Genomic DNA, 55,871 nt, shown 5'->3' with positions numbered 1-55,871 from the left:
GTCGCCGGGCACCGCACCCATCAGCACCGCGGCACCGGCCGCGGCCATCTCCTCGGTCAGCCGGTCCTCCAGCTCCCCGGCCTCCTCGCCGCCCAGCCCCCGGGCCAGGGTCACGAGCGCGACGATCAGCCGCCGTCCCATGACCCGCATGCCCAGCGCCTCGGCCCGGGCCCGCGCCTCCCCGGCCGAGCGGCAGCGCTGCTCGACCAGATCCAGCAGCAGCGTGCGCTGGGCGCGCCGCTCCCACCGGGTGTGCTGGGTCAGCCGGGCGATGGTCAGGGCGGTGGCCGTGCGCTCCAGGACCATCGCGTGTTCGGGACCCACCGCCGGGGCGCCCGCCGCGTCCGGCAGCATGACCAGCCGCCCCCAGCGCTCGCCCCGGTACTCCACGGCCGTCACCAGCCAGTTCTCCGGGCCGCGCAGCTCGGTGCGGTCGGGCGAGGGCGTAGCGCGCGACCGCCGCTCCCAGCCGGTCAGCATCCCCTCGACGCCCTGGCCCGGCGGTCCGCAGATCACCGCCCGGTGGACCAGGTTCTCCAGCACCACCGGATGGCCGCTCAGCTCGGCGGCCATCCCCACCACCTCGTCCGGCTCGGCGCCGCGCAGGGTCAGCGCGGTGAAGGTGTCATGGACGTCCTGCGCCCGGCGCAGGGTCTCGATCTGGCTGCCGATGATCACCGAGTGGACGATCTGGGTGACCTCCACGAAGTTCACGTTCCGGGACAGCAGCACGAGCGGGAAATCCCGGGCCCGGCAGGCGTCCACCAGCTCCGACGGCGGCTCGTGGTACCGCCGGACCAGCTCGATGACCAGGCCCGCGGCACCGATGTCCGCCAGCTCCTCCACATAGCGGCGCACCAGCGCGGGGTCCTCCGGCAGCGGCATCCCGGTGGTGAGGACAAGCTCCCCGCCCTTGAGGAAGGACGCCGGGTCGAGCAGTTCGGTGATGTGGACCCAGCGGACCGGACGGGACAGCTGATCATGGCCGGACACCACCTCCGGTTGCCCGGCGGCCAGCACCGGCAGCCGCAGCGCGTCGCCGAGGGTGAGCGGAGCGGAGCCGTTCATGCAGGCCACTCTGACAAGCCGGCCGACCGGGCGCAACCATCGATCACGGGTCTCCTTGACAAAGTGTCCACCCGGTCCCGGTTGACACAACGTCCATCCCGATCACCTGCCCGCGACACAATGATCATTGTCTTTCCCCGGTCCGCTCCCGCACGCTCGTATAAGTCCCGAAGCAGTCCGGTCCACCGCCGTTCCGTGGGTGTTGGGAGAGATCATGACCAATCTGTCGCCGCAGCTCCGCCAAGCCACTCCCGTGGTCGCCGTCCGTGGAGAGGGGGCCTACCTCCACGGCGAGGACGGACGGCGCTATCTGGACTTCACCGCGGGCATCGGCGTCACCAGCACCGGGCACTGCCACCCGCGGGTCGTCGCCGCCGCCCAGGAGCAGGTCGGCACCCTCATCCACGGTCAGTACACGACCGTCATGCACAAGCCGCTCCAGCGGCTGACCGCCAAGCTCGGCGAAGTGCTGCCCGAGGGCCTCGACAGTCTGTTCTTCAACAACTCCGGCTCCGAGGCCGTCGAGTCCGCGCTGCGCCTCGCCCGCCAGGCCACCGGCCGCCCGAACATCCTGGTCTGCCACGGCGGCTTCCACGGCCGCACCGTCGCCGCCGCGTCCATGACCACCTCCGGGACCCGCTTCCGCTCCGGCTTCTCGCCCCTGATGAGCGGCGCCGTGGTGACCCCGTTCCCCACCGCCTACCGGTACGGCTGGGACGAGGAGACCGCGACCCGGTTCGCGCTGAAGGAACTGGACTACGTCCTCCAGACCATCTCCTCGCCCGACGACACCGCGGCGATCATCGTCGAGCCGGTGCTGGGCGAGGGCGGCTACGTACCCGCCACCGAGGGCTTCCTCCAGGGGCTGCGCGAGCGGGCCGACCGCCATGGCTTCCTGCTCATCCTGGACGAGGTCCAGACCGGCGTCGGCCGCACCGGGCGGTTCTGGGGCCATGACCACTTCGGGGTCCGCCCCGACATCCTGATCACCGCCAAGGGCCTGGCCAGCGGCTTTCCGCTGTCCGGCATCGCCGCCTCCGAGGAACTGATGGCCAAGGCCTGGCCCGGCTCCCAGGGCGGCACCTACGGCGCCAACGCCGTCGCCTGCGCCGCGGCCGCGGCCACCCTCGACGTCGTACGCGAGGAGAACCTCGTCGCCAACGCCGACGCCATGGGCGCCCGGCTCCGCTCCGGCCTGGAGGACGTCGCCGCGAAGACCCCCGCCATCGGCGACGTACGCGGCCTCGGCCTCATGCTGGCCAGCGAGTTCGTCACCGAGGACGGCGAACCCGACCCGGCGACCGCGGGCCGCGTGCAGCGCGCCGCCGTGGACGAGGGACTGTTGCTGCTCCTGTGCGGCGCCTGGAACCATGTGGTCCGGATGATCCCCGCGCTGGTCGTCGACGAAGCGGCGATCGACGAGGGCCTGCGCGCCTGGTCCGCCGCCGTGAGCGCCGGTACGTCCGGCACGGACTGACGCGGCCGCGCGCCGCGCGCCGCCCATCACCCTCGGGAACCCCGGCCGCCGCCCGCTACCTGCGCGGGTGGCGGCCACAGAAGGAGAATGCCGCCATGTCTGCCCAGCCCACCCCTTCGTTCCCCGCAGCGGGCGACGTCCTCGCGACGGTGCCCAAGAAGCTGTACATCGCCGGATCGTGGTCCGACGCGGCCGGCGGCCTCACCATGCCGGTCGACGACCCGGCCACCGGCGAGGTGCTGTGCGACGTCGCCGACGCCAGCCCCGCCGACGGGCAGCGCGCGCTCGACGCCGCCCTGGACGCCCAGGAGAAGTGGGCCGCCACCGCGCCCCGCGCCCGCAGCGAGATCCTGCGCCGCGCCTACGAACTCATCATGGAGCGCGCCGACGCGCTCGCCGCCCTGATGACGGCCGAGATGGGCAAGCCGCTGGCCGAGGCGCGCGGCGAGGCCGCGTACGCCGCCGAGTTCTTCCGCTGGTTCTCCGAAGAGGCCGTCCGCATCGACGGCGGATACGCGACCATGCCCGACGGCAAGAACCGCATGCTGCTCATGCGCCGCCCGGTCGGCCCCTGTCTCCTGGTCACCCCGTGGAACTTCCCGCTGGCGATGGGCACCCGCAAGATCGGCCCGGCGATCGCCGCCGGCTGCACCATGGTGCTCAAGCCCGCCCCGCAGACGCCGCTGTCCTCGCTCGCCCTGGCGGGCATCCTGGAGGAGGCCGGGCTGCCCGCCGGGGTGCTCAACGTCGTCACCACCTCCCGGGCCGGTGAGGTCGTCGAACCGCTGCTGACCGGCGGCCACATCCGCAAGCTGTCCTTCACCGGCTCCACCCAGGTCGGCCGCGTCCTGCTCGGCCAGTGCGCGCCTGCCGTGGTCCGCACCTCCATGGAGCTCGGCGGCAACGCCCCCTTCATCGTCTTCGACGACGCGGACCTCGACGTCGCGGTCGAGGGCGCCATGACCGCCAAGATGCGCAACATGGGCGAGGCCTGCACCGCCGCCAACCGCTTCTTCGTCCACTCCTCCGTCGCCGCCGACTTCGCCGACCGCCTCGCCCGGCGCATGGGCGCCCTCGAAGTCGGCCCCGGCAGCCGCCCCGGTGTCGACGTCGGCCCGCTGATCGACCGGACGGGCCGCACCAAGGTCGAGGAACTGGTCGCCGACGCCGTCGCGCGCGGCGCCGAGGTCCTGGTCGGCGGCAGCACCCCCGAAGGCCCCGGCTGCTTCTACCCGCCGACCGTGCTCACCGGCGTCTCGCCCGCCAGCCGGCTGATGGAGACCGAGATCTTCGGCCCGGTCGCCGCCGTCCTCACCTTCGAGGACGAGGACGAAGTCGTCGCCACGGCCAACAGCACCGAATGGGGCCTGGTGGGCTACGTCTTCACCCGCGACCTCAACCGCTCGCTGCGGGTGAGCGAACGCCTCGAAGTCGGCATGGTCGGCCTCAACACCGGCCTGGTCTCCAACCCGGCCGCCCCCTTCGGCGGCGTCAAGCAGTCCGGCCTCGGCCGCGAGGGCGGGCGCGTCGGCATCGACGAGTTCCTCGAGTACAAGTACATCGCCACCCCGGCCTGACGTGTCCTCCATCGCCGCCGGGCGGGCTGTACGCCAGCCCGCCCGGGCCCCGGCACGAGCTCGGCGGCCGATTCCCGCCAGCACATCGCCTCCGGGCCCCAGCATGCTGGGGCCATGTCTCACCCCTTCGTCGGCATCATCGACCGCTATCTGCTCTCCGGTTCCGAGTTCACCCGCAGGCTGCGCACGGTAGGGCCGGACCAGTGGACGGCACCCACACCCTGCGCGGACTGGGACGTTTGGCACCTCGTCAACCACATGACCCGGGGCAACCTCAACTACATGGCCCTGCTGGACGGCGGCTCGGCCGCCGACTTCCTCCGGCTCCGCGACGAGGACGCCCTGGGCGACGATCCGGTGGGCGCGTACACCCGCTCGGTGCGGGACTGCGCCGCGGCGTTCCGGAGGCCTGGCGCCCTCCAGAAGATCCTGGACTACCCCCTCGGCCCAGTGTCCGGTGAACAGGCCCTCGCCGTCCGGACCACGGATTCGATCATTCACGCCTGGGACCTGGCCCGGGCCCTCGATGCTCCCGAGGAACTCGATCCGGGGCTCGTCGCCTGGGTCGAGGACCACCTCGCCGACATCTACGCGGGCTTGGCGGAGTCGCCTGTCTCCGCCGACACCACCCACCGCTTCTTCGCCGCCCCAGGGACCCCGCCCCCGGACGGGGAGACACGGCAGGCCCGACTGTTGCGGCTGATGGGCCGCTGAGCGCGCTTCAGCCCGTCCGGCGTTTGAGGACCGGGGTCCGGGGCGGAACCCCGGTCGTGGGAAGGGGCGGGTAGGGGAAAGCCTCCCGCCCAGAACACCGGGAGGGCCCGGGAACCGCCGCCGGGGGCGGGCCGTTGGCCTGATGGGTACGGCACGAGGAGGGGACCCATGGCCGAGTTGGTGCCCGGCGGCAACCAACCGCTGCCGGACGGCACGCTGACCATCCGCGTCCCAGGCCCCTTCGACCTGTCCGCCCTGATCACCGGCGACGACGGAAAGGTCGCGGGCGACGCCGACTTCGTCTTCTTCAACCAGCCCACCGCCCCCGGCACCCGGGTCGACGGAGACACCGTCACCGTGCGGCCCGGGCAGCTCCGCCCCGGCGCCAGCCGGGTCACCGTCGTCGTCAGCCCGGCCGACCCCGGCACCCCGCTCGGGCGGCTGCCCGCGCCCGTCATGAGCGTCACCGGAGGCGGCGGCGCTCCGCTGGCCCGCTTCGCCCCGCCGCGCCCCGGGCCGGAGACGGTGCTGCTGCTCGCCGAGATCTACCGGCGCGGCACCCGGTGGAAGGTGCGGGCGATCGGCCAGGGGTACGCGGACGGGCTCGCCGGGGTGGCGCGCGACTTCGGCGTGGACGTCGCGGACGACGGCACCGCGGAGCACCCGCCCGCGCCTCCGCCCGCAACGCCCGGCGGCGACGGATTCCTCGGGCTCGTCAACGCCGCCCGGTCCCGGCACGGCGTACCGCCCGTGACCCTCGACCCCCGGCTCACCCGGGCCGCCGAGGCCCATGCGGCGGCCATGGCCGCCCACGGCGGGCTCGGCGCGGAGAGCCCCGACGGGATGTCGCTCTACCACCGGATCGCGGCACACGGCTATGCCCCGCTCACGGTCGCCGAGCACCTGGTCTCCGGGCCGCGCACCCCGGACGGGTTCGTGGACTACTGCCTGTCCGGTGAGGAGCGACGGGGCCCGTTCCGGGATCCGGCGGTCACCCATGTGGGCATCGGCCGGGCATCCGGCGCCGGAGACGTGTTCTGGACGGCGGTGTGGGCGCAGCCCTTCACCCCGGACGGGCTGCGCCGCCTCGCGTCCGAGGTGATCGCGCGCACCAACGCCGAGCGCGCCGCCGCCCGGCTGGCGCCGCTGGCCCCCGACCCGCGGCTGACGGCGGCCGCGCAGGCGCACAGCGACGACATGGTCGCCCGCGACTTCTACGACCACACCAGCCCCGAGGGCCGTCAGCCCTGGGACCGGGCGGCCGCCGCCGGGGCCACCCACCGCGGTATCGGCGAGAACATCGCGTGCGGGCAGCGCGGCCCGGCGGAGGTGGTCCGGGGCTGGATGAACAGCCCCGGCCACCGTGCCAACATCCTGGGGCCAGACTTCACCCACATAGGCGTCGGCTACGCCACCGGCAGCCGCGCCGGTACGTACTGGACCCAGGTCTTCGGCGCGAGCCGATAGAGCCGACGGAACCGATGGAGCCGACAGCCGTCAGGTGATGGTGCCGGTACGGGACTCCAGGTCGCGCCGCGTGGCGTCGCCGTACACCCCGTCCTCGTCGCCGCGGATCCCGTACCACAGCTGGAAACGGGCCACCGCCTCGGTGAGGGTCTGGTCGTACCGGCCGTTGACCTGTCCATCCCGATAGACGTCGGGAATCTTCAGCAGACGCGTCTGGAGTTCGGAGACCTGCGGGCCGCTGTCCCCCTGGCTCAGCACACCGGCCTGGCTCCCCGGCGGCGCCGGGGCCGCCGTGGTGGGGGCGGCGGACGCGGTCGGCGAACGGCCGGCGTCCGACGCCGTGGGGCCGCCGCCCGGCGAGGCCACGTTGATGGCCGCGCGGCCGGGGAGGAGCAGGACGAGCGCGAGGGCGACGCCCAGCCCGACCCCCGCGACGATCAGCACGGCGGTGCGGGGGTGGCGCCGTACGGTCGCGGTCGGTGGGGCAGCGGGCTCGGGCGGCGGATCTACGGCGCCCCAGGAGTCGGTCGCCGAGACGCGGCCGTCGATCTCCTCGGTTTCGTCCTCGGCGAACCGGTGCGCCTCCGGAGGGAGCGCCTCACCCGCGTCGCCCGCTTCCCCCGGGGGCCGGAACAGATGCAGATCCTCCATCCATTCCTCCACCGGCCCGTCCACGTCCTCGCCGGACTCCGGATCCGGCCCCGCACGGAAGATCGCGGTCGGCTCGATCACGTGACGCCCGCCCATCCGGTCAGGATCGGTTTCGGCTGCCATACAGACCTCCTTGTGCCCCACGCCGTTCAGCGGGGGATACGGAGGAAAGTCCGGGAAGACTCAAGCCGATCGCCATCCGGCGATCGCGGAGCCGTGACGTTCACCCGACTGCCGCGCCCGGTGCCGGGCGTCGGGAGGGAAACGATACGGAGCGGCCCCGGAAGCGCGCCGAAGGGAGCACATCGATGGAGCGGACCACATGTTGCGTGGTGGGCGGCGGTCCCGCCGGGATGGTCCTCGGGCTGCTGCTGGCCCGGGCGGGCGTGGACGTCACCGTCCTGGAGAAACACGGCGACTTCCTGCGCGACTTCCGCGGCGACACCGTGCATCCCAGCACCCTGGCGCTGCTGGAGGACCTGGGCCTGGCCGAGCGGTTCGCCGCGCTGCCGCAGCGTCACGTCCACTCCGTCCAGCTACCGATCGGCGCGGACGGAGAGCTGTTCACCGTCGGCGACCTGAGCGCGCTGCCGGGCCCGTACAACTACGTCGCGATGGTGCCGCAGTGGGATCTGCTGAACCTGCTGGCGGACGAGGCCGGGAAGGAGCCGTCGTTCCGGCTGCGGATGAACACCGAGGCCACCTCCTTCATCGAGGAGCGCGGCCGGATCACCGGGGTGCGCTACCGCACTGCCGACGGCGACTCCGGTGAGCTGCGGGCCACCCTCACCGTGGCCTGCGACGGCCGCGGCTCGCTGGCCCGGCAGCTGCCTGAGCTGGGGCTGCGGGAGTTCACCTGCCCGATGGACGCCTGGTGGTTCCGGCTGCCGCGGCACGAGGGCGATCCGAGGGGGCTGGTGGGCAACGTCGGCGACCGCTTCCTGACCGCCATGATCGACCGCGGCGACTACTGGCAGTGCGCCGTGCTGATCCCCAAGGGCGCCGACGCCACCCGCCGCGCCAGCGGTCTGGACCGGTTTCTGGCCGCGTTCGCGGAGGCCACTCCATGGATGGGCGACCGCGAGCCGGAGCTGCGCTCCTGGGACGAGGTGAAGCTGCTGGACGTACGGCTGGACCGGCTGCGCCGCTGGCACCGCCCCGGGCTGCTGTGCATCGGCGACGCGGCGCACGCCATGTCGCCCGTCTTCGGCATCGGCATCAACCTCGCCGTCGAGGACGCCGTCGCCGCCGCCCGGCATCTGGCCGGACCACTGCGCGACGGCACGGTGGGCCTGCACGCGGTCCGCGCCGTCCAGCGCCGCCGCTGGCCCACCGCCGCGGGCACCCAGGCGCTCCAGCGCATCGCCCACGCGCGGGTCATCACGCCGCTGCTCGAGGGGCGGTCACCGTTCGGCGACGGCAGGAAGCCGCTGCGGCTGGCGGAGGTGCTGACGAGGGCGCCGTGGCTCAAGCGGGCCCCGGCGTACTTCCTCGCGTACGGCGCGAAGCGCGAGCGGCCCCCGGTCGCGTCGCTGCTGCGCGGGGATTAATGACCGCGACGACGGCGGGGCCGGGTATGCAGAAACGTATCTGCACTCCCGGCCCCGCCGCATCGCGACTCAGGCGAGCCCTCGGCTCAGACGATGCCCTCGGCGATCTCCGCCTCCTCCCGGGCGGACCCGTAGGCGGAGGGCGTGTTGTACGAACGGCGGGCGACGAACCACCAGACGGTGGCCAGGATCAGCACCGCGGCCAGCGCGATCGACGCGTAGTTCATCGAATCGGCCGTCACCGGGCTGGACTGCGGCAGGCAGAACAGCACCGTCACCAGCGCCACCCACACCACCGCCACCCAGCCGATCGGCTTGCTCCAGCGGCCCAGATGCCACGGCCCCTTCTGGAACCGGTCCCCGGCGCGCAGTCGCAGGAAGACGGGGATCGCATAGGCGGGCGTGATGCCGATGACGTTGATGGCCGTCACCGCGCCGTACGCGGTCTCGGAGTACAGGGACGGCAGCGCCAGCAGGCAGGCCACTCCGACCGACAGCCACACCGCGAGCACCGGGGTCTGGGTGCGGGTGCTGACCCGCTGCCACAGCCGGGAGCCCGGCAACGCGCCGTCCCGGCTGAACGCGAACACCATCCGGCTGGCCGCCGCCACCTCCGCATTGCCGCAGAACAGCTGCGCGGTGATGACGATGAGCAGCATGGCGGTGGCGCCGCCGGTGCCGAGGGCGTCGATGAGGATCTGCGCGGGCGGGACACCGGTGGCGCTCTTCTGCGTCCCGGCGTAGTCCTGGATGGCGAACGTCAGCCCGGCCAGCAGCACGAAACCGGCCACCCAGGACACCCAGATGGCGCGCACGATGCCACGGGCGGCGGACACGGAGGCGTTGGACGTCTCCTCGGACAGATGCGCCGAGGCATCGTATCCGGAAAAGGTGTACTGGGCGAGCAACAGGCCGATGGCGGTGACATAAAGGGGATTCGACCAGCCGGTGTTGTTGACGAACTCGGTGAACACGAATTCCGGCGACTGATGGTGGGACGGAATGATCGCCAGCGCCCCGACGATGATGGCGACTCCCGCCAGGTGCCACCACACGCTGACCGAGTTGAGCAGACTGACCAACCGCACTCCGAAGAGGTTCAGTGTGGCATGCAGCAACAGAATGCAGATGAAAATCACCATGGTCGAGCCCGGGGTGGGTTCGAATCCCCACTGCAAGTTGAGGAGCGCTCCGGTGAACTGGGCCGCGCCGTAGTCGATACCGGCGATCGCGCCCAGCAGCCCCAGCAGATTGAGCCAGCCGGTGTACCAGCCCCAGGCGCGCCCGCCGAGCCGGTCGGCCATGTAGTAAAGGGCGCCCGAGGTCGGATACGCGCTGGTGACCTCCGCGAGCGCCAGGCCCACGCACAACACGAACAGCCCCACACCGGCCCAGCCCCACATCATGACCGAGGGGCCGCCGGTGTCCAGCCCGAACCCGTACAGGGTCATGCAGCCGGACAGAATGGAGATGACGGAGAAGCTGATGGCGAAATTGCCGAAGCTGCCCATGCGGCGGGCCAGCACCGGCTGATATCCCAGCTCGCGCAGTCTCTGTTCTTCGTCCCGCTGCGGTGTGGAAACCGGGCGCGACCAGGGCGTGGACATGAACGTACCTCCGGAAGGGAATGCGGGGACGGTCAGCAGAGGCGGGGAAAAGATGCGGGCAGGCGCGGGGGATGAGAGGCTGGCTCAGCCGTCGTAACCGGGTCTGTTTCCGCGGGCGCCCGCGAGACAGCGGACCCGGGCGCGCAGGAACATCTCCTCGGCCTGTGCGCGGTCATTCGCGTCGGACGTGCGATAGGCCCAGGGGAGCGGGGTGAAATACGGACCCAGCGTCTCGAAGACCCGGGCCGCTTCGGTGAATTGCAGCGCGCCCCACAGGGCGTGCGCCAGATGGTTGAGGTCCAGCAGCGAGCTGGTTTCCCGGTCCGCGTGGTCGAACCACAGGCGCAGCGCCTTGTCGGCGTCCCGCGCCGCGTCCTCGGTGGCCCAGTGCAGGTCCAGGGCCTTCTCGTAGCCCCGTTCCTCGCGGTACCGCTCGACGTGGACGTACAACGGCAGCACATGCAGTGGTGAGCCCTCGGGTGCCCCCGAGACCACCCACTGCACGAAGTTGACCGCCTCGGCCAGCGAACCGCCCGCCCGCCGCGCGTACACGAACTGGAGCATCCGGTGGTACGCCTCGCGGTTGTACGGATCGCGCCGGTCGGCCTCCGCCAGCAGCCCCCACGGGCCGGGGAAGAGCAACGGCCCCGGCGGGTCCGCCCGGTGCTCCGGCAGCCGCTGTTCCTTGTCGAGCTGGGCGAGCGCCAGCAGACACACCCAGGGGACCGGGTCCGCCGGGGAGTTGTGCGCGGCCAGCTGGCAGGACTCCCACGCCTCCCGCCACAGCTCGTGGGTGCGCTGGTGTCCCTCGCGATGGGCGCGCATCGTCCGCTCCACCACCACCCGGGTGTGCATCACCAGTGCGGCGACGCATCGAGGTTCCTCGGCCCGCCACGCCTCCACCACGTTGGACCCGGCCGCCACTGCGGCCAGCACCTGGGTGCGCTGCGTCCACTGGGCCCAGGTCGGGGTCTCGGCCAGCAGGTCGCGCATGGATATCCAACGGCCCGTGCGCACGTCCTGGAGCGCGATGCGCAGTCCGCTGTCGTAGCCCGCGGGGTGGTAGACGGGGCGGAACACTTCCTCGGGCATCGGATGACTTTCGGACGGAGCGTGTTGAACCGGGCGCGACGGATTCCAGGGCCTGACGAGTGGATGCCCGGGATCCTATAGCCATCCCGTCATGACTCAAGGGGGCCAGGGTCGGCATCCGGCGCAGGACCGCGGCCGTGTCCGGCAAGCGGACTCCGGACATGCGGTCTTGACGCGGCTTCGTCGCTGCACCACGCTTTCAGCCAAGATCTCTCGCCACGACCGAACCACCACAGAACGCCGCCCTGCCGGCGACCGCCCCGCCGAAGAATCGCCGAAGAACCGCCCCCACGCGGAATGACCCCCACCGAAGAACCGGACATGCTGCCTGACGAGCGTCCCCACAGCACATCCGCCGGCCCCGCGACCGGAGCGGTGCTCGCCGTCGACCAAGGCACCTCGGGCACCAAGGCGCTGGTCCTCTGCCCGGAGCGCGGTGTGCTCGGCTCCGCCGAGGTGGCCGTGCATCCGCGCCACCTCGCCGGCGGGCTGGTCGAGGTCGATCCTGCCGCACTCCTCGCCTCGGTCGTCGACGCCGGACGCCAGGCCCTCGCGCGGGCCGGTGAGCCGGTCGTGGCGGTCGGCCTCGCCAACCAGGGCGAGACGGTGCTGGTGTGGGACCCCGCGACCGGCGCCCCGCTGACCGACGCCCTGGTGTGGCAGGACCGGCGGGCGGAGACGGTCTGCGCGGACCTCGCGGAACACGCCGACACCCTGCGCGAACTCACCGGGCTGCCCCTCGACCCGTACTTCGCGGCGCCCAAGATGGCCTGGCTGCGCCGCCACCAGACCCGCGAGGGCGTCGTCACCACCAGCGACGTCTGGCTGATCCACCAGCTCACCGGAGCGTTCGTCACCGACGCGGCCACCGCCGGGCGCACCGGGCTGCTCGACCTCGACCGCGTCGTCTGGTCCCCGGAGGCGCTGGACCTGTACGGCCTGACGGCCGAACAGATGCCCAGGGTCGTCGACGCGGACACCATGGCAGGAACCACCACCGCCTTCGGCGGCGAGATCCCGCTCACCGGACTCCTCGTCGACCAGCAGGCCGCCCTGCTGGCCCAGAGCGTCACCGAGCCCGGCGCCGCCAAATGCACCTACGGCACCGGCGCGTTCCTGCTCGCCCAGACCGGGCCGCGGCCCCGCCGCGGCACCAGCGGCCTGGTGAGCTGCGTGGCCTGGCGGCTCGGCGGGAACACCAGCTACTGCCTCGACGGGCAGGTGTACACCGCCGCCTCCGCCGTGCGCTGGCTCACCGGCCTGGGCGTGATCGGCGGCGCCCAGGACCTCGACCCGGTGGGCGGCTCCGTGCCGGACACCGGGGGAGTGACGTTCGTACCGGCGCTCGCCGGACTCGCCGCCCCCTGGTGGCGCGGCGACCTCCGGGGCTCGGTGACCGGCCTCGGTCTCGACACCACCCCCGGCCATCTGGTGCGCGCCCTGTGCGAGGGCATCGCCGCGCAGGTGGCCGAGATCGCCGACGCGGCCGCCGCCGACCTCGGCGCACCGCTGACCACCCTCCGCGCCGACGGGGGCCTCACCCGCTCCGCGCTGCTCATGCAGGCCCAGGCCGACCTGTTGCAGCTGCCCGTCGAAGTGTCCGCCCTGCCCGATGTCACCGCCCTCGGCGTGGGCGCCGTCGCCCGGCTCGGCCTCCACCCCGGGCTGACGGTCGAGCGGGCCGTCCCGGAGTGGAAACCGGCCGCCGTGTACACGCCGCGGATCAGCGCCGACGAGGCCGCCGAGCGCCGGGCCGGATTCCGGTCGGCGGTGGACGCGCTGCTGACCCGCCACTGACCAACCCCACCAGGAGCCAAGGAACCCAGCATGACCGTAACGACCACGGGTGACCTTCCCGGCGAGGTCTACGACGTGGCCATCATCGGCGCCGGGGTGGTCGGCACCGCCATCGCCCGCGAACTCGCCGCGCACCGGCTGCGCATCGCCCTCGTGGAGGCGTCCGACGACGTCGGTGACGGCACCTCCAAGGCCAACACCGCGATCCTGCACACCGGTTTCGACGCCACCCCCGGCACCCTGGAGGCCCGGCTGGTGCGCGAGGGCTACCGGCGGCTGAACACCTTCGCCGCCGAGGCGGGCATTCCGGTGGAACCGCTCGGCGCCCTGCTCGTCGCCTGGGACTCCGAACAGCTCGCCGCGCTGCCCGCCCTCGCGGAGAAGGCCGTACGCAACGACTGCCACGACACCCGGATCCTCGACGCGGACGAGGTGTACGCGCGCGAACCGCATCTGGGACCCGGCGCCCTCGGCGCCCTCGAGGTCCCCGGCGAGAGCATCATCTGCCCGTGGACGACCACCCTCGCCTACGCCACCCAGGCGGTGCGCGCCGGAGCCGACCTGCACCTCAACTGCACCGCCGGAGCCATCAGCCCAGAGGGCTCAGACGGTCACCACGAAATCGCCACCAGCCGCGGCCCGTTGCGCGCCCGACACCTGGTCAACGCCGCCGGACTGCACGCGGACGAGATCGACCGGCGGCTCGGCCACACCGAGTTCAGCGTCACCCCGCGGCGCGGCCAGCTCATCGTCTTCGACAAGTTCGCCCGCGGCCTGGTCGGCCACATCCTGCTGCCGGTGCCCACGGCACGCGGCAAGGGCGTGCTGGTGGCGCCGACCGTCTACGGCAACGTCATGCTCGGCCCCACCGCCGAGGACCTCGACGACAAGCACGCCACCGGCTCCTCGGCCGCCGGGCTGTCCCTGCTCCGCGACAAGGGCGCCCGCATCATGCCGGAGCTGCTGGACGAGGAGGTCACCGCGGTCTACGCGGGGCTGCGCGCCGCCACCGAACACGCCGACTTCCAGCTCCGCGCCCACCCCGAACAGCGGTACGTGGCCGTGGGCGGCATCCGCTCCACCGGGCTGACCGCCTCGATGGCCATCGCCGCCCACGTCCGGGACCTGCTCGCCGACTGCGGCCTCGACCCGGGCCCCGCGCGGGAACTCGAACCGCCACGGATGCCGAACATCGGCGAGGCGTTCCCGCGCCCCTACCAGCGCGCCGACCTCATCGCCGCCGACCCCGCCTACGGCACCGTCGTCTGCCACTGCGAGCGCGTCACCCGCGGCGAGATCCGCGACGCCCTGCGGGCCACCGTGCCCCCGGGGTCGCTCGACGGACTGCGGCGCCGCACCCGTGCGCAGGGCGGCCGCTGCCAGGGCTTCTACTGCGGAGCCGCCGTACGCGCCCAGTTCGACGAGGCCCGCGCCAACCCCGCCGCCGCACGGGCGGAGGCCCGCCGATGACCCCCGCCGACCGCACCCCTCGCACCGTGGACGTCCTGGTCATCGGCGCCGGACCCGCCGGACTCGCCGCCGCCACCCGGCTGGCCGAGGCCGGAGTGGACACCGTCCAGGTCATCGACCGCGAACAGCACGCCGGTGGCATCCCCCGCCACTGCCACCACACCGGCTTCGGGCTCCGCGATCTGCACCGGGTGCTCAGCGGCCCCGACTACGCCCGCCGCCACATCGCCGCCGCGCTGCGCGCCGGGGTCAGCCTGCGCACCGGCGTCACCGCCACCGGATGGGCCGGACCGCGCACCGTGGACGTCACCGCGCCGACCGGGCTGGAGCGCATCACGGCCCGGGCCGTCGTCCTCGCCACCGGCGCCCGCGAACGCCCCCGCAGCGCCCGGCTGGTGCCCGGCACCCGGCCCGCGGGCGTCTACACCACCGGGCAGCTCCAGCAGGCCGTCCACGTGCACCACCAGAGCATCGGCCGCCGGGCGGTCGTCGTGGGGGCCGAACGCGTCGGCTACTCCGCCGTCGACACCCTCCACGGCGCCGGGGTCGAGGTCGCGGCCATGGTCACGGGACTGCCTCGCCACCAGACCCACCCGGCGCGCGCCCTCGGCGCCCGGCTGCGCCACGAGGTTCCGCTCCTCACCGACACCACCGTGACCGGGCTGACCGGCCGCGGCCGGCTGACGGGCGTCCGCGTCGGACACAGGGACGGCCGGACCGCGACCATCGGCTGCGACACCGTGGTGTTCACCGGCGACTGGATCCCCGACCACGAACTGGCCCGCAGCGCCGGAATCCCCCTCGACCCCGGCACCCGGGGGCCGGAGACCGACGCCGCATTCCGTACCCGCGAGCCCGGGGTCTTCGCCGTGGGCAATCTGCTGCACCCCGTCGAGACGGCCGCCACGGCCGCGCTGGACGGCCGGTTCGCCGCCGGTCCCGTGCTGCGCCACCTGGCCGGTGAGCCGTGGCCGCAGGCCCCGCTGCCGGTCCGCACGGACGCGCCCCTGCGCTGGGTGGCGCCGGGCCGGATGGCCCCGGACGGCCCGCCCCCGCCGTTCGGCCGCTTCATCCTGCGCACCGCCGCGTTCCTCACCCGGCCGGTGCTCGTGGTCCGCCAGGACGGCCGTACGCTGCACCGGCAGCGCGTCCCGCGCACCGTGGCCCCGGGCCGCCCGCTCCATCTGTCCGCCGACTGGATCGTCCGGGCCGACGCGCACGGCGGCCCGGTACGGATCGGCGTGGAGTGACGGGGCGGGCAGTCTCCGGTAGCCACCGGGGCGGGCAGCCCCCGGCGCCACGGCGGGGGTCACAGCCCGCGCAGCCGCTCCATCTCGCGCCGGTCGCGCTTGGTCGGGCGGCCCGCGCCACGGTCGCGCAGCCCGATGGGCACGGTCTGCTCCCGCGGCGGCGGGGGTGGGCTGTTGTCCACGTAGCACTCCGCCGCCACGGGCGCCCCGACCCGCTTGCGCACGATCCGCGACACCACCACGACCCGGTCCCGCCCCGCATGGCGCAGCCGCACCTCGTCACCCGCCCGCACCGCCTGCGCGGGCTTGACGCGCTCCCCGTTGACACGGACGTGCCCGGCCCGGCAGGCCGAGGCGGCGAGCGAACGCGTCTTGGTGAGCCGCACCGACCAGATCCAGCTGTCGACCCGAACGGACCCCTCGTCTGAAGCCATACCCCGACTCTAATGTCTAAGGTGCGACGCATGAGCGCACATTTTGACGTCGTGGTCCTGGGGGCGGGGTCGGGCGGCTATGTGGCGGCGATCCGCGCCGCGCAGCTGGGCCTGCGCACGGCCGTCGTCGAGGAGCGGTTCTGGGGCGGCGTCTGCCTGAACGTGGGATGCATCCCGTCCAAGGCCCTGCTGCGCAACGCCGAGCTGGCCCATCTGCTCACCCATGAGGCGCGGACCTTCGGCATCCGGGTGAACGGCGAGCTGAGCCTCGACTACCGGGTGGCGTACGAACGCAGCCGGAAGGTCGCGGACGGCCGGGTCAAAGGCATCCACTACCTGATGAAGAAGAACCAGATCACGCAGTACGACGGGCGGGGCACCTTCACCGACCCCCACACGCTGCGGGTCACGCTCGCCGACGGCCGCGTGGAGGCCCTCACCTTCGACCACTGCGTCATCGCGACCGGGGCCGGTGCCAATCTGCTGCCCGGCACCTCGCTCAGCGAACGGGTGGTCACCTACGAGGAGCAGATCCTCGCGCCGGACCTGCCCGGCAGCGTCCTGATCGCGGGCGCGGGCGCCATCGGCGTCGAGTTCGCGTACATCATGCACAGCTACGGGGTGCAGGTGACGCTCGTGGAGTTCCTGGACCGGATCGTCCCCCTGGAGGACGAGGACGTCTCCACCGAGCTGACCCGCCGCTACCGCAGGCTCGGCATCAACATCCTCACCTCCACCCGGGTCGAGGCGATCAACGACGCGGGCTCCGCCGTCAAGGTCATGGTGACCACCGGCGGCCAGCGCCAGACCCTCCAGGCCGGGCGGGTCCTCCAGGCGCTCGGCTTCCAGCCGCGGGTGCAGGGGTACGGGCTGGACCGCGCCGGGGTCCGGCTGACCGACCGGGGCGCCATCGACGTCGACGGCCGGTGCCGCACCAACGTGCCGCACATCTTCGCGGTCGGCGACGTGACCGCCAAGCTGATGCTCGCCCACGCCGCCGAGGCGATGGGCATCGTCGCGGCGGAGACCATCGCCGACGCGGAGACCATGGAACTCGACTACGTGATGATCCCGCGCGCCACCTTCTGCCAGCCGCAGATCGCCAGCTTCGGCTGGACCGAGGCCCAGGCGCGCGAACGCGGCTTCGACGTCAAGGTGGCCACCTTCCCCTTCACCGCCAACGGCAAGGCCCACGGACTCGGCGACCCTAGTGGCTTCGTGAAGCTCATCAGCGACGGACGCCACGGCGAACTGCTCGGCGGCCACCTCATCGGCCCCGAGGTCACCGAACTGCTCCCGGAACTCACCCTCGCCCAGCAATGGGACCTGACCGTCCACGAGGTGGCCCGCAACATCCACGCCCACCCCACGCTCAGCGAGGCGGTGAAGGAGGCCGTACACGGCCTCGCGGGACACATGGTCAACATGTGACAGTTCAACCCCGTGTCCTGCGGAGACAGACCCTTTCGGGGCTCTGACCTGCGTGAATGTCCTTTCGGCTATTTCACGCTCATGCCCGTTGATGCAGCCGGAAGTCCCAGAGAAGTCCCAGGAGACTCCCACCGCCCGCGACCACCCTTTCGGCCTAAACAGCGGGAGGGGCTGCGAAGAGGGCTGGTGTTCGTGTCTCGGTGGTTGGCTCACCAGGCCGGAGGCAGGTGTACCGGCACCCGGTGGTCGGAACTCCTGGTTCCGGAGATCACCGCATGTCTGGTTCCACGTAGGCGGATGGAGTTATTGGCAAGGCACGGCCTCCGATGCAGCTCGGGACAGGGACACAGCCCTCGACGTCCTTGAGTACCGGCCGCTCGACCTTCACATTCACACCCGGGAAGAGGAGGTCAGCCACGCGCGCCGCTTGGGCCACACTCACAGGTGGTCCCCACCTGCCGAACGATTGCATTCACCCCTATGACTTTGTCAAGAAGTCGCCTACCAGGTGGTGCTGACCTGCGTCGATGCGCCCATCAAAGTCTCTGACCAGCACTGATGCTTCTCAGAGTCTTGTCGGGCCGTGGCCGTGGCCGTGGCCGTGGCCGTGGTGGAGGTGTGGTGGGGCTGAGCTATGCCGAGCGTCGGCACCTTGTACCGGCGCTGGACGGTTGCGGGGGCGGGGTGGCGGCCAGATTCGGCCGCTAGGGGATCAAACTGGTTGCTTGTTCGTGGTACGTCTGTGCGAATATCCGTACGTACTAAGCGCGTTGACGGCGCGCGGAAGTCTCCACAGTCCGCCCCGCCACGCAGGAACCGTACGCGGGCGGGGTCAGAGAGTAAGGAATCACTTGCTCCAAGCATCCAGAAACAGACGTCTCTTATACCGAATAGTCGCAGGCGCCGCCGCAGTTCTTCTCATGGGAGCTGCCGCACCGGCTTCAGCTGACAGCGGGGGTGCGGTCCAGGATCCCGACTATGCGCCCTCGTCCCGTCCGGCGGCGGGTCCGGAGGCCAAGCCCCGGGCCGCAGGGAGCCGACCGGTGTCGGGCAAGAGCCCTTCGGCTGGCCCGACCTTCAAGCAGACCGACGGCATCTGGCGGGCCATCACGTCGAACACCGTGCTGCGCAATACGGTCACGGACGCCGACGGCGACAAGTCCAACCTCACCTTCGAGGTGTGGAAGACCGACGCGGCGGGCAAGCCGACGAGCCAGGTAAAGATCTCCGACAACCAGTACGGGGTCCTGGTCTCGGACTATGTGGCCTCCGGCAGCACGGCGAAGGTCACCGTGGACTACGGGTGGCTCAAGCCTGGTGTGAACTACGCCCTCCGGACCTCCGCCTACGACGGATCTTTGTATGAGACGTCGTGGTCGCCCTGGGCGCGGTTCCGGATCGACCCCTATGTGACGTTCCCGGCGCCGCAGTCGTCTTCGACCATCGATCCGGTCAAGCAGGAGAACCGGACGTTCTTCCGCTCCGACCCGGGTGCTGTGGCCCCCGCGGCGCGCTCGGCCGGGAAGTACGACCAGTGCGGCAAGCCCGATGCGGACGGCAATTACCTCTGCATCGAGCGCACCCCAGCCAGCCCGGAGGGCAAGAAGGCCGCGGACCAAGTGAGGAAGGCCCGCGCTGCGGGAGACGACCTCATCCCCTGGTGCCCCAACGCCGAGGACGCCAAGAACCACATGAACCGCACCGAGGCGTGCATGCGGGACCTGGGCGAGGCCAAGCTCATCTTCCTGTCCAGCGACCCCGACGCTCCGCCGTTCGGCTATGCGCGGTTCCACTTCGAGCAGCGGCTGAAGACCTACCCGAACAAGAGCAGTGGCGGCAGCGACTTCGCCGAGTTCGACCAGAGCAATCGTCAAGACTTGTGGATGGTGTCTTCTGGGTTTGATGCGGTGATCTCGGCTGCGGCGAGGCGTGCTTCCTCGCGCGCGACCTGGTCGGGGGTGGTTGAGGAGGGCTCGATTCGAAGCGCTTGACGAGGGAGTCCTTGACGCCGAACACGGCGTCGGAGCCCAGCAGGCTGTCGCCCTCGACGAAGATGTGGGTGACGAGGGTGCGCAGGCCGGGCGAGGTGGCCATGAAATGCAGATGGGAAGCGCGCAGGGGCGAGCGCGCGGTCTTGTCGAGCAGGGTTCCCACGGGACCGTCATGGGGGATGGGGTACGGCGTGGGGGTGAGTCCCCAGAACGCGTAGGCGCCCTGCTCGTCGGTGTACAGGTGGGCCCGGGCGGTCAGGTGGCCGTCGTCGCGCTGCACGTCGTAGAGGCCGTCCTCGTCGGCTTCCCATACCTCGAGGCGTGCGCCGGGGACAGGATTGCCGTCGGTGTCGGTGACGGTGCCCTCGACCCAGCATGGTTCTCCCGGGGCGCCCGCGGCCATGTCGCCGCCCAGGGCGATCTCGGGGGAACCTTCGACGAAGAACGGGCCGACCACGGTGGCCTCGGTGGCGCCCGCGGTGGCCTCGTAGTTGACGTTGATGGTCTGCATGGAGGCGCCGAGGACGTCGGACAGCAGCACGAACTCCTGGCGGCGGTCGGTGGTGAGGTGGCCGGTGGCGGTGAGGAAGTCGATGGCCTGCTGCCATTCGGCTTCGGTGAGGCGGACCTCGCGGATGAAGGCGTGCAGGTGGCGCACCAGGCCCTGCATGAGTTCCTTGAGCCGGGCATCCGGCGTGTTGTGGAACGAGGCGAGCACCGTGCGGACCAACTCGTCCTCGACGTGACGTTGCCGGTCCGGCACTGCGGGAGGGGTGGCGGTCATGGTGAGGGTCCTCCTGACGTGGGCGTGGTGGGTCTCCTACCCGGAGGTGCGCCGGGTTCGTCGCTCGCCGTGGACGATGACGGCGAGCAGGCCCCCGGCGAGGGCGAGGTTTTTGAGGAAGTCGCCTTGCTGGTGGGCGCGTTGCGGGCCATCGGGCTGGGTCCAGAAGGGGAAGGCGGCGAGGGTCGTGGGCACCAGAGAGCCGGCGAGCGCCGCCGAGCAGGCCGCGGGCGCGATGCCGGCCGCCAGTGCGGCTCCCGCGGTGACATGGACGGCCGCGTTGGCGCGGACCAGTTGCCGGTCGGTGAACCGGTCCAGGAGTGGCACAGCACGGCGGCACCGCTTCAGGAAGGTTTCCGCTCCCTGCGCGGGGCCGTCCGGGTGCCGCCACACGTGGTGGCCTCCGGAGACGAAGACGGCGGCCAGCGCGATACGGGAGAGGGCGCGGCCCACGTGGTCGTAGTGCGGTGGTGTGTCAGGCATGCCAGGGATCCGTTCGCAGGTGGCGGTCGAAGTAGCGCTCGATCAGTGCGGGGGTCAGCAGCACGGAGCGTTCGACGTCCGGGGCGCGGGACGACAGCGCGGTGGCCGTCATGGGGTGCAGTTCCCAGTCGCCGGTGTTGAGGAAGCCGTGGTGGGCGCCGTGGACCAGCAGCAGATGGGACTCGGCGCCCGCAGTGAGCAGGGTGTCGTGGAGCCTGCGGCTTTGTGCCGGTCCGATGAGGAGGTCGGCGTCGCCGTGCAGCAGGAGCACGGGCGGTACGCGTGCGTGGACCTGCCGGGCCGGGCTGGCCTCGACGGCGGTGGCGGCCCGGTCCGACGGGCGTCCGCCCAGGAGGCCCCAGGCCGGGTCGGAGGGGTCCACGCCCAGCACCCCACCGGGCAGGGCGTCGTCGTTGAGGTGCGGCAGATCCGTGGGAGGATAGCCCGCCACCACGGCTCGTACACCGGGCGCCGCGGGGGACCCGTCGGTGTCGGCCGCGAAGGCCGCGAGCAGTGCCAGGTGCGCGCCGGCGGAGCTGCCCCACAGCCCGATCGACTCCCGGTCCAGGGCATGAGTGTCCGCGATGTCGCGCAGATGGCGCAGCGCGGCGAGGACGTCGTGCAGCTGGGCGGGCCAGGGGGCGGCCTCGGAGGACCGGTACTCGATGTCCGCCATGGCGTACCCGCGTTCGGCGAAGAGCCGGGTCAACCGGGGCCCGCACCCCCGCCGTTGGTTGCGCCAGCCGCCGCCCGCGAGCCACACGATCACCGGTGTGGGTGTCGGCGTGGACTGCGGCAGATACAGGTCCATCCGCAGGTCCGTGCGGTACGCGAGGTCGCGCAGCACCCGGACGTCAGCCGGGTCGATCTTCTCGGGGGGACGCGGTGCCCGGCTGAGCCCTTCCACGAAACGACCCATGACGTCGGCGTTGTTCGCCCGTACCCGCATGACGTCACTGGTCACCGATTGCCTTCCCTCGCGATCACGGCGAGGAGAGGGAGGTTGCGACGCCTCCTTGCGCGGTGGTCGGCGAGCCGCTGCTGATAGTGCGGGGCGAGCATGTCCGGCGTCCACTCCATCTCGTGGTCCAGTACGACGTCGACACCGGTGACACCCGGCAACTCGGCTAGCCGCTCGCGCGCCTCGTTGGCGAATGCGCCCAGCAGCATGCAGGTCGGGTCGGTGAGCCCGATCTTCACGCTGATCCGCTGACCGTCCGCGCCGTCGTCGCTGACCTGGATGTCGCTGATCAGCCCCATGTCGTCCATGCCGGCCGGAACACCCGCGGTGATGCTGCACGGGTCGATGATTCCGTTGAGCTCGTCCCGGACCCGGGCCTCGGTGACACCGCTCATCACGCCGCCCCCAGCTCGGTTTCGATCCTGCCGCCCCACGGAGCAGCCAGTTCGGTGGTGTCGAACTCGTCGCCGGCGATCGTGGCTCGCAGCTTGTCCTCGTCGATGCCGTGCAGCCGCAGGAAGTTGCGGCCGAGGATGTCCTTCTTGGCCTCCAGGGTCAGTGGCTCCACGCCGCGTTCCTCGATCAGGTCCCGCGGTGTTTCGAGATCCCAGAACGCCTCGATCAGCGGGCGCGGATGGGCCGCGATGACACCGGTGCCCCAGATGATGCGCTGGGCCCCGCCGGGTACCGCGAGGAAGGCTCCGATCGCTTCGGCGAACCGGCGCGGTGCGGTCCGGGCCAGCGCTGAGGTCACCTCCAGGTTGACCACGACGTTGGGAGCGCACTCCATCAACATGGCCGTTTCCTCGACGAACGCCAGTCCGCCGTGTACCACCTCGAAGGACAGGTCGGGAAACGCCGCCGCGGCGCCTTCGATGTCGTCGATCCGCAGTGCGTGGGCAGGCCCGGGGCCGACCGGGAGCGCCTTGTGGATTCCCACGACCTTCAGCCCGCGCTCCCGGGCCCGTTCGAACACCGGGTAGCACACCTCCGGATCGCTCATGTCCAGTGAGGTGACCCGGCCTTCGACCAGGTCGATCGGGTAGAGCTTGAGTGCGTTCACGTGGTGCTCGTCGACCAGTTCGTCGACACGGTCGACCGCGCCCGGCCGCAGCGGGGACACCGCGCCGTAGGCGAGCACCCGGTTCGGCCACAGCTCCCGCATCGTGAGGCCGGTGGACAGACGTGAGCCGCCGTCGTGGAAGTGTCCGTAGATCGGTGTCTCGTGGTAGACGATGATGTCGGATTGGCTTTCCGCCAGGATCGACCGCCCGATGGCTTCGGCGCCCGCGCCATGGTTCAGATAGAGCGACTTCTCGATGGCGTAGCCGGGCCCGCCGAACCGCTGGTGCTGGTGGTACATGTGCTCGCCGATCGCGCGGCCGAAGGCCGGGTCGACGCAGTTCTCGGGCAGGAAGTTGTAGTCGTGCGCCACGCCCTCGACCACCAGGGTATTTTCGATCATCGTGTGCTCCTTCGGCTGTGTTCCTGAGGTGGGCTCGTTCGTTCGCGGTTACGTCAGCAGCCCCGTGATGCTCTTCAGCGCCTCCGCCGCGAGGCGGTCGTCGGTGGCCCCGTCGGCGCCACCGATGCCGATGCCGCCGATGACCTCGCCCTCGTCGACGACCACCGGCTGCCCTCCGGGCACCGGCAGCAGGTGACCGTCGACCAGATGGGGCGGGGCGACGGCCATGGCCGGGTCCGCGGCGAGCGCCGCGAACGCGGAGGTCGCCATGCCGGTGACGGCGGCGGTGTACGCCTTGCGGCGTGCGGTTTCAACGCCGATGGGGCCGACTCCGTCGTCGCCGAGCAGCACCTTCGTGATGCCGCCGCGGTTGACGACCACCACACAGATGCGCGCGCCCTCGGCCCGGGCCGCCTCCAGCGCTGCCTCTGCCGCGCCGTACGCGATGGCGTAGGTCAGGGGTTCCCTCATCCTGCGGTCCTCTCGGGGAGCGGGGCGGCGGTGGCGCCAGAGCGATTCGGCACTGCCGGGACTCCGCGGATCAGGTCCGACGCCTTCTCGGCGACGGCGATGACGGTGGCGTTGATGTTCGCGCCGGGCACGCTCGGCAGCACCGATGCGTCGACGACGCGCAGCCCGTCGATACCGCGGACCCGCAGATCGGGGTCGACGACGGCGCTCTCGGCGGTGCCGATGGCGCAGGTGCCGCAGGCGTGGTTGGCGGAGTAGCCGGTCTCCCGCAGATAGCGCTCGAGGTCCTGGTCGGTGGTCACGTCGGGGCCCGGTGCGAGTTCCGCCCCGATCATCGGGGCGACCTCGGGACTGCGCAGGATGGCCAGCGTGGTGCGCACGGTTTCCCGCAGGGCGACGACGTCCTCCGGTTCGGTGAGGAGGTTGAACGTGATGCGCGGAGTGGCCGTCGGGTCGGCGGACCGCAGCCGGACCTCGCCACGGCTGCGCGGGGTGGCGACGGCGTTCAGGGCCACGCAGTGGCGGTTGCGCAGCGGCCGGACGCCGGGGAACCAGGGCCGGGCGTCGAACCCGCCGGCCAGGATGCCGAGGAAGCCGTCGGGGCGGTCCAGGCCGGGGCGGGTCCGGACGTACGCCGACAGGAATTCGGGCATCTGGGCCAGCGGGCCGCTCCCGGCGACGAGCCAGCGGAGCGCGTGGCGCACCAGACGGTCCGCGCGCAGGTGCTCGTGGAAGGTCACCTGGTCCTTGACGTCGAACAGCACGGGCGCGGCCGGATGCTCTTGCAGATTGGCGCCGACGCCGGGAAGGTCCACCACCGTGTCGATGCCGTGCTCGTGGAGGTGCTCGGCCGGACCTATGCCTGAACGCATCAGTATCTGTGGCGAGTTGTACGTGCCGCCGCAGAGCACGACCTCGCGGGCCGCCCGGACCACCCGGCTCCGTCCGCCTTTCACGACACGGACGCCGGTGGCGCGTCCGCTCTCCAGGAGGAGCGTGTCCACCAACCCCCCGGTGAGCAGGGTGAGATGGGGCCGTCGCCGCAGCGCGGGGCGCAGGTAGGCGGCCGCGGTGCTGTGGCGCCGGCCGCGATGGATGGCGGTCTCGTTCTGGCCGGCGCCGGTGGGGTCGCCACTTTGTGTGTCGTCGGGGAACCCGATGCCCAGCGATCGGGCGGCGCGGTCGAGCCGCCGTCCGAAGGTGCTTCTTCCGGGGGAGGTCGACACGGTGACGGGCCCGTAGCCGCCGTGGTGTTCGGTGTCGCCACGCCAACTGTGCTCCGAGCGGCGGAAGTAGGGAACGAGGTCGTCCCAGCCCCAGCCGGTGGCACCGGCCGTGACCCAGTCGTCGTAGTCGAGATGGTGTGCGCGGACGTGGGTGGAGCCGTTGATCGAACCGGTCCCGCCGACCAGCCGGCCACGGGGCACCGGAATGCGTCTCCCGTTCAGTCCCGGCTCCGGCTCCGTCTCGTACCCCCAGCCGATCCCCTTGCGGCCCGACAACAGCCCGATCCCGAGGGGCATCTGAACCAGCAGGCCGCGGTCCGCGGGCGGCCCGGCCTCGATCAGCAGTACGCGTGTCCCGGGGTCGGCGGACAGGCGTGCGGCGAGGACACAACCGGCCGTGCCCGCGCCGACGACGACGTAGTCGTACTCGGCGCCGTGCCCGGCGCTCATGCGGGAGGTCCAGACATCATCGTCTCCTTCGGCTGTGGTTCGGCTCCGGAGGAACGCGCGCCGGCGGCGAGGAGCGCGAGGAGGCGCGGGCAGGCCGTCGCTCACGCGGCGCGTTCCGGGGTGGTGCGATCGCGAGACGGCGGGAGTCCGCGAGCGGCTCGTCGCCTCGGCGCGAAGCCAACGTAGCTCTACCCGAAAGGGTCTGCAAGTAATTCATCAAAGCAGGTCAGGTGCGTTGACAGTTTTTCATCAGGGCCGTACAACAGAAGGCGCCCGCAGGCTCGCCGCACGATGTCCGGCCCTGCCCGTGGCCTCATTTCGCGTCACTTCACGCGTCCGCGCCGCCTCAACGCCGAGGAGATGGTTCAGCATGACCGACACCACCCTGACCGATACACCCGTGGTCGACACGGGAACCGGCTACGGGCGCAAGCCCTCCTCTCACGACGCCCGCCTGACCGAGGTCGGCCCCGGCACGCCGATGGGCGAGGCGCTGCGCCGCTACTGGCAGCCGATCGCCAGTTCCACCGCGCTGACCAGCGACGTTCCGCACCGTGCCCGCCTCCTGGGCGAGGACCTGATCGTCTTCCGGGACGGCCAGGGCCGCCCCGGCGTCGTCTTCGAACGGTGTGCGCACCGCGGCAGCAGCCTCTTCTACGGCCGCATCGAGGAGGACGGCATCCGCTGCTGCTACCACGGCTGGAAGTTCGACGTGCGGGGCCACTGCCTGGAACAGGCCTGTGAACTCGACGGCGGCCGCCGCCGCAACCTCGCCCGCCAGCCGTGGTACCCGGTGGAGGAGCGGTACGGCCTGGTCTTCGTCTACATGGGCCCGCCCGAGCACAAGCCCCCGCTGCCGCGCTTCGACAGCCTGGAGCCCCTCGGGGAGGGCGAGAACTACTACACCAGCTGGACGGTGCCCGGCGCCGAGGTCATCGGCATGGAACAGGACTACAACTGGCTCCAGCTGTACGAGAACGCCGTCGACCCCGTGCACGCCTCGTGGCTCCATTCCACACACAGCGGGTTCCAGTTCCAGGGCACCGGCACCACCGGCTTTCCCGAGGACTTCTACGACGCGAGCACCGTCGCCGAGCGCGTCACCTACCACCGCACCGATCACGGCGTGAAGTACGTGCAGCGCTACCAGGACACGAAGGGCCCCGGCGGGGAGCTGGTGGACATCGACTGGTCGGTGGAGCTCCACCTGCCGAACATCGTCGCCCTGCCCGACTTCGTCAGAGTGACCCCCGATGCCCGGCACGACATGCTGATCTGGGTCGTCCCCGCCGACGACACCCACCACCGGCTGGTCTTCTCCATCCGCTCCGCCGACCCGACCCGGCTCGAGTCCTTCGTCTTCGGCATCAGGCAGAACGGCAAGGACCACTGGGAGATGACCGACGAGGAGCGCCGGCGCTTCCCCGGCGATTACGAGGCCCAGCAGTCCCAGGGCGACATCACCCAGCACTCCGAGGAGACCCTGGCGCCGTCCGACCGCGGGGTGGTCATGCTCCGGCGCATGCTGCGCACGATGATCGACGACGTCGAGGCGGGGCGGAATCCGCTCGGCGTCGGGGTCCCGGGCGAACCCGTCCGGCACGTGGAAGCCGGTGCCTTCATCCGGCGGGAGTCGGGGGACGACGCCCCGAACCCGGCCGGTGCGCACCAGGCGGCCGCGCCGACGGCGGCAGGGGCGTGACCGAGGCGTGAGCACCACCTGGACGGACGTGGTCGTCGTGGCCCGGTACGACGCCACGCCGAGAATCGCGGTCTTCGACCTCGCCCGCGCCGACGGCGGCGAGCTGTGGGAGTACGAGGCCGGCGCGCACATCGACGTACACGTCGGCGAGGCGGGACTGGTCCGGCAGTACTCCCTGTGCGGACCTCCGGGCATCCGCAAGCAGTACCGGCTCGCGGTGCTCAACGAGCCCGCTTCGCGCGGCGGTTCACACGCCATGCACGCCCTCGCCGAGGGCGACACGCTACGGATCGGCGCGCCGAGGAACCGCTTCGGTCTGACACCCGCGCGACGTCACCTGCTCCTCGCGGGCGGCATCGGCATCACCCCGCTGCTGTCGATGGCACAGACCCTCGACGCCACCGGCGGCGACTACCACCTGCACTACTGTGCCCGCAGCCGGACCGACGCCGCCTTCGTCCCCGAGCTGGAGCACCATCCACGGGCCACCCTCCACTTCGACGACCAGGACCCGGAGCAACTCCTCGACCTGAGGCGCGACCTGGGGGAACCCGCCCCCGACACCGCGGTCTACGTCTGCGGCCCCGGCGGGTTCATGGACTACGCGCTGTGGCGGGCCGCCGAGCTGGGATGGCCCGCCTCCGCCCTGCACACCGAGCGCTTCAGCGCCTCGACGGCCGCCGCCGAGACCGGCGGGGGAGGGGAGGGCGGATTCACGATCCGTCTGTCCTCGACGGGAGCGGAGTACCTCGTCCCCGAGGACCGGAGCGTCCTCGACGTCCTGCTGGCGAACGGGGTCGAGGCCCCCTCCTCGTGCGGGCAGGGCATCTGCGGCGAGTGCATCGTACGAGTGCGCGCAGGCGAGCCCGATCACCGAGACGACGTCCTGACCGACGACGAGCGTGCCGAAGGCCTGTTCACCCCATGCTCGTCGCGGTCGAGGTCCCCGATCCTGGAGCTGGAACTGTGACCACCTCATCGACAGCGGTGACCGTCGGCCCCACCGCCCCGGCCACGGTCGAGGACGCCGAGGCCGCCTGGCTCGCGGCACAGACACTCCCGGACCCGGAGCAGAGCCTGCGTGCCCTGATGCACCCCGACTGCGTCATCGTGCACGCGCCGGTGGGTCATATTCACGATGCGGACGACTGGCTGCGGTACGCGGCACGCCTGGGCCGGACCAGCCAGGTGGACACCTACGACGTGACCGTCCAGCGGTTCGGCCCCACGGCCGTGGTCAGCTGTCTCCAGGAGATGCGCGTGGCCTTCGTGCCCGAGCTGACTCCCTTCGTCATCCAGGCCGCCGTCAGCCGGGTCTGGGTGACAGCCGCATCGGGCGGCTGGCAGCTGGCGCACCAACAGATGGCCCGGCGACTTCCACCGGGCTGAACGCCCGTGCTCCCGCCATCCGGGAGCACGGCCACCGTCACGCTTCGGGCTCGCCGTCCTCCGCCGCGCCGTTCACCGCTCCATCCTTCACCGGCGCTTCGGCGAGCGCGGAAATGATCCGGGCCACCTGCTCGGAGTAGTGGTCGATGAACTCCTGCGACGCGGGGTCCTGCTGGGTGAACTCGCGCGCGATCCAGGGGAGGGCCACCGGGGCGATCGAGGCCGCGAAGAAGGCGAGGGACACCGCCCCGACGTCGAGGTCACCGCGGAACTCGCCACGCGCCTGCCGCGCGCGCAGGTCCTGAACGCTCTTGAGCAGCTCGACGGCCCGCTCGTCCTCCGCGGGCGGCGGGGTACCGGGCTCTTCCCGCGTCAGCGTACGGACCCACCCCGGATCCTCGCAGGCCATGTAGACATAGCGGCGCACCGCCTCGGCGTAGGGGAGAGCGTGGCCGACCGGCATGGCAGTCTCCAGCCACTGATCGCTCAGCGCCTCGTACAGCCCGCGTTTGCTCCCGAAGTAGTAGGTGATCAACTGATGGCTGACACCGGCCGCCTCCGCGATCCGGACCACCCGGGCCCCGTCGAAACCATGGGTGCCGAACTCCGTCCCGGCCGCGGCCAGAATGGCCCGCCGCGTGCCCACGGGGTCCCGCCGACGACCGGGATCATCGGGGCGCCTCCGGCGCTGCCGTCTGCCGGACGGTGCCGCCGACTTTCCTGATGCCGTCTCCTCCGCTGTCACACCGACGACCTTACAACCGACATCCGCCAGGCCTGATGCCGAAGGACCGGGAGCCGTCACATGTCTGCTGAAGTCCCCTGGTCAGGAGGCGAACGCCGCCTCGGCGTCGTAACCGTAGATCCAGCCGTTGCCCACCAGGGGTCGGACCCGGCGAGCGCCGCGTCGCGCGCCTCTTGCCCGGGTCCGTCGGGCAGGTGGTTGACGTCCCGGCGGGCGTGGCTGGCCTGCTGAAGCCGTGTGGTGCGTTCGATCCGTGCCGACTCGTACCGCTTCAGCGCCTGTTCGGGGTCGTTTACGGACCCGGCCAGGCAGCGCGCCAGCACCGCGGCGTCCTCGATGGACTGGGCCGCACCCTGGGCGAAGAAGGGGAACATCGGGTGCGCGGCATCACCGAGCAGCGTGATCCTCCCTCGCGTCCAGCGCCGCAGGGGTGCCCGGTCCAGCAGCGCCCAGCGCCCGGGGACGCCACCGGCGGTGATGAGGTCCGTCACCCGCGGGTCCCAGCCGGCGAACTCGGCGTGGAACTCCTCGACCGTGGCCGTAGCGCTCCAGGACTCGTCGAGGTTGTCCTCGGCAGGGGCGGCTGCGAGCCGGAGTACTCCGGCGGCGCGGGCTCGGCCACCGTATTGCGGACGACGGAATGCACGCCGTCGGCACCGATGACGACATCGGCCTCGACCCGGCGGCCGTCGGCGAAGCGCAGCAGGGCGCCGTCCGGGTCCGCCGCGACCGAGGTACAGCGCGCGCCCAGACGGATCCACTCGCCGGGCACGGCCGTCCTGACGGTGTCGAGCAGATCGGCCCGGTGAACGACATAGGTGCGCTCGCCGTAGAGCCGCTCGCACACACCGCTCAGGTTCTCCACCGAGAGCACGCTCCCATCGGCCCAGCGACGGAACTCCCAGCCCCGGTCGAGCGGCACGGCCCGGCGCAGGAACCGCTCCATGGTGCCGAGGCGGCGCAGCAGCCGTACGGCGTTGGGGGCCACGACGAGTCCGGCGCCGACCTCGGTGAGGGCGGGCGCCTGCTCGTAGACGGTGGCGGTCAGTCCCGCGCGGCGCAGGAAGGCGGCGGCTGCCAGGCCACCGATGCCACTCCCGATGATGGCGATCCGCGGGCCGTGCACAAGGTCGGGCATGGAGCCACTCCTCAGCCTCGATGGCGAACGTCCTGGTGTGACTCGGATCCTCACCGACGTGCCGCACCATCCGGACCGGCCATGTCCATTCAATGGACGTCCACTTTCGGCGGCCCCCATGGGGAGCGGAGGTCTGATGCCCCGTACGAACCAGCCCGGACGCAGCGTGAGTGCGCGGCTGTTCGATGTTCTCTTCACGTTCCGGCCCGGCCGCTCCCGGCTCACCCTCGCCGACCTGAGCCGTGAGACGGGGCTGCCCCATGCCACCGTGCGCCGGCTGGCACTGGAACTCGTCGAAGCCGGGGCGCTGGACCGGGCACCGGACGGCTCCTTCAGCGTCGGCCTCCGGCTGTGGCAACTGGGCACCCTGGCGCCGCTGAGCATTCCGCTGCGCACCATCGCGCTCCCCTTCATGGACGACCTGCATACGGCGCTGCGCCAGCACGTACAGCTCGCGGTACTGGAGGGCACCGAGGCGGTTCTCGTCGAGCGGTTGTCGGCGGGCAAACGCGGTGGACGTCGTGTCGAAGATCGGCGGGAGGCTGCCGTTGCACTGCTCCGGCGTGGGCAAGGTCCTGCTGGCCCACGCCGGGCCCGAGCTGACGGAGCAGGTCATCGCGCAGGGCCTTCGGGCGTACACCGACCGCACCGTCACCGCTCCGGTGCGGCTGCGGGCGCTGCTGGCCGAGTGCCGCGAGACCGGAGTGGCCGTCGTCCGTCAGGAAAGGACACCGGGGGTCGAGTCAGTGGCCACCCGCGTCATCAACGCCGACGGCGAGGTCGTCGCGGCCCTGTCGGTCGTCGTCAGCGCCGGGTCGGTCGATCTCCGGACGGTACGTCCGGCGGTCATCGCCTCCGGGCTGGCCGTGTCCCGCAGACTGGGATGGCGCCCATCAGCCGGAGTCCGGTAGGGCCGCTTGCCCGAGCGGGTGCGGGGCGCGCTGCGCCGGCATCATGCCCCGCCCGGCTCACCCGCTTGGGTCTGGAAGATCAGGTCCAGGAACGCGTGGACGGGGCCGACGATGTCCAGGTCGTGGTCGAGGAGCCACTGGAGTTGAAGGCCGTTGAGCACGGACTGAAGGAGAGTGGCCGCGTGTTCGGGAGCGAGCCCAGCGTGCAGTTCGCCGCGGTCCGCCTTCTCGCGCATGCCCTGGGCGAAGTGCGCGCGCCCCACGTCGTAGCGCTGGACGAAGTAGGCGTGTGCCGGGTGATCCGGGCGCGAGGCGGCCGCGGCGAGTTCGATCCACAGGCGCATCAGCTCGGGTGACTTCTGGTGGTGGCGCAGGAGTTCGCCGAGGTGCGGCGCGAGCTCGTCCATGCCCGCCACCCGCGACAGGCCGTACTGCCACTCCTCGGTGTCCCGCTCGGCGAGCACCGCGGCGAGTAGGTCGTCCTTGTTCTGGAAGTGGTGCAGGAGGCCCGCGTGGGTGATGCCGGCCCGTTCGGCGATGTCTCGCAGGGAGGCCTTGGTGAAACCGTGCTCGGCGAAACTGTCCCGTGCCGCCCGCACGATCTCCGCCCGCCGGGCCGCCGTCTTGGCGTACGGTCCGCGGGCCTTTGCCTGAGTCACGATGTGCTCCCTCTCCTCACTCAGGTTATGCGCCGATATGTAACGCTCTGATTACGAAGCCGAGCAACAGTCTTCCCGCCCTTGTGGTCCCGGTCTACCTTCCGATCGAAAACCAACCACATGGTAAGTGTTGGTGATCGCCCGCCGACATACCCGCGCACGGGCGCGCTGACGAAGGTCGTCCGTACGACCCGGACGCGGCGCGAGTGCCACCGCGCCCGTCACCACCGACACTCAGGAAGGCAGCCGACGATGACCGAACCCGCTCCCGGGTTCCTCTGGGGAGCCTCCACCGCACCGCACCAGATCGAGGGCAACAACCTCAACAGCGACTTCTGGGCGAGCGAGGGGCGCGTCCCCGGCATGGAGCGCAGCGGCGACGCCTGCGACAGCTACCACCGGTACCGCGAGGACATGAAGCTGCTCGCGGACGCCGGGCTCAACGCCTACCGCTTCGGCATCGAGTGGGCCCGCATCGAGCCGGTCCCCGGCATGATCTCGCGGGCCGAACTCGCCCATTACCGGCGCATGATCGAAACAGCCTTCGAGCTCGGCCTGACCCCGGTCGTGACCTTGCACCACTTCACCAGCCCGCTCTGGTTCGCCCAGGAAGGCGGCTGGCTCGGCGAACACGCCACCGAGCGGTTCCGGGCGTACGCCGAGGCGGTCTCCCCGATCCTCGAAGGTGTCGAGTGGCTCGTCACCATGAACGAGCCCAACATGCTGGCCATCATGGTCGGCATGGCCCAGGCCATGCGGAACCAGCAGGCGGGCGGGGAGTGGCAGAGCCCCACCGTGGACAACGAGGGGCCGCGGCCGCCGCTGCCGGCCCCCGACGTGAAGATCGGCGAACGGCTGGTCGAGGCGCACCACGCCGTACGGGACGGCTTGCGCGAGCGCACCGGCGCGAAGGTCGGCTGGACGGTCGCCAACCGCGCCTTCGTCGCCCGCCCGGGGGCCGAGGAGAAGAAGCGGGAGCTGGAGTACGTCTGGGAGGACCTCTATCTGGAGGGAGCGCGCGGCGACGACTTCGTCGGCGTGCAGTCGTACTCCAGTCAGTGGGTCGGCCCGGACGGCATCGAGCCCCACCCGCAGCACCCGGACAACACGCTCGTCGGAACCGCCTACCGGCCCGACGCCCTGAGCATCGCCGTACGGCACACCGCCGAGGTCACCGGAGGCATGCCGATCCTGATCACCGAGAACGGCATCGCCACCCGCGACGACACCCGTCGGATCGCCTACACCGGCGAGGCCCTGAAGCACCTCGGGGCTGCGATCGCCGACGGCCACGGCATCGACGTACGCGGCTACCTGCACTGGAGCCTGCTGGACAACTACGAGTGGGGCCACTGGGAGCCGACGTTCGGCCTGATCGAGGTCGACCGCGAGACCTTCGAGCGCCGCCCCAAGCCCAGCCTCGCCTGGCTGGGCGAAACCGCCCGTCGCGGGCTCAACTGACGCCCGGTGAAACGATTAAATCCGACGCCGTACCCACCTCTGTCCTGCTCGGGCCACTGCCCCGCAACGACGCGTAGGAGCCCCATGCTCTCGCCCCGCACCAGCCCCACCCGCGACATCGTCAGCCTCGACGGCCTCTGGCGGTTCGCCCTCGGCACCCGCGCCGCCGACACCCCGTGGACGTCCCGGCTCACCTCGCCGCTCGAAGCCCCCGTCCCCGCCAGCTACAACGACCTGTTCGTCGACGCCGAGATACGTGACCACGTCGGAGTCGTCTGGTACCAGCGCGATGTGCGGGTGCCGCGCGGCTGGGCGGGGGAGCGGGTGGTCCTGCGCTTCGGCTCCGTCACCCATTCCGCGCAGGTCTACGTGGACGACCGGCTCGTGGCCGAACACACCGGCGGCTACACCCCGTTCGAGGTGGACCTGGGCGGGGTCGTCCGCCCCGGTGCCGAGTTCCGGCTGACGGTCGGCGTCGACAACCGGCTGACGAACGAGACGATCCCGCCGGGCACCGTCACCACCGGCCCCGACGGCCGCGAACGCCAGTCGTACCTGCACGACTTCTACAACTACGCGGGCATCGCACGCCCGGTCCGCCTGTGCAGCACACCGCTCACCTTCGTCGAGGACGTCACGATCGTCACCGGACGGGACGGCGCGGCCGGCATCGTCGACTACCGCGTGGAGACTGCCGGCGAGGCCGCCGAGACGACCGCCGTCCGGGTGCGCGCGGTCGACGAGGCGGGCCGGACCGTGGCGGAGGCACATGGCCCCGAGGGTGTCCTCCGCATCGAGGACGTCACCCTCTGGCAGCCCGGCGCCGCCTACCTCTACGACCTCGTGGTGGAGCTGGTCACCGACGGCGAGACCGTCGACAGCTACGCCCAGCCCTTCGGTGTCCGCACCGTCGAAGTGCGGGGCACCGAATTCCTCATCAATGGCGAACCGTTCTACTTCACCGGTTTCGGCAAGCACGAGGACATCCCCGTCCGCGGCAAGGGCCACGACGACGCGTACCTCGTCCACGACGTCCAGCTCCTTCAGTGGACCGGCGCCAACTCCTTCCGCACCGCCCACTACCCGTACGCGGAGGAGGTGCTCGACTTCGCCGACCGGCACGGCATCGTCGTCATCGACGAAACCGCCGCCGTCGGCCTCAACCTGGGCGTCATGGGCGGCCTCACCGGCGCCGCGCCGACCCCGACCTTCGCGCCCGAGAACTTCGGCGGGCCCACCCACGACGTCCACGCCCAGCACCTGCGTGAACTGATCGAACGGGACAAGAACCACCCGAGCGTGGTGATGTGGTGCCTCGCCAACGAACCCGCTTCCAACGAGGACGGCGCCCGCGAGTACTTCGAGCCGCTGGTCGAGCTGGCCCGCAAGCTCGACCCGACCCGCCCCCTCACCTACGCCGCGGTCATGTTCGCCACGCCGCAGAACGACCTGATCGGCGACCTGTTCGACGTACTGAGCATCAACCGCTACTACGGCTGGTACCTCTTCACCGGTGACCTCGCCACCGCCGAGCAGCACTTGGAGCAGGACCTCCGCGGCTGGGCCGAACGCTTCGGCAAGCCGGTCATGATGTCCGAGTACGGCGCCGACACCCAGCCCGGGCTGCACTCCGTCTGGGACACCCCGTGGAGCGAGGAGTACCAGAGCGACTACCTCGCCATGTACCACCGCGTCTTCGACCGCATCCCCGAGTTCATCGGTGAACACGTCTGGAACTTCGCCGACTTCCAGACCGGCGCCGGCATCCACCGGGTCGACGGCAACAAGAAGGGCGTGTTCACCCGCGACCGCAAGCCGAAGACGGCCGCGTTCGCCCTCCGCCGCCGCTGGCGCGGCCTGGACGGGCGCAAGCCCGGCCACGCCGCGGATGACTGACGCGGCTTCGAACGGTCCCGCGCGGTCCTCCCAGCCATGATCGCTGCAGGTGTGGGCCCGATCGTCAACACTGCGGAAACCCCGGTGGCAATCGCCTGCCACCGGGCCTGACATCGCACCGGGTCGGATCGCGGTCCCACCAGGTCATCCACGAACGCGTGCCGTCCTCCGCCAACTGCCGTGCCACCTGGCCATCATGAGACGAAGGAGTCCTCATGGCTCAAAACGATCGCGACATCAGCGTGGCCGGACCCCCTCCGACCGAGCCGGCGAAGGGCGACGGCGGGGAGCCGACCGAGGCCCCCGCCCCCGAGATCGAGGCGCCGCCACTGGAGAAGGTCGGCACGGACTACCTCACCTGGATGATGATCGCCAACTTCGGGGCCTCGCTGGCCCTGATGGTTCCGCTGTCCTACTCCTTGGCACTGCGGATCTCCGACCTCGCCCCCGGACGCGAGGAACTGCTCGGATACGTCACCGGGTCCGCCCAATTCGTCTACCTCGTCCTCAGCCCCCTGATCGGTTTCTGGAGCGACCGGAGGCGCTCCCGCCTCGGCCGCAGGACACCCTTCATGATCGTCGGGACGGTTCTCGGCATCGTCGGGCTTTGCGGCATCGCCGTCGCCCCCACCGTCCTCCTGGTGGGCCTGTCATGGGTCGTCGGCATGGTCGGCTGGTCCACGGCCGGGCAGGCCATCCAGAACGTCCAAGCCGACCGCGTGCCCGAGGAGCAGCGCGGCCGTGTCTCGGCGCTGAGCAGCGTCATGACGCAGATAGCGCCGGTGATCGGCATAGGCATCGCGTACACGGTGGCCTCCAGCACCCTCCTGGTGTTCCTCGTCCCGGGCGTCCTCGGAGCCGCGCTGCTGCTGTTGTTCCCGGTCTTCAAACCGGAAGGAGACTCCCGTGAACTCGTCCACACCAGCGATGTGACCCTCAAAGGCATGGTCGCCAGCTACGGGTTCAATCCGCGGAAGTACCCCGACTTCGGCTGGAACTGGCTCGGCCGCTTCGTCTTCTTCATGGGCCTGTACTTCAACACCACCTTCGGCACGTTCTTCTACGCCCAGCGGCTCGACCTGCCCATCAAGGAGGTCGCCGGCGTCGTCGCGACCATCGGGACCATCGGGGTGCTGGCGGCAGCCGGCGGCGCCATCGGGGGTGGCTTCCTCTCCGACAAGCTGGGCAGGCGCAAGCTGTTCACCCTGCTGGGTTCCACGATCTTCGTCGCCGGGGCCGTCACCGAGGCATTCGCCCACTCGCTGCCCCAGCTCGTCGTCGGCGCGGTGCTGATGCAGCTCGCCATCGCGCTGTTCAGCGCCGTCGACCAGGCGATCGTGTTCGCAGTCCTCCCGGACCGGGCTCAGGCCGGCCGCTACCTCGCGGTCGTCGCGTTCGCGCAGAAGATCCCCAGCGCCATCGCCCCGCTCATCGCCCCGCTCATCATCACCATCGGCGTCACGGGCGGCGACAAGAACTACACACTGCTCTATCTGAGCGGCGCGCTCCTCGCGCTCGCCGGCGGCCTGATCGTCAAGTTCAAGGTCACGTCGGTCCGGTGAAAGGGCACCCCGGCACTCGCTCGCCGCGACAACCTCCGTCAGCAACACCAGAGTTCATCGACTTCCGGGAAAGCAGAGCATGAACAACGCACCGTACGACCTGTGCATCGACAGCGGCGGTGACCAGTTCGCCGTGTCGGGACCCGCCCCCCGCCTGTCGTGGAAGCCGCCGTCGGACGCGGGCCGCCCGGCGGAGTACGAGCTGGAGTGCACCGTCGACGGCGAGGCGCAGCCCGCGGTGAGGGCCGCGCCCGGCCGGCACCGGTTCCTCCGCTGGCCCTGGGCGGCGCTGGGCAGCGGCCGGCAGGTGGCCTGGCGGGTCCGGGCCGACGCCGCCGAGGGTCCGTCGCCGTGGTCGGAGTGGAACACGTTCGAGGTCGGCCTCCTCAATGAGGACTGGCGGGCGCGCTGGATATCGCCGGTCGAATCCGGCGACCCCGGCTACGGCAAGCGCCCGGCCCACACCCTGACGACGCGGTTCGAGGCACGGGCCGGGGTGCGCTCGGCGCGGTGGTACGCGACGGCGCTCGGCGTGTACGAGGCGTATGTGAACGGTGAGCGGGCCGGCACCGCCGAACTGTCGCCCGGGACCACCTCCTACGACCGCACGCTCTACGCCCAGGCATCGGACGTCACGGCCGCCGTCACGGCGGGCGGCAACCTGATCGAGATCGTCCTCTCCGACGGTTGGTACCGGGGGCAGGTCGGCGCTTTCCGTCTGCCGGCCGGCTGGGGCACGGTGCTCGGCGCACGGGCCGAGCTGCACATCACCTACAAGGACGGCTCCCACCAGGTCGTGCGAAGCGACGAGACCTGGACGAGCACGAGGTCGGCCATCACCCGGGCCGACCTCATGGACGGGCAGACCACCGACTTCCGCGGTCGGCCCGGCACCGGGCAGCCCGTCCTCGTCGACCAGGTCGAGGCGCCTGCGATCGACTGGTCGCCGGCGCCGCCCGTTCGCGTCGTGGAGTCGCGTCCGGCAGAGTCGGTCGAGCGGCTCGAAGACGGGCGCTGGATCGCCGACTTCGGGCAGAACGCCTCCGGCTGGGTCGCCCTGAGCGACCTCGGAGCGGCCGGTACCCGCACCGTGGTCGACTACGGCGAGCACGTCGGCGCCGACGGCGATCTGACGACTGCCCACCTGGACTCCGCCCGGCCCGGCGAGAAGCCCATCACCTTCGTCCAGCGCGACGAGGCCGTCTCCGCGGGCCGTGGCGAGGCGTTCGAGCCGCGCCACACCGTGCACGGCTTCCGGTATGCGCGCATCCGCCGCAACGGCGCCGCCCCGCTCGACCCCGCGAGCCTCACCATGCGCGTCGTCCACACCGACCTGCGCCGCACCGGCACCTTCGCGTGCAGCGACGACGACCTCACCCGCCTCCACGAGATCGCCGAGTGGAGCTTCCGCGGCAACGCCGTCGACGTGCCCACGGACTGCCCGACCCGCGAACGTCTTGCCTGGACCGGCGACTACCAGGTCTTCGCACCGACCGCCACGCGCCTGTACGACGTCCTCGGCTTCAGCCGCAAATGGCTCCGCTCCGTCCGCGACGACCAGCTGCCCGACGGCCGGATCGCCAACTTCTCGCCCGACGGCCGACGCATCAAAGACCACCTGGACGACCAGTTCGCCCTGATGACCGGCTCCGCCGGCTGGGGCGACGCGATCGTCGCCGTTCCCTGGGAGCTGTACGAGTCCTACGGCGACCGAGAGGCGCTCGCCGAGAACTGGGAAGCGATGGTCCGCTGGGTCGAATGGGCGCTGCGGACCGCCCGCACCGCGCGCCACCAGTCCCGGACCGAGCGCTCGGCCGAGCCCCTCCCGCACGAGCGGTACCTGTGGGACGGCTCCTTCCACTGGGGCGAGTGGACCGAGCCGAAGGCGAAGGCGGCCGACGGCACCCGCATCGACCCGATCAAGACCAACCCCATCGCCTGGTTCATGGCCGACAAGGGCGAGCTCGGCACCGCGTTCCTGTACCGCTCGACGGCGACCCTCGCCGGTGTCGCCAGGGTGCTGGGCCACACCGAGGACGCAGCCCGCTACACCGGGACCGCCGAGCGCATCCGCGACGCCTGGCGCACCGAGTTCCTCGCCCCCGATGGACGCACCACCGGCGACACCCAGGCCGGCTATGTGCGCGCGCTGGCTCTCGGACTCGTCCCCGAGGAAATGCGCGAGGCCGCCGCCGCGCGCCTGGTCGACTTGATCCGTGCCGCCGACACCCACCTCGGCACCGGCTTCCTCGCCACCGGCGACCTGCTCCCGGTCCTGGCCGACACCGGCCACGCCGACATCGCCTACGACCTGCTCTTCCGGCGCACCGCACCCTCCTGGCTGTACATGCTCGACCGCGGCGCGACCACGATCTGGGAGGACTGGGAGGGCATCGACGAGAACGGCACCGCCCACGACTCCCTGAACCACTACAGCAAGGGCGCCGTGATCCGCTTCCTGCACACCCACACCCTGGGGCTGCGGCAGGCGCCGGGATCGGCCGCCTGGGAATCCTTCGAGGTCGCGCCGGTCCCGCACCGGCCGCTGACCTGGGCCCGGGGCACACACGAGTCCCCGCAGGGCACGATCGCCGTCGAGTGGCGGATGACGGGCGACAAGCTCACCATCACCGTCGAGGTCCCACCGGCCAGTACCGCGTGCGTCGTCTTCCCCGACGGCACCATCGAGGCAGTCACGTCCGGCACCTTCAGCGCCACCCGCCGTATGCCGAAGGGAGGTTGAGGCGCGGCCCGCACGCGGATGACGTCGGCCGTCGCCCGCCTCCCTTCCGGCCGACAGGGAACGCGCCGAACGCATCCTGGCCGCCGCCCGGGAGCTTTTGCCGGCGTGGGGCTACAAGCGGGTCACCGTCGACGAGATCGCGGCGCCGCGCCCGCATCGGCAAGGGCACCGTCTACCTGCATTGGAGGACGAAGGAGGTCCTGTTCGCCGAGCTGCTGCGGCGTGAGTTCCATGACGTGCCGGGTCTCATTGCCGCCCGGATCGAGCAGGATCCGGCGGTTGCCCTGCCCCGCCGGCTGGTCCCGGAGGTCTTTCTGGAGCAGGTCCGGTGGCCCCTGGCCCGTGCGATCCTCACCAGCGACGGCGATGTTCTCGGCACGCTCGCCATGACCGCCGACGGGCATCCGGTGGCCCGGCAGCTCGGCTTCCACCCGTGCGGACCTGCTCGGCCGGGTGATCAAGGGGGCCGTCGAACCCCCGGCCACGCCGACGGAAGCCACCGTGCGTGCCGCCGCGCGGGATGTCGTCTCCGCACTGGCCGATGCCCGGAGCGAGCTGGCCGGAGGCTGAGGGGCAGGCGGTGTCGCGTTCCGGTACGCCGCATCGGCGGTCAGTCGGCCGTGCGCCAGCGGGAGCGCAGGTTGAACGCGGCGGTCTTCGGGCGGCGTTCCCGTGTGAAGACCCCCTTTTTGTTGCCGTCGACGCGGAAGACGCCCGGGGCGGTGGCGAAGTCGGCGAAGTGCCAGATCTGCTCGCCCACCACCGCGTCGATCCGGTCGAAGACCCGGTGGTACACATCGAGCAGGCCGGCCTGGTATTCCTCGGTCCACGGAGTGGGCACGGTGCTGCGCAGGCCGGGGTAGGTGTCGGCGCCGTATTCGGTGATGACGATGGGCTTGTCGTGCTGCTCCGCCCACTGCCGTAGTTCGGTCTCCAGCGCGGTCTCGGCGGCTTCGAGGTCGCCGGGGCCGACGTACCAGCCGTAGTAGCGATTGAGCAGGACGACGTCGAAGAGGTCCGTGACCTGACATTGGTCCGGTCGCGCGAGCAACGCGTTGACGTAGGCGACGGGCCGGGTCGGGTCCATGCGGCGGGCTTCGGCGGCCAGCGGGGCGAAGTAGTCCCGTGCTTCCGGCTGGACATGGTCGGGTTCGTTCGCGATGCTCCACAGCACGACGCTGGGATGGTTCTTGTCACGCGCCACGAGCTCCCGGATCGCCTGGAGGTGGGTGCGCCGGGTGTCCTCGCTGATGGTGTCGGGGGAGAACGTGGACACCCGCTCGCCGGAGTTGAAGATGCCTCCGCCGATGTTGAGGTTGAGGCCGACCGCGGCCGTTTCGTCGATCACGACCACACCGTGCCGGTCGGCATAGTCGAGGACTTCCTCCGCGTAGGGGTAGTGCGAGGTCCGGAAGGAGTTCGCGCCGATCCAGTCCAGGAGGGCGAAGTCGTGCACCATCAGCACGTCGTCGTGGCCCTTGCCGCGTATGGCCGCGTCCTCGTGCTTGCCGAACCCCTTGAAGTAGAAGGGGGTTCCGTTGATCAGGAACTGTTTGCCGCGTACTTCCACGGTGCGCACGCCGACAGGCTGACGGTAGCTGTCGATGACGTCCCCGGCGGTGTTCAGCAACGAGGCTTCGAGTGCGTAGAGGTAGCCGTCGCCGGGCGCCCAGGGGTGCACGCCGGGCACCCGTAGGGTGCCGGCCGCACCAGTGGCCGCGGCCACTTCGGCGCCTGAGGCGTCGAACAGCGAGATACGGACCGAGTGGGCCTCTCCGGTGCTGTCCACCCGGTAGCCGACCACGCCAGTGGTGTCCTCGAAGGTGGTGGTTACCGTGATGTCGCTGATGTGGACTGTGGGGGTGGTGTAGAGCCAGACCGGTCGGTGCAGGCCGGCGTAGTTGAAGAAGTCGTGGAAGTACCGCTGCACCCGGCGGCCGTCGGGCCGCTCCTCGATGCGGCCGGGCGGGATCGATGCCCAGGTCAGTTCGTTGTTGACGACGACGGTGACGCGGTTGTCGGCTCCCGGCCGTAGCTGTTCGGTGACGTCGGCCTCGAACGGCGTGTAGCCGCCCTCATGCTCGGCGACCTTGGTGTCGTTGACCCAGGCGGTGGCGCGGTGCGTCGCGGCATCACACCGCAGGACGACGCGTTCCCCTGCCCACCGGGCCGGTACCCGGACGCTCGTCTGGTACCAGGCGTCGCCGACATGGTCGCGGACTGCCGCATCGGGAAAGATGTCGTTGTAACTGGCCGGTACCGGCATGTCCACCGCCGCTGCGAGGGGCGAGCGCCACCAGCCTTCGGTGCGGCCGGCTCCCTCCGCGTCCAGGCGGAACTTCCACAGGCCGCCCAGTGAGCGGCGTTCGCGGGTGGGACCGTCCTGCGGACGAAGCATCGTCAGTTCTCCTGTTCTCCGCGGGGTGGTCACGCGGTGGGTCGGGGCCATGTGCGTGTCACGAAGGGACCGCGTCCTATTTGATGCCGGTGCTGGCGATTCCCTGAATGAAGTGTTTCTGGAGGGCGAGGAAGAGCAGGATGATGGGCGTGACGACGGTTACCGCACCGGCGAGCAGCAGGCCGTAGTTGGTGCTGTTGGCGCCCACGGAGAACAAGGCGAGCGCGACCGGCAGGGTGTAGTGTTCCTCGGTCTGAGAAATCACCAGTGGCCACAGGAAGTTGTTCCACTGCGCGAGGAATGTCAGGATCGCCAGAGTCGCCAGAGAGGGCCGGCAGAGCGGAAGAATCACCCGCAGGAAGATCCGTACTTCTCCCGCACCGTCGAGCCGAGCCGCTTCGACGAGTGAATCCGGGATGTCCCGGATGAACTGGCGCATGAGGAATACGCCGAGTGGTGTCACCAGGAAGGGAAGGATCAGTCCGAGATAGGTGTTGCTCAGGCCCATGTTGCTGACGAGGACGAAGAGCGGCACGAAGGTGGTGACACCTGGAATGATCAGCATCGTGAGGACGAGACCGAACAGGAAGCGTTTTCCCAAGAATTCGATCTTCGCGAAGGCGTATCCCGCCATCGAGCAGAACAGCAGATTTCCCGCGACGCAGGCCAAGGCGACCACTGTGCTGTTGAGGAAGTACAGCTCGAAGTTCTGCTTGGACAGCAGCTGTTCGAAGTTGGCGAGTGTCGGGGACTGGGGGAGCCAGGTGCTCGGATGCGCGACGATTTCCCCCGTTGGTTTGACCGATCCCAGGAACATCCACGCGAAGGGTGTCAGCGTCGCGAGGATGCCCGCGGTCAAGGCGACGTAGAGCATGAGGCGGACAGGTGGGGTGCGGCGGTGTGCGCTGAGGGTGAGGCCGGCCCGAGTCGTGCTGGTGGTCGTGGTGATCATGTCAGGCTTTCGCTCGGAAGATTCGGAATTGAACGAAGCTGAGCAGCGCGATGGCGGTCACCAGCACGTAGGAAGCGGCGGAAGCCATGCCGTAGTTGCCGAACCCGAATTGCTGGTAGGCGTAGTAACTGATCGATGTCGTGCTGTCCAGTGGGCCGCCACTCGTCATCACGAACGGTTCTTCGAAGAACTGGAGGTAACTGATACTCAGGAGCACGGCGACAACCAGCGTGGTCGGCCTGAGCAGGGGAAGGGTGATGCTTCGGAAAGCGCGCCAGCGCGTAGCGCCGTCCATGCGGGCTGCCTCATGCAGGTCGGCGGGCACTGACTGCAACCCTGCCAGGAAGATCACCATGGGGATGCCGAAGTGCCGCCATACCGCCATCAGGATGAGCGCGGGCATCGACCAATCCGGGTCGTTCAACCAGTCCGGCCCTTGAATTCCTATGGCAGCAAGGGCGGCATTGATCATGCCGTCCGACTGGTAGAGGTACTTCCACACCACTGCTACCGCGACAATGCTCGTCACTACCGGAGCGAAGTACGCGACGCGGAAGATTCCCTTCGCCCGCTGAATCCCGGAGTTGAGTGCGACGGCGAGAGAGAGGGCGATCACCATCGTCAGAGGAATTCCGATGGCGACGAAGTAGAGCGTGTTGAGTACCGCGCGGACGAAGGTTGGATCCCCGAACAACGTGGTGTAGTTGTCGAGGCCGACGAAGTTCACCATGAATGGTGTTCGTGCGTCGCGGCTCGTGATGTCCGTGACGCTCATGGACAGGGAGGAGAAGACCGGCCAGACGCCGAACGTCGCGAACAGCACAATGAAGGGTGAGCAGAAGGCCCATGCGGCCAGGGTGCGCCGGACTCGTCCTGATGTGCCCCTGGGAGGCGCCGTCCGACGCGGTTGAGCAGCTCGGTCCGGCGGGGCTTGCATGGAAGCGGGGGAAGTCATCGTTGGTTTCCGGTTCCGATCGTCGACGCTTTCGCCTGGAGCCGCTGCACAGCGGCCTCAGGTGATGAGGTGCCCTTGGCGACCTTCTCGATCTCGGCATCCAATTCTGCGGTGACTTGCTTCCACGTCGTGGTATTCGGTCCCGGCTGTGCTGTCTTGAGCTGGGACCGGAACACGGCCATGGAAGCATCGGTCGCGAGTTTCCCCTCGGTCCAAGCCGACTGGACAGCGGGAAGATCCCCGGACAGGTCGTACCATGCCTTCTGACTGTCGGGCCGGGCCATCCACCGGATGAACTTCCATGCGCCCTCACGGTTCTTGGCGTCCTTGAACACCGCCCAGTGTCCGCCGCCGATGTAGCTGGTATTGGACTTCGGCCCCGCCGGAAGCGGCGCGACCCCCACCTTGTCGTCGACGAAGGATTGGCCGCCGGCAGATTTCAGCAGACCTTGCTCCCATGGGCCGGAAATGAGTGCGGCAGTGGACCCGGCAACGAACTTCGGTTCAATCTCTCCGAGACTCATCGGACCGTTCGGGCTCGTGGTCTTCGACGCGATGAACGATCGGTAAAATTGCAGTCCCTTGAGCACCTCTGGCGTATCGAAGGTGAACTTGGTCCCGTCCTTGTTCACGAGCCGGGCTCCGGCCTGCCACATGAACGGCAACACGCTTTGCCAGCTCTGCGCCGCGCCGGTGGGCAAAGAGAGACCCCACCTGGCGCCTTGCCGTTGGAGGGCCTTGAGGAAGGGGCGGTACTCGTGCCAGGTTTTCGGCGCGGAAACTCCTGCGGCCCGCGCCATGTCCTTGCGGTAGAAGAGGGAGCGGGTTTCCACATACCAGGGGACGCCGTACGTGGCTCCCTCGAAGGCGGTGCTCTGGACGGCGCCACGGTAGAAGGCCGAGTTGTCGACAAGTTTCGGCGGGACTTGTTCCAGTCCGCTCGTGGTCGCGAACGCTGCGAGGTCCGCGGTGCCCACCAGGGTGGCATCAGGGGTGTCTCCGGAGGCGATCGCCGTTTCGACCTTTTTTCCGTAGTCCTGCCAGGGAACCGCGGTGACCCGCACCTTCGCTTCGGGGTTCGCCTTCTCGAAGCGCGCGGCCAGCTGGGGCAGGAGTTCGCCCTCCGTCCCCATCGCCCACACGGTGATGTCGCCCCTGGCCCGCGACGTGTCGATCGGAGGTCCTTTGTCGGCCTGCCCCTGCTTGGCGTCGGTGCGGCCACAGCCGGTCAGAACCAGGGCGGCGGTCAAACCGCCAACGAGTGTCTTCGCGATCTTTGATGTGAACATCGTCGTCCAGCCCCTCTCCACCTGATGGATGCGCGAGCGTTTCTTCAGCACGTCGTGGTGTGGGTGAGCGAGACCGTACATCGAAAACCGAACAGGTGCCATAGTTTCGGCGAGGTGAACTCCGGCTCCAAGCGGCCGTCGTCCCCATCGGCGTGGCGGGACCCGGTCGGCGGCAGCCCGTCGCCGGCCCCCGCGACGTGGGTGCCGACGGAGGGGGTGGTGAGCTGGGCGTCGCCATAGGGTTGACGCCATGACCGAAGAGATGAGCGCTCGTCCGGCCGCCCGGCGGGGCCCGTACGCCAAGAGCGCGCGCCGCCGGGCCGAGATCGTCAGCTCCGCGACATCCGTCTTCGCGGCGCGCGGTTACCGAGGCGGCTCTCTGCGGGAGATCGCGAAGCAGATCGATCTCAGTCTGACCAGCGTGGTGCACCACTTTCCCACCAAGAGCGCACTCCTTGTGGCCGTCCTCGAGCGTGCCGATGCCGCGAGCATCGAATCCTTCGAGTCGGACACCCGTACGAAGGGTGTGGCGAGTGCTGTCCTTCGATACGTTCGTCGCAATCTCGAACGGCCGGAGATGCTGCGACTCCTCGCCCTCATGGCCGCGGAATCCTCGGCTCCGGACCACCCCGCTCATGAGTGGTTCCGTGACAGGTACGAGAGGGTCATCGCCGCCATCGCGATCGCCGTCCGTCGTGACCAGGACGAGGGGCGCATCTCCAACAGCAGGGCTCCCAGGAACATCGCGGAGTCCCTCGTCGCCCTCTGGGACGGACTCCAGCTCCAGTGGCTCATCGACCCGCGTCGCGACCTCGTCGCCGGGGTGACGGCCGCGCTCGAGGACCTGCTGGGCATCCAAGACGCCCTCGACACCTGATCCGCGCTGCCGCCGGACCAAGGGGCCGGGTCTCTGCGATTGCGGTCGGCCCGCCAGCCGTACGAGCACCGCTCCCCGGTGAGGGCCCGGGGGGATCAGCTGGGATACAGGCCGCCGTCGAGGGTGATCACCTTGTTGGTGAGGTAGCCGTTGGTGACCATCGAGGTGGCCATGGCGGCGACTTCGTCGGGGGTTCCGAGGCGTCCTACAGGGGTGGGCGCGGGCAGCCGGCTGACCGCGCCGGCGTCGGCGGGCAGGATCCGGGTGCCTCCGATGAGCGCGGGGGCGAGGGAGTTGACCGTGACGCCGGCGTCGGCGACAAGGACAACGCGGGCGTACGTACGGGGATCGGCATCACCTTCCTCGTGATCACCGGTCACTTCCTCGCCTACACATTCGTCAGGCCGATCCTCCAGGACGACGGAGTAGACGACAACATGATCGGGGTGTTGCTGCTGACCTTCGGCGTCGCCGGCATCTGCGGCAACTTCATCGCCGGAGCGCTCATCGCCAAGCGGCTGCGGCAGACCGTCGTGGGCATCTCCGCCGTCCTCCCCGCCGCCATGGTGCTCCTCGCGCTCGTCGACAACACCGCCGTCACAGCGGGCGCCATCCTGATCCTGTGGGGCCTGGGCTACGGCGCGGTGCCGGTCACCTTCCAGACCTGGATCCTCGACGCCGCACCGGACACCAGCGAGGCAGCCTCCTCGCTGTACGTCTCCACGTTCAACCTGTCCCGAGCCGTCGCAGGATGTCGTGGGCGAGGCGGCTGCCACCGGTGACGGCGTGTCGGATCAGCCCGGGGGAGGAGGCGTCGCCCACGACGTGCCAGTCTGCGTGCGGGCATGCCGCCCTCAGCGACACGAGCTGCTCCTCGTCCGGCGATCGGTATCCGCAGCCGAGCACCGTGCTCCCCGCATCCAGTTCGGTGGTGTCCTTGGTGACCACGTTGCGCAGGAACAGTTTCGAGTCGTCGGTGCGGATGAGTTCGGTGTAGGGCAGCACACGCACGGCGGAGCGGAGGAGCCCCTTGGTGAGCCGGATCCGATTCGGTGTCTCCACCTGGCCCCCTGCCGACCCCAGCGGCGTCACCAGGGTGACCTTGCGATCGGTCGCCCTGGCCAGCCGGAGCGCGATGACGCTGCCCGCGCTGTAGCCCTCGGGGTCGTACACGACGACGTCGCTGTCGTGAGCCGGCTCCCATGCCCCGGCGAGGTAGTCCGCATCGGTCCGTACCTCGTAGTGCGCGGACTCCAGCCACGGGGGCAGCGCGGGCGACGAGCCGCCCGCGAACACCACGCGCTCAAGCGTCGGACTCGCCACGACGGACGGCGTGGCGCGGGTGCCGAGACGAACCTCCACACCGTGTTCGGACAGGGCCCGCTCCGCCCAGCGCCGGTACTGGCGCACCTGGTGTGGATCGGCGAGCAGCGCGTAGCCGATGCCACCGCCGACGCTGTCGTCCTGTTCGAGCACGACAACGGCCAGTCCGCTCCTCCCCAGTACGCGGGCCACTTCGATGCCGGCGGGTCCCGCACCCACGATGACGGTCCGTCCGGCGCCCGCGGGGTCCACAGGCAGGGGCGTCTCGGCCAGTTCCGGGTGCGCCACCTCGGGGTTGACCGAGCACGCCAGCGTGAGCGACGCGCCGACACGGCGGCATCCCTCGTTGATCGAGATGCACGGCCTCGCCAGTTCTGCCGTGCCGGCGTGGATCTGCGCGGCCAGCCGGGGTTCGGCGATCATGGCGCGCGTCATGCCGACCAGGTCGGCGTCCCCGGACGTGACCACGTCCTCGGCCTGCTCGGCGTCCAGGACTCGTCCGGCCACCAGCACCGGGGCGCGCAGGCGGGATCGTGCCCGTGCCGCGAGTTCCCGGTACACGCCACGGGGGTAGTCGGCGGTCGGCACGGTGCCGACGGCGCCATCGGCGGTCACCGAGCTGCTGCCGACGACGTCGAAGAGATCGACGACGCCGAGTTCGTCGTAGTGACCGGCGATGTCGAGCAGGTCATCCCTGCTCAGCCCGAGCCGCCTGGTCCGGGTGTCGAGAGACATGCGCAGGGCGACCACGAAGTCACCGGACACGGCGTCCCGTACAGCGCGCAGCACCTCGGAACCGAACCGCAGCCGGTTCTCCGGACTGCCACCGTAGGCGTCGTCGCGGCGGTTCAGCACGGGGCTCCAGAACTGCTCGAGCAGATGCGTACCGTACGCCGTCACCTCGATGCCGTCCCAGCCGCAGCGGTGCAGTCGCCGGGCGACATCCGCGTAGTCGCGCACCAGGCTCGCGATGTCCTCCTTGTTCAGCACCCGCGGCGTGCCGCTGGGCAGGAACCCGGCGCCCCCTGAGGGCGCCACGTGCTCCTGGTCGGGATCCGCGATCACTTCCCGGGCACCGCGATGCGTGGCCTGGGCGATCAGGGGGGTGCCTTCCGCGTGCGCGGCGTCGGCCATCCGGCGCAGGGCGGGCTCGTTCTCCGGGTCCCAGAGGGCGGGGTTGAACCTGTTCGCCGCCGTGGCGCTCACCGACGCGGAACCGAACGCGATGATCAGCCCTGCGCCGCCCCGGGCCCGGCGCAGGTGGTAGCCCTCCAAGTGGGGAGTGATCAGCCCGTTCACCGCGAGTTGTTCGGAGTGGGCGGTGGAGACGATGCGGTTGCGCAACGTCAGGTGTGCGAGGCGGAAGCGTTCCATGAGTTTCATGCGTGGTCCTCCTTGCCGGTCGGGCGAGGGAAGTCGAGCCGGTCGACGAGGAACGCCGAGGCCACCGTGTCGTCCATGACCAGCACGGTGCGTCTATGGAAAGAGTTGACCGGTGTCTCATCGAGCGCGGGCTTCGCCACTGTCATCGGAACATCACCTCGGGGTGGCCGTGGTCGGTGGCTGGGAGTATGCGAACAGGTCAGGATGTCAACAAGGATTTTGGCCGGCAGCCAGGAAAGACGGGATCTCCGAGTCGAAAGTTCTCTTATAGTCCGACCATGGCCAGACCTTCGCGGGCCGCGGTGACGTTGACGAGCCAGGAGCGGCAGACGCTGGAGAACTGGGCACGCAGCCGGGTGTCGTCGCAGGCGATCGGCTTGCGTGCCCGGACCATCCTGGCCCGCGCGGAGGAACCGACCGACCGGGCAGTGGCCGACCGCCTGGGCATCTCCCCGCAACTGGTCGGCAGATGGCGCTCGCGGTTCCTGGCCGGGCGTCTCGCCGGACTCGCCGATCGGCCACGATCCGGCCGGCCGCGCGCGGTGACCGGAGCGCAGCGCGACCGCGTCGTGCTCCAGCTGCTCCAGGATCCGCCCGAGGGCGGATCCGGGTGGTCCACCCGCTCGCTCGCCGCGGCGACCGGCGTGAGCCAGACAAGTTCAGCCGCATCATGAAGTCACTCGATCCCGGCGCGGTCGCGCCCGCCGACTGGTTTCCCGGGCGGGAGCGCACCATCGGCGGCGTCCTGCTCGATCCGCCCGTGCGTGCTCTCGCGGTCGTCCTGGCCGAGGACACACTGTCCGCCGGCAGCGCCGCCCGGGGCGCACGCGGGACGAGCCACCGGTACGACGCCGTCCTGGTCCTCACCGCGGCCGGCGCTTTCGCCGCCGACGCCGCCGACGCCGGCGCGCCGGACGTGTCGGAAGCGCACACGAGCGGCTTCCGAGCGTTCCTCGACCGGCTCCACCAGGCCCACCGGCCCGGAACCGAGGTGCACATCCTGGTGGGCGGCGCAGCCGTGCACACCGATCCTCACGTCGCCCACTGGCTGCGTCGGCACCCGCGCTTCCGTGTGTATCCGGTGGCCGTCGGCCGCACGTGGGCCGACGACGCGAGGGCGCTGCTGCTCGGAAACCCGGACAACCGTCACGGCACGGTGCCGCGGCCGCTCGTGCGTGACCTCCGCGACCGCGTCCGGACGTGGCTGGCCGACCGGTCCGGGCCGCTGATCTGGGTGCCCGGCCGGCCCGAGCGACATCACCTTGGTTACGACTCACCGCCGGACACTTCTCACCTCACCGCCATGTCCGGAGCGGATACAGGCATACCGGGTTCCCCGCGCCTGGTGGACCGGGTCGCCCACGCGCTGCGAGAACAGATCGCCAGCGGACACTTCCCGCCGGGTGAGCGGATCAAGGAAGCACCGCTGGCCGCGCGGCTCGGCCTCTCCCGTGGCCCGGTCCGTGACGCACTGAGACTGCTCGCCGAGGACGGCCTCGTCGAGTCGATGCCCCACCGGGGCACGACCATTCCGATGGCCACGGCGGAACGGGTCATGGAGGTCTACGCGGCGCGCGCCGCGCTCGGTGCGGTGATCCTCCGGCGGCTGGCCACACTCGAACCCGAGTCGCTCCACCCGGTCGGCACCGCTCTCGCCGACGTGTGCCGAGTCGCGCGGCACCAGGACCACTCCCGGATCGGAGACGCCGACCTCCGGTTCCAGGACGCGATCGCGCGCGCAGCCCGGCTGCGCCACACGTCACTGTTCTTCCTGCGTCTCACGATGCAGCTACGGATGTTCATCGCCATCCTCAAGCTCGATTACGCGGATGTACCCGGCCGCATCGAGCGGGCCGACAGGGCGATCTTCTGCGCGCTGCGGGAGCATGACGGGGGCGAGGCCGTCCGCGTGTGGCGCGCCAAGTTGGACATCGGCGTCAGGTACATGGTGGCTCAGCTGCCGACGGAGAACTTCGACCCCGAACTGTGGCTCACGATCTCCGGCGTCACCCAGCAGCGGGGCGGTCGACAGCGGCCTCACTGACCCACGCGATTCACCGACCCGTTACGCCTTCACGGCTCACGGTGGGTTGGCCAGGGGCCGTTCGACCTTGTATCGCCCGCCTCAAGCCGAGCCCTCCGCGTGACGGGAGCGCCGTATCACGGCGAGCCGCCGACTGTTCGCCGACTACGCCGCCGTCCGGCTGACCGAGGCGGTCGCGCGGGCGGCGGCGAGGTGAATTTCCGCGCACGGAACGCGGTCCGTGCCGACCGCCCGCCGTCGAGTGGTGGCATGCTCGGTCTCGACCCATCCGACATCGGGAACGCCGCGTGGAGCACCGCCCCTGCGTATAGCTGTCCCCGTGCGGTCCTGCGGGAGTTCCCGGAAGACTGACGGAGGCACCGACCGATGGGAAGTCATCTCTTCGCCGAACTGGCCCGGCGCACCCTGGACGACGCACGCCATGAAGTCGAGGTCTACGGACGGGAGATCCCCGAGTACCGGTTCGTGGAGGACGACGGCCGACTGAGAACCGAAGCGCTGGAGTACGCGGTCTGGCTCAGACGCCGCACCCTGGAATTAGCCCCCGAGGGCACTCCCCTCACCCAGGAGGATCTCGACAACATCGCGTCGATGGGCGCATCGCGGGCCAGAACGGGGATGTCCGCCGCGTCCCGGCGGCGAGTCCTCGGTCTGCACACCAACCTCATGCTCCGGGAGATCCAGGAGGCGTCCGGCCCGGAGAACACCGATGAACTGATGCGGATCATGGCCTGGTTCACCACGCAGGGCACACGCGGCATCGACGCCTACACCCGCGGCCATGTGGCGGAGCAGAAGCGCCGCCTGCCCTTCGTGGCCCGGGTCCGCGCGCTCACCACGGCCCTCCTCACCGACGACGCCCTGGCCTCGGGCCTCGCCCGCGCCGTCGGCATGAGTCTGGCCGCATCGTACGAGGTGGTGGTCGTCCACGTCCCCGGCCGTCCCGCCCTGGCCGCCGCGGGACGCGAGGGGACCGTCGAAGCCCTCCTGGCCCGCCACCGGGTGCCGATGGCCTGGCCCCGGGCCGAGGAACTGGTGACCCTGGTACCCGCAGACCAGGACCGCGCTCCTGGTACGGCCCAGCCGGTTCGCGACCGGTCCGCGCGGGACCGGGCGCTCGCCTTCGTCCGCGACGCCGGCCAGGCGGTGGCGCGGCCCTGCGCGATCGGCACCAGTACGGGCCGCGTCCACGCGCTGGCCGACGCGTACGCGCGCGCCCGGCGCATCAGCCTGGCGGCTCCGCTCCAGCCGGTGCCCCGTCGCCTGCACACCCTGGCCGATGTCTTCGTCGAACTGGCGGTCGCCGAAGACCGCGAGATCGACACCTGGTTGTCCGGCATAGCCCGGAGCCTCGCCCGGGGACCCGAGCTGCTCGCCACCCTGGAGCGGTATTACGCCCATGACATGCACCGCAGGAACACCGCCGCGGCGCTGAACATCCATCCGCGGACCCTGGACTACCGTCTCCAGCGGGTGCGGCAACTCACCGATGTCGACCCCGGATCCGCCCGTGGCGTCCGCATCCTGAGCGCGGTGGTCGCCAGGGCCTCCTCCGGGGCCTGGATGACATGAGCCCGGTGTGCCGACGGGGCGGCGTATGCCCGAGCTCCCCCCAGCGGCCTACGAGGCCCCCGGTGCCCGTCCTCAGAGCTCGCAGTTGATCTCGACTTCGGCGTCACACCGGTCGATCCCGGGACCGCCGTTGGCGACGTCGTAGCCGGGGCCGCCGATCAGCGTGTCATTGCCGGAGTGGGAGGCGTTGTCGGGGCTGTCGCCGAAGAGGTAATCGTTCCCCGTGCCTCCCGTGATGTTGTCGTTGCCGTTCTGGCCGCTCACGCCGAAGTACGTCCCCACCGACACATTGGTCGGGTCGCTGGGGTTGAAGTTGTCCGAGCCGTCACCGAGGCAGACCACGGCGGAGGTGCTGATCAGGTCGGAGAAGACCCAGTCGTCCCCCGAGAAGGCGTTGACGACGCTGCCCGGCGTGCCCCAGATCGCGTTGGCGTTCTTGTCCCCTTCGATCGTGGCGGTGAGCGGCACTCCCGTCTTGGGGTCGGTGCAGGTGGTCGCCGCCGAAAGCGTCGGCGCCTTCGCCGAGGTCGCAGCCTGAGCCGTCCCACCGGCGCCGAGAGCGGCGCCGGTGAGGGCCGCGGTGCAGGCCAGCAGCGCGGTGCAGCGTCTGATTCCGTGTCGGGTCATTCGATGTTCCTCCTCGGAAGGGGGTGCGAAGTGACGCCGCACAGCCTTCCGCCCGCCCGACCGGCGCGTCTTCGTGAACCAGGGAGAAAACGCCTGTCCGCGAGGGGCGCCGGACTGTGAATCCGCGCAAAGGGCCTCCGGGCTCCAGGCGGCAGGGGATCGACCTGATGCACCTCCGCATTCAAGAGACCGTGTCGTGATCGCCGACAGTGTCAGCGAGTCGCTCGAGATCGCCGTCCGGCTGCCCTGGTGGTGCGAGACCATCACCGCCGGGATGGACGAGGAGGGCCTGCGCGCCGCCATGCGCGCGGCGGACGACCAAGCGCGGGAGGATTTCGCCCCCGAGTTGGACGCGCCAGCGAGCGGCGTTGATCCCCGCTTCCCCGTCACGGGACTGGGCGCGCGCTTCGCGGACGCCGGCGCGTCCGACGAACGGCGCCTGGCCGTCCTGGACCCCGGCCTCGCGCCCGGCACCGCCGACCGGCTCACCCGCGACCCGGACGCAGCCGTCCGCGCGGGGGCGGCCCGCCATCCCCGACTGCCGGTCGGGCGTCTGCTCGCCCTCCTCGACGACCAGGAGCTGGGCGGGCACGCGGCTGCCAATCCAGCACTGCCCGAGACCGTGATGTGCGGACTCCTCGCCTGAGGGCCGGTGGCTTCGCGGGTGCCCGATGCCTAGGCTCGTGGTGTGCAGTGGCATCAAGTACTCGCCTTCGTGGCCGCAGTCACGCCCCTCACGTTGGTCCCCGGCACCAGCTTCACCCTCGTGACACAGCAGGTGATCGCGGGTTCGCGGGCCGACGGTGTCCGCGTCGCACTCGGCTCAGGGTGTGGGCTCTTGGTGCACGCGACATTCGCGGCGATCGGCTTGTCGGCCCTGGTGGTGGCGTCGGCTCAGGCACTGACGGTGGTCAAGCTCCTGGGCGGCATCTGTCTCATCTGGCTGGGCGTGACCACGTGGCGCTCGACGCGTCGAGGAGCCGATCCAGCTGCGCGGAGGCGATGGCGCTTGCCGTGGACTCAACTCGGGGGCTTTGGCCAGGGGCTGTGGTCCAACGTCCTCAACCCGAAGGCAGCGTCGGTCTATCTCACCCTGGTACCGCAGTTCCTCACCTCCAGCGGCTCCATCGCGCCACAGATGGCGACGCTTGCGGTCGCGCATGTGGCCGTCGTGCTGGTGTGGCTGCTGTTCTGGACTTCGGTGGTCGCCGCCGCGCGCACGGCAATCGACACACCTCGATTCCGACGTGGGATGAGCCGTCTGGCAGGAGCCGTACTGGTCGGCCTGGGGATTCGGACCGCAACGGCGAGTTGAGTCGTAACCCCGGTGGTCCAGCCGGTCGGGCATTGGCCACCCCCGGGCGCGAAAGGCCGCGACGATCTCTGGAGCCCGGACGGCGAGGACTGCGGCTGCGTCATGGCAGAGACATGGGGAATCCGCCGCGGCGGACGGTGTGGCGCCGGGGTGGTCACACGCGTCATATCAATGCCTGTCACGAGCCTTGCCGCTCTTCCGTTCGGGGCAGTACGCTCCCCACAGAATTGAAGTTAGTTCAATCTCTGTCTTTCACGCGCGATCCGGCGTGAGGGTCGCCGTGGGACGACGACCCTCACGGCTGACCGACCCGGCCGGCCACGCGCAGCGTCGCGCCAAGGGGAGCCGCACATGTCCACCCAGTCGACGGATCCTTCGCCGTACCGCCAGTCCGAGTCCGCAGCCAGGCGTCTACGACGGCCGCCCTTCGGCCACGTCATCAATAGCGAGACCGTCGCCTCGCCCGACGAGGCGACGATGTCCAGCGTGTGGATGGAGGTGGGGGCACCATGACGCCGACACTGGAAGCCGACTGGGTGGTCGTCGGCGGCGGCAGCGCCGGTAGCGTGATGGCGGCGCGTCTGAGCGAGGATCCGGCCAGCGAGGTCGTGCTGCTGGAGGCCGGGCGCGACTGGCGGTCCGCCGACGCCCCACCGCAGTTGCGCAGTATGAACGGCTGGCGGGCATTGGACGAGACGGCCTGCGCGGAGTTCCAGTGGCCAGGCCTGACGTCGCGGCGCAGCCGCGCCCAGGCGCCGCGGCCGCATGTGCGCGGACGGGGCCTCGGCGGTTCGTCGTCGGTCAACGGCATGATCGCCTTCCGGGCCATGCCGGACGACTACGACCGGTGGGCGGCGTACGGCTGTCCCGGCTGGTCGTACGCGGACATGGTGCCGTACCTGCGACGCATGGAGAGCGACGCGGACTTCGGCGACCGCCCTCACCACGGCGATCACGGACCCATACCGGTGCAGCGGCTCGGCCGCGACGACTGGGGCCCTGCCGACCACGCGCTCGCCGAGGCGGCGCTGGGGCGTGGCCACGCCTGGTGCGACGACCACAACGGGCCGACGGGGACCGGCGTCTCGCCGTACGCCATCAGCTCCCGCGACGGTGCGCGGGTCACGACCAACGACGGATACCTCGAGCCGGCCCGACAGCGCCCCAATCTGCGGGTGTTCGGCGGCGCGACGGTGGACACGGTGCTCATCGAGGGCGGCCGGGCCGTGGGGGTGCGGCTGCGCCGGGGGAACGACTGGACGGAAGTCCGTGCCCAGCACGTCGTCCTGTGCGCCGGAGCGGTGCACTCCCCGGCGATCCTGCTGCGGTCCGGCATCGGGCCGGACGGCCCGGTGGCGGCGCTCCCGGTCGGTGAGGGGATGCAGGAACATCCTCTGGCGCTGTTCTGGCTGTACGCCCGGCCCGGAAAGCAGCCCGACATCAACGCCCGGCATGCCAACTGCTGTCTGCGCTACTCCTCCGGACTGGCGGGAGCGGGTGAGAACGACATGATG

The 55,871-nt window shown here is 70.7% G+C and carries 51 protein-coding genes and 1 pseudogene (2 of these 52 cut by a window edge); 27 read left to right on the top strand and 25 right to left on the bottom strand.

Annotated features, from left to right (window positions below; genetic code table 11):
• Positions 1-1,068, bottom strand: the 5' portion of a protein-coding gene (locus EEJ42_RS11960; RefSeq protein ID WP_123099935.1) for a PucR family transcriptional regulator. 552 nt of this gene lie to the left of the window's left edge; only the first 1,068 of its 1,620 coding nucleotides appear in the window; the start codon lies at positions 1,066-1,068; the stop codon falls past the left edge of the window.
• 214 nt (positions 1,069-1,282) lie between these two features.
• On the opposite strand from EEJ42_RS11960, the gene EEJ42_RS11955 reads away from it, so the two are divergent.
• From EEJ42_RS11955 to EEJ42_RS11940, 4 genes are all read left to right on the top strand, one after another.
• Positions 1,283-2,545, top strand: a complete 1,263-nt coding sequence (locus EEJ42_RS11955) for an aspartate aminotransferase family protein (protein WP_123099916.1) — start codon at positions 1,283-1,285, stop codon at positions 2,543-2,545.
• A gap of 95 nt (positions 2,546-2,640) precedes the next feature.
• Positions 2,641-4,122, top strand: a complete 1,482-nt coding sequence (locus EEJ42_RS11950; RefSeq protein ID WP_123099915.1) for an NAD-dependent succinate-semialdehyde dehydrogenase — start codon at positions 2,641-2,643, stop codon at positions 4,120-4,122.
• A gap of 114 nt (positions 4,123-4,236) precedes the next feature.
• Positions 4,237-4,836, top strand: a complete 600-nt coding sequence (locus EEJ42_RS11945; protein ID WP_123099914.1) for a TIGR03086 family metal-binding protein — start codon at positions 4,237-4,239, stop codon at positions 4,834-4,836.
• 168 nt (positions 4,837-5,004) lie between these two features.
• Positions 5,005-6,303 carry a CAP domain-containing protein gene (locus EEJ42_RS11940; protein ID WP_123099913.1) on the top strand — a complete coding sequence of 433 codons (1,299 nt, stop codon included), beginning with the start codon at positions 5,005-5,007 and terminating at the stop codon, positions 6,301-6,303.
• A 30-nt stretch (positions 6,304-6,333) separates the two neighbouring features.
• Here the strand turns inward: EEJ42_RS11940 and EEJ42_RS52745 are convergent, their stop codons facing one another.
• Complete coding sequence (locus EEJ42_RS52745) at positions 6,334-7,077, bottom strand: peptidoglycan-binding domain-containing protein (protein ID WP_246096383.1); 744 nt, start codon at positions 7,075-7,077, stop codon at positions 6,334-6,336.
• Between the two features lie 185 nt (positions 7,078-7,262).
• Between EEJ42_RS52745 and EEJ42_RS11930 the strand changes: the two genes are divergently transcribed.
• Positions 7,263-8,504 (top strand): FAD-dependent oxidoreductase, encoded by a 1,242-nt coding sequence (locus EEJ42_RS11930; protein ID WP_123099912.1) that lies wholly within the window; start codon positions 7,263-7,265, stop codon positions 8,502-8,504.
• Positions 8,505-8,590: 86 nt separating this feature from the next.
• Here the strand turns inward: EEJ42_RS11930 and EEJ42_RS11925 are convergent, their stop codons facing one another.
• Both EEJ42_RS11925 and EEJ42_RS11920 read right to left on the bottom strand, forming a co-directional pair.
• Positions 8,591-10,111: an amino acid permease gene (locus EEJ42_RS11925; RefSeq protein ID WP_123099911.1), complete on the bottom strand. Its 1,521-nt coding sequence runs from the start codon at positions 10,109-10,111 to the stop codon at positions 8,591-8,593.
• An 84-nt stretch (positions 10,112-10,195) separates the two neighbouring features.
• Positions 10,196-11,203 carry a hypothetical protein gene (locus EEJ42_RS11920; RefSeq protein WP_123099910.1) on the bottom strand — a complete coding sequence of 336 codons (1,008 nt, stop codon included), beginning with the start codon at positions 11,201-11,203 and terminating at the stop codon, positions 10,196-10,198.
• A gap of 321 nt (positions 11,204-11,524) precedes the next feature.
• On the opposite strand from EEJ42_RS11920, the gene EEJ42_RS11915 reads away from it, so the two are divergent.
• The 3 genes from EEJ42_RS11915 to EEJ42_RS11905 are packed head-to-tail and all read left to right on the top strand — an operon-like array spanning position 11,525 to position 15,720.
• Positions 11,525-13,000: an FGGY family carbohydrate kinase gene (locus EEJ42_RS11915; RefSeq protein WP_123099933.1), complete on the top strand. Its 1,476-nt coding sequence runs from the start codon at positions 11,525-11,527 to the stop codon at positions 12,998-13,000.
• 30 nt (positions 13,001-13,030) lie between these two features.
• On the top strand, positions 13,031-14,470 hold the full coding sequence (locus EEJ42_RS11910) for an NAD(P)/FAD-dependent oxidoreductase (protein WP_123099909.1): 1,440 nt from the start codon (positions 13,031-13,033) through the stop codon (positions 14,468-14,470).
• Positions 14,467-15,720, top strand: coding sequence for an NAD(P)/FAD-dependent oxidoreductase (locus tag EEJ42_RS11905; RefSeq protein ID WP_123099908.1), 1,254 nt, complete (start codon positions 14,467-14,469; stop codon positions 15,718-15,720). Before EEJ42_RS11910 ends, EEJ42_RS11905 begins: the two co-directional genes overlap by 4 nt.
• A gap of 59 nt (positions 15,721-15,779) precedes the next feature.
• Here EEJ42_RS11905 and EEJ42_RS11900 read toward each other — a convergent pair whose 3' ends face one another.
• Complete coding sequence (locus EEJ42_RS11900) at positions 15,780-16,154, bottom strand: RNA-binding S4 domain-containing protein (protein WP_123099907.1); 375 nt, start codon at positions 16,152-16,154, stop codon at positions 15,780-15,782.
• Between the two features lie 30 nt (positions 16,155-16,184).
• On the opposite strand from EEJ42_RS11900, the gene lpdA reads away from it, so the two are divergent.
• On the top strand, positions 16,185-17,585 hold the full coding sequence (gene lpdA / locus EEJ42_RS11895; protein WP_123099906.1) for a dihydrolipoyl dehydrogenase: 1,401 nt from the start codon (positions 16,185-16,187) through the stop codon (positions 17,583-17,585).
• A 1,737-nt stretch (positions 17,586-19,322) separates the two neighbouring features.
• Here the strand turns inward: lpdA and EEJ42_RS11880 are convergent.
• From EEJ42_RS11880 to EEJ42_RS11850, 7 genes are read right to left on the bottom strand one after another with little or no spacing between them, the layout of a single operon-like run.
• Positions 19,323-20,360 (bottom strand): dioxygenase family protein, encoded by a 1,038-nt coding sequence (locus tag EEJ42_RS11880; RefSeq protein WP_246096382.1) that lies wholly within the window; start codon positions 20,358-20,360, stop codon positions 19,323-19,325.
• 36 nt (positions 20,361-20,396) lie between these two features.
• Positions 20,397-20,843 carry a DoxX family membrane protein gene (locus EEJ42_RS11875; RefSeq protein WP_123099903.1) on the bottom strand — a complete coding sequence of 149 codons (447 nt, stop codon included), beginning with the start codon at positions 20,841-20,843 and terminating at the stop codon, positions 20,397-20,399.
• On the bottom strand, positions 20,836-21,807 hold the full coding sequence (locus EEJ42_RS11870) for an alpha/beta hydrolase (RefSeq protein WP_123099902.1): 972 nt from the start codon (positions 21,805-21,807) through the stop codon (positions 20,836-20,838). The genes EEJ42_RS11875 and EEJ42_RS11870 overlap by 8 nt, the downstream gene beginning before the upstream one ends.
• The gene (locus tag EEJ42_RS11865; protein ID WP_123099901.1) at positions 21,804-22,199 is read right to left on the bottom strand and encodes a metal-sulfur cluster assembly factor; all 396 of its coding nucleotides are present in this window, start codon (positions 22,197-22,199) and stop codon (positions 21,804-21,806) included. The genes EEJ42_RS11870 and EEJ42_RS11865 overlap by 4 nt, the downstream gene beginning before the upstream one ends.
• On the bottom strand, positions 22,199-23,269 hold the full coding sequence (locus EEJ42_RS11860) for an amidohydrolase family protein (RefSeq protein ID WP_123099900.1): 1,071 nt from the start codon (positions 23,267-23,269) through the stop codon (positions 22,199-22,201). The genes EEJ42_RS11865 and EEJ42_RS11860 overlap by 1 nt, the downstream gene beginning before the upstream one ends.
• A gap of 48 nt (positions 23,270-23,317) precedes the next feature.
• Positions 23,318-23,740, bottom strand: coding sequence for a GlcG/HbpS family heme-binding protein (locus EEJ42_RS11855; RefSeq protein ID WP_123099899.1), 423 nt, complete (start codon positions 23,738-23,740; stop codon positions 23,318-23,320).
• Entirely contained in the window at positions 23,737-25,416 is a 1,680-nt protein-coding gene (locus EEJ42_RS11850; protein WP_123099898.1) for a GMC family oxidoreductase, read from the bottom strand. Before EEJ42_RS11850 ends, EEJ42_RS11855 begins: the two co-directional genes overlap by 4 nt.
• A gap of 370 nt (positions 25,417-25,786) precedes the next feature.
• On the opposite strand from EEJ42_RS11850, the gene EEJ42_RS11845 reads away from it, so the two are divergent.
• Genes EEJ42_RS11845 through EEJ42_RS11835 form a run of 3 tightly spaced genes read left to right on the top strand, consistent with a single transcriptional unit; the run spans position 25,787 to position 28,507 of the window.
• Positions 25,787-27,118, top strand: coding sequence for a Rieske 2Fe-2S domain-containing protein (locus EEJ42_RS11845; RefSeq protein ID WP_123099897.1), 1,332 nt, complete (start codon positions 25,787-25,789; stop codon positions 27,116-27,118).
• Between the two features lie 7 nt (positions 27,119-27,125).
• The gene (locus EEJ42_RS11840; protein WP_123099932.1) at positions 27,126-28,088 is read left to right on the top strand and encodes a PDR/VanB family oxidoreductase; all 963 of its coding nucleotides are present in this window, start codon (positions 27,126-27,128) and stop codon (positions 28,086-28,088) included.
• The gene (locus EEJ42_RS11835; protein WP_246096381.1) at positions 28,085-28,507 is read left to right on the top strand and encodes a nuclear transport factor 2 family protein; all 423 of its coding nucleotides are present in this window, start codon (positions 28,085-28,087) and stop codon (positions 28,505-28,507) included. Before EEJ42_RS11840 ends, EEJ42_RS11835 begins: the two co-directional genes overlap by 4 nt.
• Positions 28,508-28,544: 37 nt before the next feature.
• Here EEJ42_RS11835 and EEJ42_RS11830 read toward each other — a convergent pair whose 3' ends face one another.
• The 3 genes from EEJ42_RS11830 to EEJ42_RS53810 form a co-directional block, all read right to left on the bottom strand.
• Positions 28,545-29,153, bottom strand: a complete 609-nt coding sequence (locus tag EEJ42_RS11830) for a TetR/AcrR family transcriptional regulator (protein WP_246096380.1) — start codon at positions 29,151-29,153, stop codon at positions 28,545-28,547.
• A 155-nt stretch (positions 29,154-29,308) separates the two neighbouring features.
• Entirely contained in the window at positions 29,309-29,743 is a 435-nt protein-coding gene (locus EEJ42_RS53815) for an FAD-dependent monooxygenase (protein WP_281291435.1), read from the bottom strand.
• A complete protein-coding gene (locus tag EEJ42_RS53810) occupies positions 29,740-30,390 on the bottom strand; it encodes an FAD-dependent oxidoreductase (RefSeq protein WP_281291434.1) in 651 nt (216 codons plus the stop codon). The genes EEJ42_RS53815 and EEJ42_RS53810 overlap by 4 nt, the downstream gene beginning before the upstream one ends.
• Between EEJ42_RS53810 and EEJ42_RS54195 the strand changes: the two are divergent.
• Positions 30,341-30,646: pseudogene (locus EEJ42_RS54195) on the top strand (hypothetical protein); the annotation flags it as partial. The gene EEJ42_RS53810 and the pseudogene EEJ42_RS54195 sit on opposite strands and share 50 nt — an antisense overlap.
• 265 nt (positions 30,647-30,911) lie before the next feature.
• On the top strand, positions 30,912-31,301 hold the full coding sequence (locus EEJ42_RS52735) for an IclR family transcriptional regulator domain-containing protein (protein ID WP_246096379.1): 390 nt from the start codon (positions 30,912-30,914) through the stop codon (positions 31,299-31,301).
• 41 nt (positions 31,302-31,342) lie between these two features.
• On the opposite strand, the gene EEJ42_RS11815 is transcribed toward EEJ42_RS52735, so the two are convergent.
• The gene (locus EEJ42_RS11815; RefSeq protein ID WP_123099894.1) at positions 31,343-31,960 is read right to left on the bottom strand and encodes a TetR/AcrR family transcriptional regulator; all 618 of its coding nucleotides are present in this window, start codon (positions 31,958-31,960) and stop codon (positions 31,343-31,345) included.
• A 252-nt stretch (positions 31,961-32,212) separates the two neighbouring features.
• On the opposite strand from EEJ42_RS11815, the gene EEJ42_RS11810 reads away from it, so the two are divergent.
• From EEJ42_RS11810 to EEJ42_RS11795, 4 genes are all read left to right on the top strand, one after another.
• Positions 32,213-33,421 (top strand): family 1 glycosylhydrolase, encoded by a 1,209-nt coding sequence (locus EEJ42_RS11810; protein ID WP_123099893.1) that lies wholly within the window; start codon positions 32,213-32,215, stop codon positions 33,419-33,421.
• Between the two features lie 84 nt (positions 33,422-33,505).
• Complete coding sequence (uidA, locus tag EEJ42_RS11805; RefSeq protein WP_123099892.1) at positions 33,506-35,317, top strand: beta-glucuronidase; 1,812 nt, start codon at positions 33,506-33,508, stop codon at positions 35,315-35,317.
• A gap of 215 nt (positions 35,318-35,532) precedes the next feature.
• Positions 35,533-36,879 (top strand): MFS transporter, encoded by a 1,347-nt coding sequence (locus EEJ42_RS11800; protein ID WP_123099891.1) that lies wholly within the window; start codon positions 35,533-35,535, stop codon positions 36,877-36,879.
• Between the two features lie 79 nt (positions 36,880-36,958).
• Positions 36,959-39,622 (top strand): family 78 glycoside hydrolase catalytic domain, encoded by a 2,664-nt coding sequence (locus EEJ42_RS11795; RefSeq protein WP_123099890.1) that lies wholly within the window; start codon positions 36,959-36,961, stop codon positions 39,620-39,622.
• A gap of 122 nt (positions 39,623-39,744) precedes the next feature.
• On the opposite strand, the gene EEJ42_RS11790 is transcribed toward EEJ42_RS11795, so the two are convergent.
• The 5 genes from EEJ42_RS11790 to EEJ42_RS11770 all read right to left on the bottom strand — a co-directional run bounded on the left by EEJ42_RS11790 (position 39,745) and on the right by EEJ42_RS11770 (position 45,267).
• Positions 39,745-40,053, bottom strand: coding sequence for a hypothetical protein (locus EEJ42_RS11790; RefSeq protein WP_123099889.1), 309 nt, complete (start codon positions 40,051-40,053; stop codon positions 39,745-39,747).
• A gap of 179 nt (positions 40,054-40,232) precedes the next feature.
• The gene (uidA, locus tag EEJ42_RS11785; protein WP_123099888.1) at positions 40,233-42,020 is read right to left on the bottom strand and encodes a beta-glucuronidase; all 1,788 of its coding nucleotides are present in this window, start codon (positions 42,018-42,020) and stop codon (positions 40,233-40,235) included.
• A gap of 76 nt (positions 42,021-42,096) precedes the next feature.
• Positions 42,097-42,972 carry a carbohydrate ABC transporter permease gene (locus tag EEJ42_RS11780; RefSeq protein ID WP_123099887.1) on the bottom strand — a complete coding sequence of 292 codons (876 nt, stop codon included), beginning with the start codon at positions 42,970-42,972 and terminating at the stop codon, positions 42,097-42,099.
• Position 42,973: 1 nt separating this feature from the next.
• Positions 42,974-43,795 (bottom strand): carbohydrate ABC transporter permease, encoded by an 822-nt coding sequence (locus EEJ42_RS11775; protein ID WP_246096378.1) that lies wholly within the window; start codon positions 43,793-43,795, stop codon positions 42,974-42,976.
• Positions 43,796-43,923: 128 nt separating this feature from the next.
• Entirely contained in the window at positions 43,924-45,267 is a 1,344-nt protein-coding gene (locus EEJ42_RS11770; protein WP_184503041.1) for a sugar ABC transporter substrate-binding protein, read from the bottom strand.
• Positions 45,268-45,466: 199 nt separating this feature from the next.
• Between EEJ42_RS11770 and EEJ42_RS11765 the strand changes: the two genes are divergently transcribed.
• On the top strand, positions 45,467-46,093 hold the full coding sequence (locus EEJ42_RS11765) for a TetR/AcrR family transcriptional regulator (RefSeq protein ID WP_123099884.1): 627 nt from the start codon (positions 45,467-45,469) through the stop codon (positions 46,091-46,093).
• A 95-nt stretch (positions 46,094-46,188) separates the two neighbouring features.
• Here the strand turns inward: EEJ42_RS11765 and EEJ42_RS11760 are convergent, their stop codons facing one another.
• Complete coding sequence (locus EEJ42_RS11760) at positions 46,189-46,473, bottom strand: SDR family oxidoreductase (protein WP_221179362.1); 285 nt, start codon at positions 46,471-46,473, stop codon at positions 46,189-46,191.
• Here EEJ42_RS11760 and EEJ42_RS11755 point away from each other — a divergent pair.
• Complete coding sequence (locus EEJ42_RS11755) at positions 46,459-46,875, top strand: MFS transporter (RefSeq protein WP_246096377.1); 417 nt, start codon at positions 46,459-46,461, stop codon at positions 46,873-46,875. The two genes, EEJ42_RS11760 and EEJ42_RS11755, sit on opposite strands and share 15 nt — an antisense overlap.
• On the opposite strand, the gene EEJ42_RS11750 is transcribed toward EEJ42_RS11755, so the two are convergent.
• Positions 46,820-48,799, bottom strand: a complete 1,980-nt coding sequence (locus EEJ42_RS11750) for an oxidoreductase (protein ID WP_123099883.1) — start codon at positions 48,797-48,799, stop codon at positions 46,820-46,822. The genes EEJ42_RS11755 and EEJ42_RS11750 overlap by 56 nt on opposite strands.
• The gene (locus EEJ42_RS50805; RefSeq protein ID WP_184503040.1) at positions 48,796-48,945 is read right to left on the bottom strand and encodes a hypothetical protein; all 150 of its coding nucleotides are present in this window, start codon (positions 48,943-48,945) and stop codon (positions 48,796-48,798) included. The genes EEJ42_RS11750 and EEJ42_RS50805 overlap by 4 nt, the downstream gene beginning before the upstream one ends.
• 132 nt (positions 48,946-49,077) lie before the next feature.
• Between EEJ42_RS50805 and EEJ42_RS11745 the strand changes: the two genes are divergently transcribed.
• The 3 genes from EEJ42_RS11745 to EEJ42_RS11735 all read left to right on the top strand — a co-directional run bounded on the left by EEJ42_RS11745 (position 49,078) and on the right by EEJ42_RS11735 (position 52,415).
• Positions 49,078-49,473: a helix-turn-helix domain-containing protein gene (locus EEJ42_RS11745; protein WP_184503039.1), complete on the top strand. Its 396-nt coding sequence runs from the start codon at positions 49,078-49,080 to the stop codon at positions 49,471-49,473.
• On the top strand, positions 49,470-50,843 hold the full coding sequence (locus EEJ42_RS11740; RefSeq protein WP_123099881.1) for a GntR family transcriptional regulator: 1,374 nt from the start codon (positions 49,470-49,472) through the stop codon (positions 50,841-50,843). The genes EEJ42_RS11745 and EEJ42_RS11740 overlap by 4 nt, the downstream gene beginning before the upstream one ends.
• A 366-nt stretch (positions 50,844-51,209) precedes the next feature.
• Positions 51,210-52,415 (top strand): PucR family transcriptional regulator, encoded by a 1,206-nt coding sequence (locus EEJ42_RS11735; protein WP_123099880.1) that lies wholly within the window; start codon positions 51,210-51,212, stop codon positions 52,413-52,415.
• Between the two features lie 72 nt (positions 52,416-52,487).
• Here the strand turns inward: EEJ42_RS11735 and EEJ42_RS53805 are convergent, their stop codons facing one another.
• Positions 52,488-53,042 carry a calcium-binding protein gene (locus EEJ42_RS53805; RefSeq protein ID WP_123099879.1) on the bottom strand — a complete coding sequence of 185 codons (555 nt, stop codon included), beginning with the start codon at positions 53,040-53,042 and terminating at the stop codon, positions 52,488-52,490.
• Between the two features lie 196 nt (positions 53,043-53,238).
• On the opposite strand from EEJ42_RS53805, the gene EEJ42_RS52725 reads away from it, so the two are divergent.
• The 4 genes from EEJ42_RS52725 to EEJ42_RS11710 form a co-directional block, all read left to right on the top strand.
• The gene (locus EEJ42_RS52725) at positions 53,239-53,688 is read left to right on the top strand and encodes a hypothetical protein (RefSeq protein WP_246096376.1); all 450 of its coding nucleotides are present in this window, start codon (positions 53,239-53,241) and stop codon (positions 53,686-53,688) included.
• Between the two features lie 42 nt (positions 53,689-53,730).
• The gene (locus EEJ42_RS11720) at positions 53,731-54,357 is read left to right on the top strand and encodes a LysE family translocator (protein ID WP_123099878.1); all 627 of its coding nucleotides are present in this window, start codon (positions 53,731-53,733) and stop codon (positions 54,355-54,357) included.
• 351 nt (positions 54,358-54,708) lie between these two features.
• Positions 54,709-54,870: a hypothetical protein gene (locus tag EEJ42_RS50800; RefSeq protein WP_184503038.1), complete on the top strand. Its 162-nt coding sequence runs from the start codon at positions 54,709-54,711 to the stop codon at positions 54,868-54,870.
• Positions 54,867-55,871, top strand: the 5' portion of a protein-coding gene (locus EEJ42_RS11710; protein WP_123099877.1) for a GMC family oxidoreductase. The gene runs 642 nt beyond the window's last position; only the first 1,005 of its 1,647 coding nucleotides appear in the window; the start codon lies at positions 54,867-54,869; the stop codon falls past the right edge of the window. The genes EEJ42_RS50800 and EEJ42_RS11710 overlap by 4 nt, the downstream gene beginning before the upstream one ends.

Origin of the sequence: Streptomyces botrytidirepellens (genome assembly GCF_003721215.1) — a bacterium.
GTDB lineage: Bacteria > Actinomycetota > Actinomycetes > Streptomycetales > Streptomycetaceae > Streptomyces > Streptomyces himastatinicus.
This window is presented reverse-complemented; position numbering and strand designations above follow the sequence as displayed.

What these genes read in the sequence shown, in the direction of transcription:
- EEJ42_RS50805 (WP_184503040.1), bottom strand. Translation starts at nt 48,945, where the DNA reads ATGACAGTGGCGAAGCCCGCGCTCGATGAGACACCGGTCAACTCTTTC.
- EEJ42_RS11795 (WP_123099890.1), top strand. Translation starts at nt 36,959, where the DNA reads ATGAACAACGCACCGTACGACCTGTGCATCGACAGCGGCGGTGACCAG.
- EEJ42_RS11925 (WP_123099911.1), bottom strand. Translation starts at nt 10,111, where the DNA reads ATGTCCACGCCCTGGTCGCGCCCGGTTTCCACACCGCAGCGGGACGAA.
- EEJ42_RS52745 (WP_246096383.1), bottom strand. Translation starts at nt 7,077, where the DNA reads ATGGCAGCCGAAACCGATCCTGACCGGATGGGCGGGCGTCACGTGATC.
- EEJ42_RS11945 (WP_123099914.1), top strand. Translation starts at nt 4,237, where the DNA reads ATGTCTCACCCCTTCGTCGGCATCATCGACCGCTATCTGCTCTCCGGT.
- EEJ42_RS53810 (WP_281291434.1), bottom strand. Translation starts at nt 30,390, where the DNA reads ATGCCCGACCTTGTGCACGGCCCGCGGATCGCCATCATCGGGAGTGGC.
- EEJ42_RS11765 (WP_123099884.1), top strand. Translation starts at nt 45,467, where the DNA reads ATGACCGAAGAGATGAGCGCTCGTCCGGCCGCCCGGCGGGGCCCGTAC.
- EEJ42_RS50800 (WP_184503038.1), top strand. Translation starts at nt 54,709, where the DNA reads ATGTCCACCCAGTCGACGGATCCTTCGCCGTACCGCCAGTCCGAGTCC.
- EEJ42_RS11940 (WP_123099913.1), top strand. Translation starts at nt 5,005, where the DNA reads ATGGCCGAGTTGGTGCCCGGCGGCAACCAACCGCTGCCGGACGGCACG.
- EEJ42_RS11915 (WP_123099933.1), top strand. Translation starts at nt 11,525, where the DNA reads ATGCTGCCTGACGAGCGTCCCCACAGCACATCCGCCGGCCCCGCGACC.
- EEJ42_RS11875 (WP_123099903.1), bottom strand. Translation starts at nt 20,843, where the DNA reads ATGCCTGACACACCACCGCACTACGACCACGTGGGCCGCGCCCTCTCC.
- EEJ42_RS11905 (WP_123099908.1), top strand. Translation starts at nt 14,467, where the DNA reads ATGACCCCCGCCGACCGCACCCCTCGCACCGTGGACGTCCTGGTCATC.
- EEJ42_RS11950 (WP_123099915.1), top strand. Translation starts at nt 2,641, where the DNA reads ATGTCTGCCCAGCCCACCCCTTCGTTCCCCGCAGCGGGCGACGTCCTC.
- EEJ42_RS11910 (WP_123099909.1), top strand. Translation starts at nt 13,031, where the DNA reads ATGACCGTAACGACCACGGGTGACCTTCCCGGCGAGGTCTACGACGTG.
- EEJ42_RS11735 (WP_123099880.1), top strand. Translation starts at nt 51,210, where the DNA reads ATGGGAAGTCATCTCTTCGCCGAACTGGCCCGGCGCACCCTGGACGAC.
- uidA (WP_123099888.1), bottom strand. Translation starts at nt 42,020, where the DNA reads ATGCTTCGTCCGCAGGACGGTCCCACCCGCGAACGCCGCTCACTGGGC.
- EEJ42_RS11855 (WP_123099899.1), bottom strand. Translation starts at nt 23,740, where the DNA reads ATGAGGGAACCCCTGACCTACGCCATCGCGTACGGCGCGGCAGAGGCA.
- EEJ42_RS11810 (WP_123099893.1), top strand. Translation starts at nt 32,213, where the DNA reads ATGACCGAACCCGCTCCCGGGTTCCTCTGGGGAGCCTCCACCGCACCG.
- EEJ42_RS11800 (WP_123099891.1), top strand. Translation starts at nt 35,533, where the DNA reads ATGGCTCAAAACGATCGCGACATCAGCGTGGCCGGACCCCCTCCGACC.
- EEJ42_RS11780 (WP_123099887.1), bottom strand. Translation starts at nt 42,972, where the DNA reads ATGATCACCACGACCACCAGCACGACTCGGGCCGGCCTCACCCTCAGC.
- EEJ42_RS11860 (WP_123099900.1), bottom strand. Translation starts at nt 23,269, where the DNA reads ATGATCGAAAATACCCTGGTGGTCGAGGGCGTGGCGCACGACTACAAC.
- EEJ42_RS11880 (WP_246096382.1), bottom strand. Translation starts at nt 20,360, where the DNA reads ATGACCGCCACCCCTCCCGCAGTGCCGGACCGGCAACGTCACGTCGAG.
- EEJ42_RS11740 (WP_123099881.1), top strand. Translation starts at nt 49,470, where the DNA reads ATGAAGTCACTCGATCCCGGCGCGGTCGCGCCCGCCGACTGGTTTCCC.
- EEJ42_RS11900 (WP_123099907.1), bottom strand. Translation starts at nt 16,154, where the DNA reads ATGGCTTCAGACGAGGGGTCCGTTCGGGTCGACAGCTGGATCTGGTCG.
- EEJ42_RS53805 (WP_123099879.1), bottom strand. Translation starts at nt 53,042, where the DNA reads ATGACCCGACACGGAATCAGACGCTGCACCGCGCTGCTGGCCTGCACC.
- EEJ42_RS11930 (WP_123099912.1), top strand. Translation starts at nt 7,263, where the DNA reads ATGGAGCGGACCACATGTTGCGTGGTGGGCGGCGGTCCCGCCGGGATG.
- EEJ42_RS11845 (WP_123099897.1), top strand. Translation starts at nt 25,787, where the DNA reads ATGACCGACACCACCCTGACCGATACACCCGTGGTCGACACGGGAACC.
- uidA (WP_123099892.1), top strand. Translation starts at nt 33,506, where the DNA reads ATGCTCTCGCCCCGCACCAGCCCCACCCGCGACATCGTCAGCCTCGAC.
- EEJ42_RS11850 (WP_123099898.1), bottom strand. Translation starts at nt 25,416, where the DNA reads ATGAGCGCCGGGCACGGCGCCGAGTACGACTACGTCGTCGTCGGCGCG.
- EEJ42_RS11865 (WP_123099901.1), bottom strand. Translation starts at nt 22,199, where the DNA reads ATGAGCGGTGTCACCGAGGCCCGGGTCCGGGACGAGCTCAACGGAATC.
- EEJ42_RS11955 (WP_123099916.1), top strand. Translation starts at nt 1,283, where the DNA reads ATGACCAATCTGTCGCCGCAGCTCCGCCAAGCCACTCCCGTGGTCGCC.
- lpdA (WP_123099906.1), top strand. Translation starts at nt 16,185, where the DNA reads ATGAGCGCACATTTTGACGTCGTGGTCCTGGGGGCGGGGTCGGGCGGC.
- EEJ42_RS11920 (WP_123099910.1), bottom strand. Translation starts at nt 11,203, where the DNA reads ATGCCCGAGGAAGTGTTCCGCCCCGTCTACCACCCCGCGGGCTACGAC.
- EEJ42_RS11745 (WP_184503039.1), top strand. Translation starts at nt 49,078, where the DNA reads ATGGCCAGACCTTCGCGGGCCGCGGTGACGTTGACGAGCCAGGAGCGG.
- EEJ42_RS11750 (WP_123099883.1), bottom strand. Translation starts at nt 48,799, where the DNA reads ATGAAACTCATGGAACGCTTCCGCCTCGCACACCTGACGTTGCGCAAC.